This window comes from Skermanella aerolata KACC 11604, assembly GCF_000936425.1.
Taxonomy (GTDB): Bacteria; Pseudomonadota; Alphaproteobacteria; order Azospirillales; family Azospirillaceae; genus Skermanella; species Skermanella aerolata.
On sequence record NZ_AVFK01000025.1, the window covers coordinates 1 to 57,114 of the forward strand.

At 65.0% G+C, this 57,114-nt stretch carries 53 protein-coding genes and 1 tRNA gene (1 of these 54 only partly in view); 25 read left to right on the forward strand and 29 right to left on the reverse strand.

Annotated elements, in window-relative coordinates; genetic code table 11:
* From N826_RS24835 to N826_RS24845, 3 genes are all read left to right on the forward strand, one after another.
* A partial coding sequence (locus N826_RS24835; RefSeq protein WP_282183079.1) for a DNA translocase FtsK occupies positions 1-1,807 on the forward strand: 1,807 nt, incomplete at its 5' end.
* A 69-nt stretch (positions 1,808-1,876) separates the two neighbouring features.
* Positions 1,877-2,536, forward strand: a complete 660-nt coding sequence (locus tag N826_RS24840; protein WP_052832001.1) for a LolA family protein — start codon at positions 1,877-1,879, stop codon at positions 2,534-2,536.
* Positions 2,537-2,681: 145 nt separating this feature from the next.
* Positions 2,682-3,077: a c-type cytochrome gene (locus tag N826_RS24845; RefSeq protein ID WP_044433143.1), complete on the forward strand. Its 396-nt coding sequence runs from the start codon at positions 2,682-2,684 to the stop codon at positions 3,075-3,077.
* Positions 3,078-3,149: 72 nt separating this feature from the next.
* Here the strand turns inward: N826_RS24845 and N826_RS24850 are convergent, their stop codons facing one another.
* A complete protein-coding gene (locus N826_RS24850; RefSeq protein ID WP_044433145.1) occupies positions 3,150-4,217 on the reverse strand; it encodes an acyltransferase family protein in 1,068 nt (355 codons plus the stop codon).
* Between the two features lie 334 nt (positions 4,218-4,551).
* On the opposite strand from N826_RS24850, the gene N826_RS24855 reads away from it, so the two are divergent.
* Positions 4,552-5,865 (forward strand): O-antigen ligase family protein, encoded by a 1,314-nt coding sequence (locus tag N826_RS24855; RefSeq protein ID WP_044433147.1) that lies wholly within the window; start codon positions 4,552-4,554, stop codon positions 5,863-5,865.
* A 15-nt stretch (positions 5,866-5,880) separates the two neighbouring features.
* Here N826_RS24855 and N826_RS24860 read toward each other — a convergent pair whose 3' ends face one another.
* On the reverse strand, positions 5,881-6,291 hold the full coding sequence (locus tag N826_RS24860) for a hypothetical protein (protein ID WP_044433148.1): 411 nt from the start codon (positions 6,289-6,291) through the stop codon (positions 5,881-5,883).
* Between the two features lie 181 nt (positions 6,292-6,472).
* On the opposite strand from N826_RS24860, the gene N826_RS24865 reads away from it, so the two are divergent.
* The 5 genes from N826_RS24865 to N826_RS40485 all read left to right on the forward strand — a co-directional run bounded on the left by N826_RS24865 (position 6,473) and on the right by N826_RS40485 (position 12,876).
* The gene (locus N826_RS24865) at positions 6,473-7,150 is read left to right on the forward strand and encodes an HAD family hydrolase (protein WP_044433150.1); all 678 of its coding nucleotides are present in this window, start codon (positions 6,473-6,475) and stop codon (positions 7,148-7,150) included.
* A 65-nt stretch (positions 7,151-7,215) separates the two neighbouring features.
* A complete protein-coding gene (locus tag N826_RS24870; protein ID WP_052832003.1) occupies positions 7,216-7,839 on the forward strand; it encodes a phosphatase PAP2 family protein in 624 nt (207 codons plus the stop codon).
* A gap of 154 nt (positions 7,840-7,993) precedes the next feature.
* Positions 7,994-9,037: an acyltransferase family protein gene (locus N826_RS24875; RefSeq protein ID WP_373866628.1), complete on the forward strand. Its 1,044-nt coding sequence runs from the start codon at positions 7,994-7,996 to the stop codon at positions 9,035-9,037.
* A gap of 456 nt (positions 9,038-9,493) precedes the next feature.
* Positions 9,494-12,400 (forward strand): DNA polymerase I, encoded by a 2,907-nt coding sequence (gene polA / locus N826_RS24880; protein WP_244619510.1) that lies wholly within the window; start codon positions 9,494-9,496, stop codon positions 12,398-12,400.
* Positions 12,401-12,594: 194 nt separating this feature from the next.
* Positions 12,595-12,876 carry a hypothetical protein gene (locus N826_RS40485; RefSeq protein ID WP_052832006.1) on the forward strand — a complete coding sequence of 94 codons (282 nt, stop codon included), beginning with the start codon at positions 12,595-12,597 and terminating at the stop codon, positions 12,874-12,876.
* Positions 12,877-12,949: 73 nt separating this feature from the next.
* Here N826_RS40485 and N826_RS40490 read toward each other — a convergent pair whose 3' ends face one another.
* Positions 12,950-14,842 (reverse strand): PAS domain-containing hybrid sensor histidine kinase/response regulator, encoded by a 1,893-nt coding sequence (locus tag N826_RS40490; protein ID WP_052832009.1) that lies wholly within the window; start codon positions 14,840-14,842, stop codon positions 12,950-12,952.
* Between the two features lie 117 nt (positions 14,843-14,959).
* Positions 14,960-15,238 carry a SemiSWEET family sugar transporter gene (locus tag N826_RS24895; protein WP_211099379.1) on the reverse strand — a complete coding sequence of 93 codons (279 nt, stop codon included), beginning with the start codon at positions 15,236-15,238 and terminating at the stop codon, positions 14,960-14,962.
* A 238-nt stretch (positions 15,239-15,476) separates the two neighbouring features.
* On the opposite strand from N826_RS24895, the gene N826_RS24900 reads away from it, so the two are divergent.
* The 3 genes from N826_RS24900 (at position 15,477) to N826_RS24910 (ending at position 18,525) form a co-directional block, all read left to right on the forward strand.
* Positions 15,477-15,953, forward strand: a complete 477-nt coding sequence (locus N826_RS24900) for an MmcB family DNA repair protein (protein WP_044433156.1) — start codon at positions 15,477-15,479, stop codon at positions 15,951-15,953.
* Between the two features lie 128 nt (positions 15,954-16,081).
* Positions 16,082-17,026 carry a glycosyltransferase family 9 protein gene (locus tag N826_RS24905; RefSeq protein ID WP_044433306.1) on the forward strand — a complete coding sequence of 315 codons (945 nt, stop codon included), beginning with the start codon at positions 16,082-16,084 and terminating at the stop codon, positions 17,024-17,026.
* A gap of 212 nt (positions 17,027-17,238) precedes the next feature.
* Entirely contained in the window at positions 17,239-18,525 is a 1,287-nt protein-coding gene (locus N826_RS24910; protein WP_244619511.1) for an EAL domain-containing protein, read from the forward strand.
* Positions 18,526-18,561: 36 nt separating this feature from the next.
* On the opposite strand, the gene N826_RS24915 is transcribed toward N826_RS24910, so the two are convergent.
* The 8 genes from N826_RS24915 to N826_RS24950 all read right to left on the reverse strand — a co-directional run bounded on the left by N826_RS24915 (position 18,562) and on the right by N826_RS24950 (position 26,816).
* Positions 18,562-19,179: an ATP-dependent Clp protease proteolytic subunit gene (locus N826_RS24915; protein WP_044433158.1), complete on the reverse strand. Its 618-nt coding sequence runs from the start codon at positions 19,177-19,179 to the stop codon at positions 18,562-18,564.
* Positions 19,180-19,317: 138 nt separating this feature from the next.
* A complete protein-coding gene (gene msrB, locus N826_RS24920; protein WP_211099380.1) occupies positions 19,318-19,788 on the reverse strand; it encodes a peptide-methionine (R)-S-oxide reductase MsrB in 471 nt (156 codons plus the stop codon).
* Between the two features lie 157 nt (positions 19,789-19,945).
* Positions 19,946-20,140, reverse strand: coding sequence for a hypothetical protein (locus N826_RS24925; protein WP_044433160.1), 195 nt, complete (start codon positions 20,138-20,140; stop codon positions 19,946-19,948).
* Between the two features lie 144 nt (positions 20,141-20,284).
* Positions 20,285-21,025, reverse strand: coding sequence for a hypothetical protein (locus N826_RS24930; protein ID WP_044433161.1), 741 nt, complete (start codon positions 21,023-21,025; stop codon positions 20,285-20,287).
* 116 nt (positions 21,026-21,141) lie between these two features.
* Positions 21,142-22,326 carry a glycosyltransferase family 4 protein gene (locus N826_RS24935; RefSeq protein ID WP_044433163.1) on the reverse strand — a complete coding sequence of 395 codons (1,185 nt, stop codon included), beginning with the start codon at positions 22,324-22,326 and terminating at the stop codon, positions 21,142-21,144.
* 451 nt (positions 22,327-22,777) lie between these two features.
* The gene (locus N826_RS24940) at positions 22,778-24,034 is read right to left on the reverse strand and encodes a glycosyltransferase (protein ID WP_052832012.1); all 1,257 of its coding nucleotides are present in this window, start codon (positions 24,032-24,034) and stop codon (positions 22,778-22,780) included.
* 435 nt (positions 24,035-24,469) lie between these two features.
* Positions 24,470-25,867 carry an NAD(P)H-dependent flavin oxidoreductase gene (locus tag N826_RS24945; protein WP_044433166.1) on the reverse strand — a complete coding sequence of 466 codons (1,398 nt, stop codon included), beginning with the start codon at positions 25,865-25,867 and terminating at the stop codon, positions 24,470-24,472.
* A gap of 211 nt (positions 25,868-26,078) precedes the next feature.
* Entirely contained in the window at positions 26,079-26,816 is a 738-nt protein-coding gene (locus N826_RS24950) for a glycerophosphoryl diester phosphodiesterase (protein ID WP_052832014.1), read from the reverse strand.
* A gap of 141 nt (positions 26,817-26,957) precedes the next feature.
* Here N826_RS24950 and N826_RS24955 point away from each other — a divergent pair, with 141 nt between their 5' ends.
* The gene (locus tag N826_RS24955) at positions 26,958-28,016 is read left to right on the forward strand and encodes a lysine-2,3-aminomutase-like protein (protein WP_044433169.1); all 1,059 of its coding nucleotides are present in this window, start codon (positions 26,958-26,960) and stop codon (positions 28,014-28,016) included.
* A 22-nt stretch (positions 28,017-28,038) separates the two neighbouring features.
* Here the strand turns inward: N826_RS24955 and N826_RS24960 are convergent, their stop codons facing one another.
* The 4 genes from N826_RS24960 to N826_RS24975 all read right to left on the reverse strand — a co-directional run bounded on the left by N826_RS24960 (position 28,039) and on the right by N826_RS24975 (position 30,699).
* Complete coding sequence (locus tag N826_RS24960; protein ID WP_044433171.1) at positions 28,039-29,061, reverse strand: Rpn family recombination-promoting nuclease/putative transposase; 1,023 nt, start codon at positions 29,059-29,061, stop codon at positions 28,039-28,041.
* A 76-nt stretch (positions 29,062-29,137) separates the two neighbouring features.
* Positions 29,138-29,758 (reverse strand): hypothetical protein, encoded by a 621-nt coding sequence (locus N826_RS24965; RefSeq protein ID WP_044433173.1) that lies wholly within the window; start codon positions 29,756-29,758, stop codon positions 29,138-29,140.
* Positions 29,759-29,858: 100 nt separating this feature from the next.
* Positions 29,859-30,317 carry a thermonuclease family protein gene (locus tag N826_RS24970; RefSeq protein ID WP_063772311.1) on the reverse strand — a complete coding sequence of 153 codons (459 nt, stop codon included), beginning with the start codon at positions 30,315-30,317 and terminating at the stop codon, positions 29,859-29,861.
* Between the two features lie 172 nt (positions 30,318-30,489).
* On the reverse strand, positions 30,490-30,699 hold the full coding sequence (locus N826_RS24975) for a succinate dehydrogenase assembly factor 4 (protein ID WP_044433175.1): 210 nt from the start codon (positions 30,697-30,699) through the stop codon (positions 30,490-30,492).
* A gap of 135 nt (positions 30,700-30,834) precedes the next feature.
* Between N826_RS24975 and htpX the strand changes: the two genes are divergently transcribed.
* Complete coding sequence (gene htpX, locus N826_RS24980; RefSeq protein WP_044433177.1) at positions 30,835-31,746, forward strand: zinc metalloprotease HtpX; 912 nt, start codon at positions 30,835-30,837, stop codon at positions 31,744-31,746.
* A gap of 16 nt (positions 31,747-31,762) precedes the next feature.
* On the opposite strand, the gene N826_RS24985 is transcribed toward htpX, so the two are convergent.
* The 7 genes from N826_RS24985 to kdpF all read right to left on the reverse strand — a co-directional run bounded on the left by N826_RS24985 (position 31,763) and on the right by kdpF (position 41,746).
* A complete protein-coding gene (locus N826_RS24985) occupies positions 31,763-33,550 on the reverse strand; it encodes an ABC transporter ATP-binding protein (protein WP_044433179.1) in 1,788 nt (595 codons plus the stop codon).
* Positions 33,551-33,708: 158 nt separating this feature from the next.
* Positions 33,709-34,398 (reverse strand): response regulator, encoded by a 690-nt coding sequence (locus tag N826_RS24990; protein ID WP_044433181.1) that lies wholly within the window; start codon positions 34,396-34,398, stop codon positions 33,709-33,711.
* 40 nt (positions 34,399-34,438) lie between these two features.
* A complete protein-coding gene (locus tag N826_RS24995) occupies positions 34,439-37,189 on the reverse strand; it encodes a sensor histidine kinase (RefSeq protein ID WP_044433183.1) in 2,751 nt (916 codons plus the stop codon).
* A 16-nt stretch (positions 37,190-37,205) separates the two neighbouring features.
* Positions 37,206-37,787, reverse strand: a complete 582-nt coding sequence (kdpC, locus tag N826_RS25000) for a potassium-transporting ATPase subunit KdpC (RefSeq protein ID WP_044433185.1) — start codon at positions 37,785-37,787, stop codon at positions 37,206-37,208.
* A gap of 14 nt (positions 37,788-37,801) precedes the next feature.
* Positions 37,802-39,925, reverse strand: a complete 2,124-nt coding sequence (gene kdpB / locus N826_RS25005; RefSeq protein ID WP_147040416.1) for a potassium-transporting ATPase subunit KdpB — start codon at positions 39,923-39,925, stop codon at positions 37,802-37,804.
* The gene (kdpA, locus tag N826_RS25010; protein WP_044433187.1) at positions 39,922-41,637 is read right to left on the reverse strand and encodes a potassium-transporting ATPase subunit KdpA; all 1,716 of its coding nucleotides are present in this window, start codon (positions 41,635-41,637) and stop codon (positions 39,922-39,924) included. The genes kdpB and kdpA overlap by 4 nt, the downstream gene beginning before the upstream one ends.
* A gap of 19 nt (positions 41,638-41,656) precedes the next feature.
* Complete coding sequence (gene kdpF, locus N826_RS41300) at positions 41,657-41,746, reverse strand: K(+)-transporting ATPase subunit F (protein ID WP_063772312.1); 90 nt, start codon at positions 41,744-41,746, stop codon at positions 41,657-41,659.
* Positions 41,747-42,190: 444 nt separating this feature from the next.
* Between kdpF and N826_RS25015 the strand changes: the two genes are divergently transcribed.
* Positions 42,191-42,265: transfer RNA gene (locus N826_RS25015), tRNA-Thr, on the forward strand.
* A gap of 737 nt (positions 42,266-43,002) precedes the next feature.
* Here the strand turns inward: N826_RS25015 and N826_RS43325 are convergent.
* From N826_RS43325 to N826_RS25020, 3 genes are all read right to left on the reverse strand, one after another.
* The gene (locus N826_RS43325; RefSeq protein ID WP_157599364.1) at positions 43,003-43,446 is read right to left on the reverse strand and encodes a hypothetical protein; all 444 of its coding nucleotides are present in this window, start codon (positions 43,444-43,446) and stop codon (positions 43,003-43,005) included.
* Between the two features lie 7 nt (positions 43,447-43,453).
* Complete coding sequence (locus N826_RS43330) at positions 43,454-43,894, reverse strand: hypothetical protein (protein ID WP_147040420.1); 441 nt, start codon at positions 43,892-43,894, stop codon at positions 43,454-43,456.
* 288 nt (positions 43,895-44,182) lie between these two features.
* A complete protein-coding gene (locus N826_RS25020; protein WP_044433189.1) occupies positions 44,183-44,410 on the reverse strand; it encodes a helix-turn-helix domain-containing protein in 228 nt (75 codons plus the stop codon).
* A gap of 678 nt (positions 44,411-45,088) precedes the next feature.
* On the opposite strand from N826_RS25020, the gene ihfB reads away from it, so the two are divergent.
* The 8 genes from ihfB (at position 45,089) to N826_RS25060 (ending at position 49,866) form a co-directional block, all read left to right on the forward strand.
* Complete coding sequence (gene ihfB, locus N826_RS25025; protein ID WP_037458738.1) at positions 45,089-45,370, forward strand: integration host factor subunit beta; 282 nt, start codon at positions 45,089-45,091, stop codon at positions 45,368-45,370.
* Between the two features lie 82 nt (positions 45,371-45,452).
* Positions 45,453-45,863, forward strand: a complete 411-nt coding sequence (locus N826_RS25030) for a lipopolysaccharide assembly protein LapA domain-containing protein (RefSeq protein ID WP_044433192.1) — start codon at positions 45,453-45,455, stop codon at positions 45,861-45,863.
* Positions 45,863-46,798: a bifunctional Delta(1)-pyrroline-2-carboxylate/Delta(1)-piperideine-2-carboxylate reductase gene (gene lhpI / locus N826_RS25035; protein ID WP_044433194.1), complete on the forward strand. Its 936-nt coding sequence runs from the start codon at positions 45,863-45,865 to the stop codon at positions 46,796-46,798. The genes N826_RS25030 and lhpI overlap by 1 nt, the downstream gene beginning before the upstream one ends.
* A 13-nt stretch (positions 46,799-46,811) precedes the next feature.
* Positions 46,812-47,945, forward strand: a complete 1,134-nt coding sequence (locus N826_RS25040; RefSeq protein ID WP_211099381.1) for an FAD-dependent oxidoreductase — start codon at positions 46,812-46,814, stop codon at positions 47,943-47,945.
* Complete coding sequence (gene pyrF, locus N826_RS25045) at positions 47,942-48,664, forward strand: orotidine-5'-phosphate decarboxylase (protein WP_044433196.1); 723 nt, start codon at positions 47,942-47,944, stop codon at positions 48,662-48,664. The genes N826_RS25040 and pyrF overlap by 4 nt, the downstream gene beginning before the upstream one ends.
* A complete protein-coding gene (locus N826_RS25050) occupies positions 48,661-49,302 on the forward strand; it encodes a phosphoribosylanthranilate isomerase (RefSeq protein WP_044433198.1) in 642 nt (213 codons plus the stop codon). The genes pyrF and N826_RS25050 overlap by 4 nt, the downstream gene beginning before the upstream one ends.
* A 25-nt stretch (positions 49,303-49,327) precedes the next feature.
* The gene (locus N826_RS25055) at positions 49,328-49,585 is read left to right on the forward strand and encodes a 2TM domain-containing protein (RefSeq protein ID WP_044433200.1); all 258 of its coding nucleotides are present in this window, start codon (positions 49,328-49,330) and stop codon (positions 49,583-49,585) included.
* Positions 49,582-49,866, forward strand: coding sequence for an acylphosphatase (locus tag N826_RS25060; protein WP_044433202.1), 285 nt, complete (start codon positions 49,582-49,584; stop codon positions 49,864-49,866). The genes N826_RS25055 and N826_RS25060 overlap by 4 nt, the downstream gene beginning before the upstream one ends.
* A gap of 1 nt (position 49,867) precedes the next feature.
* Here the strand turns inward: N826_RS25060 and ligA are convergent, their stop codons facing one another.
* The 3 genes from ligA to N826_RS25075 are packed head-to-tail and all read right to left on the reverse strand — an operon-like array spanning position 49,868 to position 54,512.
* Positions 49,868-52,003, reverse strand: coding sequence for an NAD-dependent DNA ligase LigA (gene ligA, locus N826_RS25065; protein ID WP_044433203.1), 2,136 nt, complete (start codon positions 52,001-52,003; stop codon positions 49,868-49,870).
* A complete protein-coding gene (gene recN, locus N826_RS25070; protein WP_044433205.1) occupies positions 52,003-53,670 on the reverse strand; it encodes a DNA repair protein RecN in 1,668 nt (555 codons plus the stop codon). The genes ligA and recN overlap by 1 nt, the downstream gene beginning before the upstream one ends.
* 8 nt (positions 53,671-53,678) lie before the next feature.
* On the reverse strand, positions 53,679-54,512 hold the full coding sequence (locus tag N826_RS25075) for an outer membrane protein assembly factor BamD (RefSeq protein ID WP_044433313.1): 834 nt from the start codon (positions 54,510-54,512) through the stop codon (positions 53,679-53,681).
* 428 nt (positions 54,513-54,940) lie between these two features.
* Here N826_RS25075 and N826_RS25080 point away from each other — a divergent pair, with 428 nt between their 5' ends.
* Both N826_RS25080 and coxB read left to right on the forward strand, forming a co-directional pair.
* On the forward strand, positions 54,941-56,272 hold the full coding sequence (locus tag N826_RS25080) for a DUF3422 family protein (RefSeq protein ID WP_044433315.1): 1,332 nt from the start codon (positions 54,941-54,943) through the stop codon (positions 56,270-56,272).
* 505 nt (positions 56,273-56,777) lie between these two features.
* Positions 56,778-57,114, forward strand: partial view of a cytochrome c oxidase subunit II gene (gene coxB, locus N826_RS25085; protein ID WP_308518234.1) — the 5' end (the start) only. Its footprint extends 530 nt past the window's final position; 337 of the gene's 867 nt are visible here — the first part of the coding sequence; its start codon is at positions 56,778-56,780; its stop codon lies beyond the right edge, outside the window.

Sequence of the window (57,114 nt, forward strand, 5' to 3'; positions counted from 1 at the left end):
CACGGACGAGCCGGCGCCGGTGCAGCCCAGGGCGCGGGCCGGCCGGTCCGCCGAGCGGCGCGACCCGGTGCTGGGCGGCCAGGACGCCAAGGCGCCGGGTGGACGCACCGTTACCGTCGCCGACCCGGATGACGGCGATGACGGTGCCGACGAGGCCGGACGGGAGAAGATCCGGAACGTCTCGGTGGTCGCTCCGGCTCCGAAACCGGTCGCGTCGCCGTCGCCGTCGCCTCGCGGCAAGGCCGCCGAGCCGATGCTCGACCTACACAACCCTACCGACTACGAGCTGCCGCCGCTCGACCTGCTTCAGCTTCCCGACCCCTCGGCCAAGCCCAGCATGCTGGACGAGGACGCCCTTCAGCAGAACGCCGTCATGCTGGAAGGCGTGCTGGCCGATTTCGGCGTCCGGGGCGAGATCCAGAAAGTCCATCCGGGGCCGGTCGTCACCCTGTACGAGCTGGAGCCGGCCCCCGGCACCAAGTCGTCGCGCGTGATCGGCCTCGCCGACGATATCGCCCGCTCCATGAGCGCGGTTTCGGTCCGCGTCGCCGTGGTGCCCGGCCGCAACGTGATCGGCATCGAGCTGCCGAACGCCCGGCGCGAAGTGGTCCTTCTGCGCGAGCTGCTGTCGGCGGAGACTTACGAACGCTCCGCCGCCAAGCTGGCGCTCGTGCTCGGCAAGGATATCGGCGGCGCCCCGGTGATCGCCGATCTGGCCCGCTTCCCGCACCTGCTGGTCGCCGGCACCACCGGTTCCGGCAAGTCGGTCGCGATCAACACGATGATCCTGTCGCTGCTCTACCGGCTGCCGCCGGACAAGTGCCGCTTCATCATGATCGACCCGAAGATGCTGGAGCTTTCGATCTACGAAGGCATTCCGCACCTGCTGACCCCCGTCGTGACCGACCCCAAGAAGGCCGTCGTGGCGCTGAAGTGGACGGTGCGGGAGATGGAGAACCGTTACCGCGCCATGTCCAAGCTGGGTGTCCGCAACATCGAGGGCTACAACGCGCGCCTGCGCGAAGCCCGGAAGAACGCGGAGGTGCTGACCCGCCGGGTGCAGACCGGCTTCGACCCCGATACCGGCAAGCCGATCTTCGAGGACCAGCCGATCGACCTGACCGAACTGCCCTATATCGTGGTGGTGGTGGACGAGATGGCCGACCTGATGCTGGTGGCGGGCAAGGACATCGAGGCGGCGATCCAGCGGCTGGCGCAGATGGCGCGCGCCGCCGGCATCCACCTGATCATGGCGACCCAGCGGCCGTCAGTCGACGTCATCACCGGCACGATCAAGGCGAACTTCCCGACCCGCATCAGCTTCCAGGTCACCAGCAAGATCGACAGCCGCACCATCCTGGGCGAGCAGGGCGCCGAACAGCTGCTGGGCCAGGGCGACATGCTCTACATGGCCGGCGGCGGCCGGATCACCCGCGTCCACGGCCCGTTCGTCCGCGACGACGAGGTCGAGAAGGTCGTGGGCTACCTGCGCACCCAGGGCGAGCCGAACTACATGGAGTCGATCACCGAGGACGAGGAAGAGTTCCCCGGCGGCGGCTATGGCGACGACGAAGGAGGCGGCGGCGGCCGTCCCGGCTCGGGCGACGAGTTGTACGACAAGGCGGTGGCCTTGGTCCTGCGGGAGCGGAAATGCTCGACCAGCTTCGTCCAGCGGCACCTCCAGATCGGCTACAACAAGGCCGCCAAGCTGGTCGAGAAGATGGAGCAGGAAGGGGTCGTCAGCCAGGCCAACCACGTCGGCAAGCGCGAGGTGCTGGGGCGGTCCGATGAGATGGACGACCAGTAAAATACTCCGCCCGGGGAAAAGTGGTGATTCGCCCTTTTCCGGTCACACGGATTGAGCATATTGGGGGGCATGAAAGCCATGCTCCGCCCCTTCGTGCTCGCCGCCGGTCTTGCCCTGGCCTCGCTGGCATCCGTCCCCATCGTCACCACCATGGCCCAGGCAGCGCCCGCCGCCGCCAACCTGACGCAGCAGCAGCGGCAGGACATCGGCCGGATCGAGCAGTATCTCGACGGCGTCAAGACGCTGAAATCGGATTTCGTCCAGGCCGGCAACGACGGTTCCCTGGTCAAGGGCACGATCTGGCTGTCGCGGCCCAACAAGATGCGGCTGGAATACGACCCGCCGATCAAGAACTTCGTCGTCGCCGACGGCTGGTTCGTCTTCTACTGGGACGACGAGTTGAAGCAGCAGACCAGCGCTCCGATTGGCAGCACCATGGCCGACGTGATCCTGCGTGACAATCTCCGTCTCAGCGGCGACATCACCGTCACCGACTTCCACCGTGAGGCCAACGTGATCGAAGTCTCGGTGGTCCAGACCAAGGACCCCGGCACCGGTGTCCTGACCCTGGTGTTCGAAGACGGACCATTGCGGCTGCGCAAGTGGCGCGTGCTGGACCCTCAGGGCCTCACGACGGAAGTGGCATTGCTCAATCCCCAGGTCGGCGTCAGCCTGGATCGCAACCTCTTCATCTTCCGGGATCCCTCCATGGGGGTGCGCCGCGACTAAACGAAAGCCGTCCGGCGATTCGAGAGAGACTTGGAAGTTCCCGGCAACAACCTAGTGTCTCATGCGTTTTGACCCGGTTGACCATAGCCGGGTCTACCGCGAGGGGCGGTCAGCCCGACATGCAGAAGCTTGAGGAGACGCTACAATGAGAAAATTTCTCGACGCCTGTTCCGGATGCCTGATGGTTGCCGCCGCTTCGGTGGTCATCATGACGGCCGGCGGCGCCCAGGCTCAGGATGCGGAAGCCGGCAAGAAGGTTTTCAACCAGTGCCGCGCCTGCCACGTGCTTGACCAGACGACCAACCGCGTTGGGCCGCATCTTGGGGGCCTGATCGGCCGCAAGGCCGGCTCGGTCGAGGGCTTCTCCTATTCCGACGCGATGAAGAACTCGGGCATCACCTGGGACGAAGAGCAGCTCGCCAAGTACCTGAAGGATCCCAAGGGCGCGGTTCCCGGCAACAAGATGGCCTATGCCGGCGTCAAGAAGGACGACGATCTGAAGAACCTGATCGCCTACCTGAAGGAAGAAACCGCTAAGTGATCTTCCTCCGGCCCGGCTAGAGGCCGGGCCGAACCATCTGCCGCCGTCATGGCCTCCGTTATGGTCGAGCCCTTACGGTTGAGCCGATGAATCGGCAAGCCGCCGGTTCGTATCCTGAGGACCGGCGGACGGGTTGTCGGCAGAAGGATCGCCGGCGGAAGGACTGATGGTGAACCAGTCCGGCTTGCGGAACAGCCAGGGGAACTTCAGCCTGTCGCAGGTTTCCGCCAGCAGGATCGGCAGAAAGACGCCGCCCAGCGTCGATCCGACCAGTAGCAGCCCGGGCTGGTCGCCCAGACCCAGCTTCGACAGGATGACCCGCGTACCGGCCGTCGCAATGGTATGCGACACGAAGATGGGAAGCGAATAGCTGCCCATGTAACGGAACACGCCGTCCAGGCGAAGCTCCGACAGGCAGATGCAGAGCGTCGCCATGGCGAAGATGCCGAATATGGCGCAGGTCAGCCAGATCATGGGGACCTGCCTGAGGTCGGCATAGATCACGGCCAGCGTCACCGCCGAAAAGAGCGGCACCAGCACGGCGGCATGGATCGGCCTGAAGCGCTTGGCCTGCTCCAGGATCACCCCCGACCCGTAATACCCCATCAGGAAGAAGACGTAGGTGCCGCAGAAGTGATCCAGCGAATAGCTGCCGGTATCCATCGGCGTCACCGCCAGCGCGCCGGCCAGGGGCAGCACGATGAAGTAAGGCACCGGCCGCAGCAGCCGCGTGATCAGGAAGAACGCCAGCAGCACGTAGACGAACCACAGGACGTTGATCGGCTGGTAGGCGATATAGAGGATCGCGTAGGGGTCTATCTCATGATTGGCGACCGACCCCGTCATCATGCGGAACGAGTACTGGATGACGCACCAGACGATATAGATGTAGACGAAGTGCAGCACTGTCCGGTTGATGAACTGGTTGGTCGGACGGGCGATGCTGCGGGCCGCGAAGATGCCGGAAACAAAGAAAAACAACGGCATGCGGAAGATGTTGAAAAAATCGTTACAATAATCGAAAAATGTCGGATTGAGTCCGACAGCGGTATTGACCCCGTACATGGCGTGGCCGTAGACTACGAGGCAGATAGTCAGCCCCTTGGCACACTGTACCCACGCAATCTTGTCGTCCTTCATCAGCTCGCTCGTCCGAACAATTCAAAGATACTTCGCGGCTACACATTGGCATGTGGGTGCAACATAGGCACGATGGTTTGCGTGGTGCCCCCATTGACCCCATTCGTCAACCATCCGACTGACGAAGAACCGGCATGCCTGGACTTCGGTGCAGGAACGGCAGGGGATCATCGGGCGCACCACGGGCAAGACGCCCGTAGAGCATCAGGCTTACCCGAATGACCGCTGCCGTAGTCCCCCGCGGCTTGCTACGATCCCTCGGGAGAGTGCTGCAAGAGCTAGAGCAAGATTTCGACGCCGGAGAGTTGAGCGTCGATCGATGGAATTTCGCTGAATGACCAATCTGCAATTCTACCTGCTCCGCAATATGGAGCGGATATTCGGTATTCTGGCGTTGATGACGCTGGCGGGTGCTTTTATCCCTTATCTCTTCGCCTTCTCGTCGGGCGACGAGATGACCAACCGGGATTTCGCCAACGAGGTCGAGTCCGGCAACATCAAGTTCCAGGCCGCCACGCTCACGATCTATTCGATCGGGCTCATCTATATCCTGGCCGAACGCGTCCGGATGCCCAAGCTGCTGATCGGCAACTGGGCGCTGCTGGCCCTGGCCGGCTTTGCCATTCTCTCCTCTTTCTGGTCCTACTATCCGGACGCCACCTTCCGCCGCGCCTTCGCTTTGGTGCTGACCACCACCTTCGCCTTCTATCTGGTGCTTCGCTTCACCCCGCGCGAACTGCTCCAGATGGTGGCCTGGGCGCTGTTCCTGGGGGCGGCGCTCTCGCTGGTCCTTGTGATCCTTTATCCGGGCTCGACCATCCACCACGATGCGCTGGCCGGCAGCTGGCGGGGTTCTTTCGGGCACAAGAACCGGCTCGGCCGCATGATGTCGCTGGCCGTCGTGATCTTCTGCCTGCTGCTGATCGAGAAGGACGGCAAGAAGAACTGGTTCAACTGGGCCGGGTTCGGGCTTTGCGCCTTCATGCTCGCCATGTCCCAGTCGCGCACGGCCTGGATCACCACGATGGCCCTGCTGCTCTTCATCCCGGTGCTGCGCTTCCTGCGCGGCGCCCGCCTGCCGATGTCGCTGCGGGTCGGCACCCTGCTGATCGTTGGGTTCGCCGGCGTTATGGCGGTTACCCAGTTCCTGGTCGTCGGCCTCGAAGCCGTGGGCCGCGATCTGACCTTTACCGGCCGCACGACGATCTGGACCCACGCGATCCACGCCGGCATGAACCACTCGATGCTGGGGGCGGGATACCGGGCGTTCTGGACGCCGGAGGGCGCCAGCTACGTCTATGCCCGCCTGTGGGCGGTGGTCGGCAACGGCCACAACGGCTATCTCGACGTCTGGCTGGAACTGGGCTTCGTCGGCCTCGGCATCTTCATCGTGATGTTCGCGACCGGCATCGGCCGGGCCTATTCGCGCCTGATCAGGAGCAACGACATCGTCGGGCTGTTCTACGCCCTGATCATGGTCTACGCGCTGATCTACAGCTTCACGGAGAAGTTCCTGCTGGAGCAGAGCGAACTGACCTGGATGCTCATGATGGTCACGCTGCTCTACCTGACGCCGCGCCGCGTACCGGCGGTCAGCCGGTCCGCCATGCCGCTTCCGGCGCGGGGATATCCGGCGCCCGGCGAGTGATCGCCGGGCCTCCGCTCAGGCGTGGGCGGCCAGGGCGTAGAGCTTGGCTTCGGTATCGGCCAGCACCCAGCCGTCGACGGTTACCGTCCGCCCGGCGCTGAAGTCTTCCCGGATGCGGGTCCGCAGCCAGCCATGGACCTGTGCAGGGTCGCCGGCCGCCAGACGGTCGCGCTCCGGTCCGAAGATGCTGTCCACCAGCGCCTGCCTCGACTGGCACAACTCCGCGCGTCCCCGGCACGCCATGCCGACGCGGCGGACGTCGCCAGGGCTGCTGAACATGCTGAGCGCGGTTTCCGCGAGCTGCGGGTCGCCGGCCCGTTCGGGCAGGGTGAACGCCTGGGCGCGGGGCTGGATGGCCATCATCCCGCCGGCGGCGGTCAAACCCGCCAGAGCTGCACGGCGCGTGAGCTTCAAATGCTTTATCATGATGTCGAAAACCTTCCGGAACGCCAGCCTTTCGAGAAGGCTCGCCTGACAAAGCCTATGTTTCGCCCGTAAAGCGGACAATCGAGCAGGGTTGGTAATCCCAAGGTTAGTTACTCAGAGTGGCGCAACTGTCACTTATTCGGACGTGTTCACCCTTCACGCGTGATTCAAGGAGATCCTCATGGCTCACATGGATACCGCCTTCATCTTCGATCTGGACGGCACGCTGATCGACAGCGTCTACCAGCACGTGCTGGCATGGCAGGAAGCGCTGGACGCCGAAAAGATCGAGCTTTCGGCGTGGCGCATCCACCGCAAGATCGGCATGAGCGGCGGATTGTTCGCCAACATGCTGATCCGGGAAACCCAGCTCGACATCAGCCAGGACCTGCTGGACCGCCTGCGCAGCCGCCATGCCGAAGCCTATCGCCGCCAGTCCGGCAAGGTCCGCGCCTTGCCCGGATCGCGTGAGCTTCTGGCGCACCTGACCGCCGCCGGCATCCCTTGGACCATCGCGACCAGCGGTCGGATGGAGACGGCCGGCCCCAATCTGGAGATGCTGGGCATCGACTTCGCCAAGGTCCCCGTGGTCACCCGCGATCAGGTCAAGTACGCCAAGCCGGACCCCGACCTGTTCCTGACCGCCGCCGAGCGGATGGGCGTCGATATCCAGTCCTGCATCGTCGTCGGCGACAGCATCTGGGACACGCTGGCGGCCCAGCGCGCCCGCGCGCTCAGCGTCGGCCTGCTGTGCGGCGGCTATGGCGAGGATGAACTCCAGCGGGCGGGCGCCTTCCGCGTCTACGAGGACCCGGCCGACATGCTGAAGCACCTGGACGAGGTCGGCGGACGGCGCTGAGGGAACGAGGCCGAAGCGACTGGGATGTTCAAGGAACCGGGATAGCGAGAATACGTTATATCCCTATGGAAAACTCCTATCCGCTGCCGCGCAGACTCAGGGCGTCGATTCCGCGCCGCTTCCTGCGCACCAGAGCCTGCGCCGCCGCTCCGTGGGATCTGACGTCGCTTGATACCGTCGTCCGGGAATACTCCCTGGACGATCCGGGACCCATGGCCAACGCGGTCAAGATCGCCGGGCGCTACGGCATCAAGCGCCACGTCCTGATCCCGGCCTTCGCCCTGTGCTGGGCCATGGGCCGGCGCAACGGCGACGCTGACCTCGAGCATACCGGCAAGGTCGGCCTGACCGGCGTCGTGGCGACGGCGCTGGTGGCCGAAGTGATCAAGCGTCAGCTTTGCCGGTCGCGTCCGGTCGATTGCGGCGATGCCGGCGAATGGGGGACGGAGGGCGCCCGCTCGTTCCCGTCGGGCCATGCCGGTACGGCCTTCGCCACCGCGACCGCGATCGCCTGTACCGCCGGCGACCGCCGGATCGGTGCGGCGGCCTTCGCCGCCGCCGGCGTACTGGCCGGAGGCCGCGTGATCGCCGACCGCCACTGGACCACGGACATCATGGCCGGAGCCGCCCTGGGCACGGCAGTCACGGCTCTGGCTGCCTATTGGCTGAACCGCAGGCCGGATGCGTAGCATATCGGGATATCCGAGACATTAGAAGGTCCTGCGCTCCTCGCTCTGGTAATCCGGCGGCCGGCTTGGCAGGGTCGGCCGCACCTGGAAGAAACCGGAGCGGGGCCGATCGATGGGGAGCGGGACGATGCGGACGGGCGCCAATATCGTCTCGATACAATATCTCCGCGCCGTTGCGGCGCTCCTCGTCGTCTTCTATCACGCGATCTACCAGATCAAGGAATACCAGGGCCTTTTCGAGGGCGGCCTCTGGCGGTTCGGGGCAGCCGGCGTCGATATCTTCTTTGTGATCAGCGGCTTCATCATGTGGGTGACGACGGCGGAACGTCCCACGGCACCGCTGGCCTTCATGAGAAACCGGATCGTCCGAATCGTCCCGATGTACTGGATCGTGACGCTGGGGCTGTTCGCGCTGTCGTCGGCCCTACCCAACGCCATCATGATCGTGGACACCACGCCCGGCCACCTTGCGCGGTCGCTCCTGTTCATCCCGCATCCGGACCCGGCGCAACCGGAGCGGCTGTGGCCGCTGCTGCTGACGGGGTGGACGCTCAATTACGAGATGTTCTTCTACGGCATTTTCGCCTGTGCGCTGCTCCTGCCGCGCCGGTTCATGCTGCCGGCGGTTTTCGCGGTGTTCCTGGGCCTGACGCTGGTAGGCTTCGCCGGATTGGCGCATGGCCCGGCGCTGAGCTTCTGGACCGAGTCCATCGTGATGGAGTTCGTGGCCGGCATGCTGGTCGGGCGCCTGTATCTTGGCGGACGCCTGTCGTTTTCCACCCCTATATCAGTCGCCCTCGTCGTTGCGGGCGGAGTCCTGCTGGTGGCGGCGACGCCCTGGGCGGCACCGCAGACCCGGCTGCTGGCCTGGGGACTTCCCGCGCTCATGATCGTCATCGGCTCGCTTTCTCTGGAAAGCCGCCGCCAACTGCGCGGCAAGGGCCTAATGGAACTGCTGGGCGACGCGTCCTACTCGATCTACCTGACGCATATCGTGACGCTGGGCGCGCTCCGGACCTTGTGGAACATGGCAGGACTGACCAAGCCCGGACTGCCCGCCGCGGTGACCTTCATCGGCGTAGCCACGCTGGTCTGCACGGCGGTCGGCGTCGCTGCCTATGCCGGCCTGGAGGCGCCGGTCACGCGCGCCGCCAAGCGGCTGAGGCTCGGAGCCCGGCGGGCGCCGGCGCTCGGCTGAAACCGGCGGAGCATCGCTGAAGGAAAGAAGAGGGAGATGGTGTCCGCGGCGGGATTCGAACCCACGGCCCCAGGATTCATACCACTTCGGCTTTCGCCGCCGCCTAAAGGCGTTCGTGGTCTGGACTGTCCCTTCACCATAGGCCGAAGCCGACAGGTGCCGCCCGTCCAGTCTCTACACCTTCCAGTCCACGCCGGTCGCCCTGCGGGAGTGGCTTGGCTCGGGATCGGCAAGGCGCCAAGCGGCACCCCAGCTTTCCCCGACTTTGAGCGGTTCCGTTGCGAGGTTTCCCGGCGCAACGCCCAATTTTGCAACAAGGAATCCTGTGCTCTATCCTGCTGAGCTACGCGGACATTATCTCCGGCGCAATCTCTATCCGTTTTCCGGCCATGGGGCAACCCGCAATTAACCGCCGCCGTATCGACCGGAACCCCCGACCGTGCTATGTGCTTGCCCATGACCGACGCCTCCCAGACAGACGCTTCCCCGGCCGCCCCACCGGCGGCATCCGTGGAACCCGCCGCCGCAGCAAAGCCCGCCGATGCCCTGTATCTGGTGGACGGCTCCGGCTTCATTTTCCGCGCCTTCCACGCGATCCCGCCGCTGACCCGCAGCGACGGCACGCCGGTCAACGCGGTGATGGGCTTCACCAACATGCTGATGAAGCTGCTGGCCGATCACCACGCCGAAGCTGTGGCGGTGATCTTCGACAGCAAGCGGCTGACCTTCCGCAACGACTTCTATCCCGACTACAAGGCCCACCGGCCGGAACCGCCCGAAGAGCTGAAGCCCCAGTTCGGCATCATCCGGGAAGCGGTCGAGGCCTTCTGCGTCCCCAGCATCGAGCTGGAAGGGTTCGAGGCCGACGACCTGATCGCGACCTATGCCCGGCTCGCCCGCGAGCAGGGCCGGCCGGTCACCATCGTATCGTCCGACAAGGACCTGATGCAGCTGGTCGGCGACGGCGTCGGCATGCTGGACCCGATGAAGAACAAGACGATCGGGGTGGAAGAGGTCTTCGAGAAGTTCGGCGTCACGCCCGACAAGGTGGTGGACGTACAGGCTCTGGCCGGTGACCCGATCGACAACGTACCGGGCGTGCCCGGTATCGGCGTCAAGACGGCCGCCCAGCTCATCGGCGAGTACGGCGACCTGGAAGCGCTGCTGGAACGAGCCGGCGAGATCAAGCAGCCCAAGCGCCGGCAGGCGCTGATCGACAATGCCGAACTGGCGCGGGTTTCCAAGCGGCTGGTCAAGCTCGACGACCACGTCGAGGTGCCGACTCCATTGGAAGACCTCAAGGTCCGCGAACCGGATCACGAAAAGCTGCTGGGCTTCCTGCGTCAGCAGGGCTTCCGTTCGATCATCACCCGCGTCGAGAACGAGATCCGCGCCGACGGCAGGCTGGTGGACGGCGCATCGGCCCCACAGCCCACTGCTTCCACCGGCGAAGCCGCCACCGGAGAAGCACCGGCACTATCCCCGACGGCAAACCCGCGCGCCCAGTTCGACGGTAAGGGCAGCTACGAGCTGGTCCAGACGGCCGAGGCGCTGGACCGCTGGATCGCGGCGGCCTACGAAGCCGGCACGCTGGCGGTCGATACCGAAACCGACAGCCTGACCGCGTGCAGTTGCAAGCTGGTCGGCATCTCGATGGCGGTGGAGCAGGGAGCTGCCTGCTACATCCCGGTCGGCCACGTCGGACCGGACGGCGCAAAGGCCGAAGGCTCGCTCGACCTGGTGCCGTCGGACGCGCCGAAGCAGTTGCCGGTGGACGAGGTCGTAGCCAAGCTGAAGCCGCTGCTGGAGGACCCCACAGTCCTCAAGATCGGTCATAACCTCAAATTCGACATCCAGGTCTTCGGCAGCCACGGCATCCGGCTGGCCCCGATCGACGACACCATGCTGCTTAGCTACGTGCTGGAAACGGGCCTGCACGGTCACGGCATGGACGAGCTGGCGAAGCTCCACTGCGGCTACACCCCGATCACCTACGATCAGGTCACCGGCACCGGCAAGTCGCGCGTCACCTTCGACCGCGTGGCCCTGGACAAGGCGACCGAGTACGCCGCCGAGGACGCCGACGTGACGCTCCGGCTGCACCACGCGTTGAAGCCGCGCCTCGTGCCCGAGCGCATGATCACCCTGTACGAGACGATCGAGCGCCCGCTGATCCCCGTCGTCGCCGACATGGAGGCGGAAGGCATCCTGGTCGATCGCGCCGTGCTGTCCGACCTGTCGCGCGACTTAGGTGCCCGGCTGGCCGAGCTGGAGACGGAGGTTCACCGGCTCGCTGGCCATCCGTTCAACGTCGGCTCGCCCAAGCAGTTGGGCGAGGTGCTGTTCGCCGAAATGGGTCTGGCGGGCGGCAAGAAGGGCAAGACAGGGGCCTATTCGACCGACAGCGCCACGCTGGAGCCGCTGGCCGAACAGGGCCACGACATCGTCCAGAAGGTGCTGGACTGGCGCCAGCTCGCCAAGCTGAAGAGCACCTATACCGACAGCCTCCAGCAGCAGATCGACCAGAAGACGGGCCGGGTGCATACGTCGTTCGCGCTGGCCATCACCGGCACCGGGCGGCTGTCCTCGACCGATCCCAACCTCCAGAACATCCCGATCCGGACGGAGGAGGGCCGCAAGATTCGCCGGGCCTTCATCGCCAAGCCGGGCCATGTCCTGCTGTCGGTCGACTATTCGCAGATCGAACTGCGGCTGGTCGCCGAGATGGCCGGGATCGAGGCGCTGAAGCTGGCCTTCCGCGAGGGCATCGACATCCATGCGATGACGGCGTCCCAGGTGTTCGGCGTGCCGCTGGACCAGATGACCGGCGAGATCCGGCGCAAGGCCAAGGCGATCAACTTCGGCATCATCTACGGCATCAGCGGCTTCGGCCTCGGCCGCCAGCTCGGCATTTCGGCGGGAGAGGCCAACGCCTTCATCAAGACGTATCTGGAGCGCTTCTCCGAGCTTGCGGCCTTTATGGACCGCACCAAGGAGTTCTGCCGCCGCAACGGCTACGTCACGACCCTGTTCGGCCGCCGCTGCCACATCCAGGGCATCGCGGAAAAGAACCCCGCCCGCCGCCAGTTCGCCGAGCGGCAGGCGATTAACGCCCCGATCCAGGGAACGGCCGCCGATATCATCAAGCGCGCCATGATCCGTATCCCGCCGGCCCTTGCCGATGCCGGACTTAAGGGGCGCATGCTGCTCCAGGTCCACGACGAACTGGTGCTGGAGGTGCCGGAGGCGGAAGCTGCTAAAACCGCCGATCTGGTCCGCCAGACGATGGAAGCGGCCGCCAGCCTGGGTGTCCCTCTGGTCGCGGAAGCCGGCACCGGCCATAGCTGGGCGGAGGCGCACTGAGGGTCTTTGTGCCTCCCATCCATCTTTGCTTGACGCTGTCCGAATAACTGGACACGGAACTCCTGTTCGAAGCTCGAGAAACCTGACTTTCAGGGTAATCCATTGGTGGCATGCCCGTTGCAAAACACTATTCGCAGCGGGGGTGGCGCGGCGGAAGCCGGACCCCGGAAACGTCGGATAACAGGAGAACTTCAATGAGCAACGTCAGCGGTTTCCCCAGCAACAACTCCTCGGTCGGCGTCGAACAAAGCGGCAAGGGCGGCGGCGATGCCTTCGGTCACTCCGATAGCACTTCGGGTGCGGTCGGCGGTGCGGCTAGCGCCGGTGGCGCGGCTCCGATGGGCATGGGCGGCGGTTTCGCGATCGGCGGCGGCGCCACCGGCGGCGATGCCACCTCGGGCTCGTCGGCTTTCGGCGCCCTGGGCGGCGACGTCTCCGACAACACCAGCATCGGCACGCTGACGATCAACTCCTGATCACGGTTGAACCGGCGAAAAGGCGCGGCCGCAGCGGTGGCCGCGCCTTTTCGTTTGCCCGGATCGGGTACCGTCAGACGACGCCGTCGCGCAAGCGGTCGCGTCCCAGCAGGGTTGCCACGGCGGCCCGCAAGGCCAATGCGGAAACCGGCTTGTGGAGCAGGGGGTATCCGCTCAAGCGGGCTTCCTTCAGTCGACGCGGATCGGTGTCGCCGGTGATGATCAGGCCGGGCAGATCGACCTGCATCATCTTGGCGATCTGGCGGATCGCGACGATACCGCTGGCGGGACCGGAAAGGCGGAAATCGGCGATGACCAGATCGGGCGCCTGGCTCTGTCCCGTCAGCCCCGCGATCGCCTCGTCGTAGCCAGATGTCGCGATCACGTCGCAGCCCCACTGGTCCAGCAGAAGTTCCAGCGCCTGAAGCACAATGACGTCGTCCTCGATCACGAGGACCCGGGGCAGTCCTTCGCTGTCGGCACGGACCGGGATGGCGGGAACGGCGATCCTCGGTTCAGGTTCGACTTCCATCGGGACGCTGATGGCGAAGACCGATCCCTTGCCTTCGTTCGACCGGACGGTCAGCGAGTGGTTGAGCAGGCGCGACAGCCGGTCGACGATCGACAGGCCCAGGCCGAAGCCGGCCGCGTCCGATGTGCTCGAGGTGTTGCCGCGATAGAATTCCTCGAAGATGATGTCGAGCTGGTCGCCTGGGATGCCGGGACCGGTATCCCAGACCTCGATCCGCAGCTGGTCGCCTTGACGGCGGCAGCCGAGCAGGATCCGCCCCTTGCTGGTGTAGCGGACCGCATTGGACAGCAGGTTGCGGAGGATGCGTTCCAGAAGGTCGCGGTCGCTCCGGATCACGGCGGAGCAAGGCGCCACATGAAGAGTCAGTCCCTTCTGGCGCGCCGGACCGGCGAATTCCAGCGCCATGCGCGTCAGGAGGCCGTTGACCGAGTGGCCGACCGGCTCCACCCGCAGCGTGCCCGCATCGATGCGGGCGATGTCGAGATGAGCGTCGACAAGGTTCTTGATCGTGGCCAGCGCCGTATTCATGGCGCGCAGGATATCGCGGCTGGTCGGGTCCTTGAGCCGGTTCTCCAGCGCTCCGACGAACAGCGACAGCGCCGCGAGCGGCTGGCGAAGGTCATGGTTGGCGACGGCGAAGAAGCGGCTGCGGGCGCGGTTGGCCCTTTCCGCTTCGATGCGCGCCTCGACAAGACTGTCTTCCAGCCTGCAATGCGCGGTGATGTCCTGGACGGCCGTCAGCGCCAGCGGACGGCCGTCCAGCGTGAACCATTCCGACGTCACCAGCACGTCGATCGTGCGTCCGTCGGCCAGGATATGCCGCCACTGGCCGGATTCGCCCGAAGTCAGGCGTTCAGTCATCGAGTCCATCAGCCGCGGTATGTCCTCGGGCGGACGGATATCGCTGATCCTCATGTTCAGAAACCGCTCGCGCGAGTATCCGTAACGCCCCAGGGCCGCGTCGTTGACCGCGACGAAGGTAAGCGTCTGGCGATCGAAGATCCAAAGCGGCAGGGGATTGCGGATGAAGGCGAAGGAGCCGGCGATCGCCTTCAGGGCGCCGTCCGTTATCTGGGCCGGATGCAGGATCATCGACGGCAGCGCGACCGCTGCCGCTGGAACTCGCAGGGGGGATGTCGCCGGGGGTTGCTCGCACAGGCAGATCGCGCCGCCGTCGGCCATGCCGCTGCGGCTGAAGGCAACGGAACAGAGCCGCCCGGCCTCCACTTCGAGACGGACGAAAGGCTGCCCGATCTCCAGCGCACTGCCGGCATCGGCCAGGATCGAGGCCGCGGCATGGTTCCAGGAGAGGATGCGGCCCTGAGGATCGATCGATACGATTCCCGGACCGCGACCGGGCTCGGTTCGCGGCTCAGGTTCAGGGGCGGGCCAACGGCCCTTCGAGTCGATAACTGTAGGGTTCTGATCTGACATGGTCAACCTGTAGGAGACAGGAAGAGCCTAGTCGTTTCCATACGAAACGAAAAGCGGCAAGAGTAGGCAAGAATGGCATTTACGCAGTACGCGGGCGTGCCAAATAATAAACGGGCGTTAGCCATATCGGGTTTTGAAGACCAGAATGGCGGCGGCGATACAGAGCGTTAAAACATTCGCCAGGATTACCGGGAATGCGCCCGGCGTGAACCCGTTGATCACATTGAGGGCGATACCTGTGCAGAAACACGCGAACATCATCAACGACACACCCCTGGCCGGCTTGCCGTGCCGGAACTTGAAGGCCTGAGGCCGAAAGGCGGTGGTGGTAAGCAGTCCGGCAAGCATGCCGACCGTCTCCACAAGATTCGGGAAGGTAATCATCGTCTCGGTCATGCAAGCGGTTTGCGTGGTAACTCCAACGGGTAAGGCCAGCCTAGGCGCAGCGGGCTGCGGATGCCAGCAGTGAATTGAGGTCCGGATGAAAGACTTAACACGTTCATGATATGTACCCATCTAAGTCATAATCGGGTATAGTGGCCTCTTTCAGTCGGCCTCTTCCGCGCGGCTGGGCCAAATCGACCGGACCAATTCAATTGGACCAAATCAACTGGGTGAAATTCGAGGGGCGGGTGTGGAACTCGAGGAATTCAGAACGGCGGGCGTCGCCGGCGTGGCCGATCTGCTGACGCGGGGGGTCCGGCGGGCGCTGGCCGAACGTGGCTATGTCAGCCTGACGGAGTTCCGGCTGGCCTCCGGGCGGCGTGCCGACGTGGCGGCGGTCAACGATGCCGGCGAGATCGTCATCGTGGAGGTGAAAAGCTCGGTCGCGGACTTCCGCGCCGATCAGAAATGGCCGGAGTATCAGGCGTACTGCGATACCTTCTTCTTCGCCGTCGGCCCCGATTTTCCGGCCGATCTCATCCCGCCCGAGTGCGGGCTGATGGTGGCCGACGGGTTCGGCGCCGTGGTGCTGCGCGATGCGCCGGTAACGAGGCTCAACGCCGCGCGGCGCAAGGCCGTGGTCCTGCGCTTGGCCCTTGCGGCCAGCGGACGTCTGCATCGCCTGGAAGACCCGATGCTCGACATGGCGGTCGGCATGGCGGGCTGAGCGGCGCCGCATGTCCTGCAGGATGGTCGCAAGGTAGCGGCCCCGGCAGGAGGAGCCTGGAACGGTGGCGGATGTGCGGCTATGGTGCGCAGCCCGCGGCGGGGCCGCCTTTCCGGACTCGACTTTCCATGACCGAAGAAATCCTGATCATCAAGCTCGGTGCCCTGGGCGACCTCTTCCAGTCCGAAGGCGCCCTTCACGACATCAGGCTGCACCATCCATCCGCCCGGATCACGTTGCTGACGGGACCGGCGTACCGCAAGCTGATGGAGCGTTGTCCGTGGATCGATGTCGTCGAGATCGATCCCCGTGCCCCCCGCTGGCGCCTTGACCGCATGTTCGATCTGCGCCGGCGCCTGACCGCCAAGCCCTACGCCATGGTCTACGATCTCCAGAACGTCTCCCGTACCGCCTTCTACCGGCGCTGGTTTCTGCCGCATACTCCCTGGTCCGGGACGGCGCCGGGGTGCAGCCATCCGCACCGGGCGCCGAACCCGAAGGGCATTCCCAGCCTGGAGCGGCTGGCGGGACAGCTGAAGGACGCCGGGGTGCCGGTCAGGCATACGTCGGCGCCGGACTTGTCTTGGGCTGCCGACGACGTGCGGGAGATCCTGGAGGAAGCCGGAGTCTCGGAACCCTATGTCGTCCTGCTTCCCGGTTCCTCCGCCCGGCTGCCGCAGAAGCGCTGGCCCGGTTATGTGGAACTGGCCGGGCGGCTGGTCGCGCGGGGTGTCAAGGTCATCACCGTCCCCGGTCCGGAGGAACTCGACCTTTGCCGCACCATCCCCGGCACCATGCTGACTGCCGGGCGCTGGCTGAATTTCTTCCAACTGGCGGGAGTTCTGACCGGCGCCCGGCTCGCTGTCGGCAACGACAGCGGACCTACTCACCTGTCGGCCCATCTGGGCCGGCCGACGGTGGCCTTGTTCGGCAGTCACATGGCGGCCCGGCTGACGGGGATCCAACGGCCCAACGTCACTTGCCTGGAGGTTCAGGATCTCAAGGACCTCGGCGTGGACCTCGTGGAGAAGGTCGTGCTCGATGGCCTGGGCGAAACCGCCGCCCTCCGGTGATTCCCTATGGCATCCCGCGTGAACTGTGACATGAAGGGTCAACTCTCGATAGTTTGGTAGAATCCAGTTAAAATCCCCTTCCTTCGTGTTATGGTGAAGCAACGAATGGGTTAGGCATTTCGGTTCGTCGTTTGCCCTGACGGTTGATGGGGGGTCGGTTTGCTCAAAGGGTCTCAGCTGGATTTCATCCTCCCGATAAGGCGAGCCGGGGCATGATGAACCGCGCCAAGGCTGAACCGCCCGTTCGCGATCAGGCGCGGCCGGCTTCGGGCGGAAAACCCCCGGCGGCGGTAAAACCGCCGCATGACGATGCAAAGCTTCTCACGCTCCTGCAATCCGCCAAGCGCGAGTTGAACGGGCTCCGGCTCGTCCATCTGCACCTGTCCCTCCTGAAGGAGAAGAGCTACGGCGACATCGCCGCGATCCGCCGTGCCGTCCAGGAAATATCTGAAAATTCCGCATTTCTTCAGATGTTCAACCTGTCCAACGACGATGTGCTGATCCTTTACAAAGGCATCAAGTTCTCCGCCATCTCGGACGTCTGCCAGATGATCGAACGGCTGATGCTGGCGCGGACGAAGATGATGGGGCTGAACCCCTACCGGGAGGAAAGCCTTTATTCGATCATGGAGTTGTCGCTCAACTTCGTGAACGTCATGCGCTTCATCGAGGGACTCGACACCAGCGGCGGTTCGGATGGCGGCAAGCTGAAGACGAAGCCTTCCGTGAACCTGGAGGAGATGGCGCGGATCGAGGGCCAGATGGCGATCTTCGACCTGTCGCCTTTCATGCTGAACCAGCCGGTCATGGATATCCGCCCGGAAGCTCAGAACCACCGGGAGTATTTCGAGCTTTATATCGCGGTGAAGAGCGTCGAGGACAAGATCAGCCCAGGTTACGACATTACCGCCAACCGATGGTTGTTCAATTACTTCACGTCCAATCTGGACCAGTCGATCCTCAAGACGCTCAACTACGGCATAGATTTCATCCGGGGCCACAAGATCGGACTCAATCTCAACCTCACCACGATCATGTCCTCGGCCTTCGTGAAGTTCGACGAACGGCTCACAGCCGAACTGCGCAGCAACGTCGTGCTTGAGATCAACAAAGTCGATCTGGTCGAAAACGAAACCATTTACAAGGAAGTCGTCGATTTCGCCCGCAACCGGGGCTACTCGATCTGCATAGACGGCCTGACGCCGTTCTGGGTCACGCATATGGACCTGGAATACATGGACTGCGACTATGCCAAGATGTTCTGGTCGCAGGACATGCTGGAGATGGACGCCGACCTGTACCATGCCTTGCTGGAGAAGATCGAAAGCCAATCCAAGTGCAAGCTCATCCTGGCCCGGTGCGGAACCGTATCCGGTCTGATGTTCGCCCATGGTCTGGGCGTGCATCTCGTCCAGGGGCGGGTCATCGACAACATCATCCGCAAAGGGGTCACAGTCGCCGATGCGGTCAACGCCGCCCGGGTGATGGACGGCGACTGACGCCGGCAGCGGTCCGCCCCGGCCGGCGAGCGGCCGTCACGGTACCCCGGTAACGAATTTTCCGCCGCGTTTCGCCAGTTCTTCCCCACTGAGCGCCAGCCCCTTGCGGGAGTCCAGCGCCAGGATGCCGGGTTCCGCCAGATAACGGGCGAATTCCGGCGATGCCTCGGCATAGGTGTTCGCGATTCCTCGTCGGGTGGCGGCTTCGATCAAGGCGACGACCGGTCCCGGCAGCGGCAGCCATCCGACATAGAGCGGAGCATGGAACCTGAAGCGCGACCGGGAGCCCGCCAGCCGCTGGTCGCCCGCCGCGAAGATCAGGGTGCACGACGACATGCACCGCGCCTCGTCCTCGACGCGGGTCACCACAAGTTTACCGCTCCGTTTCAGCTGGTCGTGAATCTGGAGAGCGGCCGATACGTCCCCGCCGGGACTGTCGAGGCGGATGGTCACGGACGGACCGGCGTGAGATTCCAGCTCATCCATGATCCGGTCGGCACTTTTCTGGGTAATGACGCCGGAAAGGCTGATATCGCGGGACGGAGCCGTCGATACGACGGCCCCCACGTCGCCGCGTGGGACGAAAGCTCCGCCGGTGCAGCCGGCCAGTGCCAGGGCGGCAAGGCAACCTATCGGAATGAGGCAAGTGCGCATGGTACGAACCCAGCCAACCGGTCCCGTTCCTGGGACCGCAACGGATGGATTCGTACCGCGTATATACTTTAGTTATAGTTAATTCGCCTCAAGTCCCTTTCGGATCGAGGGAGATCCGGCTCCGGGCGGGGCTCCGCGTCAGCTGGTCGCGGGGCGGAACGTCATCGCCACCCCGTTCATGCAATAGCGCAGGCCCGTGGGCTTCGGTCCATCCTCGAAGACATGGCCCAGATGACCGCCGCAGCGGCTGCAATGCACTTCCGTGCGCGTCATGAAGAACGAGCGGTCCTCAGTCGTGCCGACGGCGCCTTCCAAGGGCTTCCAGAAGCTGGGCCAGCCGGTTCCGCTCTCGAACTTGGTATCGGATGCAAACAGGTCCTGCTCACAGCCGGCACAGACGAAGGTGCCGGAACGTTTTTCGGCGTTGAGCGGACTGGTGCAGGCGCGTTCGGTGCCGTGCTCGCGAAGCACATAGTACTGCTCCGGGGTCAGTTGCTCGCGCCACTCCGCAGCCGGTTTCGATACGGGAAACCGCTCGTCGCTGGCGGCTTCGGCTGCATTGCCGCTCGTCAGCGATCTGAACAGTCCGCCTGCGCCAAGGATGGCCATGGTGCCTCCTAAAAATACTCTGCGTTTCATTGGTACACTCCCGAACCGACGGGCCGGTCCTATCGGTCCATATGGGACGGGGGAGCGTTCCGGAAAAGCAGCCGGGCGTGCTCGAAAGGCGGAAAGCGTGCCGGATCAAGTCATTGTGATCGGGACTTTACGGCAGGTCCGGGGTTTGGGTGCGCTTCCTGACCCGATGGTAGATGAACATGCCGGTCAGCACCAACAAGCCGGCGGCTGCTGCGGCGAACAGGATGATCATCATGATGCTGCCCAGCAATGCGCTCAGCGTGTCCCAGAAGCCGAACATGGCGATCAGGACGACGAGGATCAGAAAAATGACCAGTGGCATGAAGAGCTTCCTGTCGGACGGACCGGATTATACCGTAACAGTCCTGAAACGAGCCCATGGCCGCAAGGTTCCTCGGACTGTGCCGATCATCCTGACAATGCTGCCTTAGGCAGTCATGTCCCGGCGCTGGCGCGGCCGGCTCTCTCAGGCATGCATATCCACTTTGCCGCCTGCAGGCTTGGCCTTGCTGCCGGCGGCAGCGGCCGCCTGAGCGCTCTGCTTCGCCTGCGACTGGATACGATCCACGGCCGCTGAAGTCTGCTGTGTCAGCGACTCGGTCTTGGGAATGGCCTTCATGGAATTCTTCGTCTGCTCGACGGCCGATTTGTAGCTCTGGCTGATGGCCGCCGCCTGCGACACCAGGGCTTCCGTCTTGGCGATCGGTTTCATCGCCTGGCTGCTTTCCTGGATTGCCTGCTTGTATCCCTGGCTGATGGCTCCCGCCTGCGACACCAGGGCTTCCGTCTTGGCGATCGGCTTCATCGCCTGGCTGCTTTCCTGGATCGCCTGCTTGTAGCCCTGGCTGATGGCGCCCGCCTGAGACACCAGTGCTTCCGTCTTGGGGATCGGCTTGGCGGCCTGATTGCTTTCCTGGATTGCCCGCTTGTAGCCCTGGCTGATGGCGCCGGCCTGCGATACCAGCGCCTCGGTCTTGGGGAGAGGCTTGGCGGCCTGGTTGCTTTCCTGGATGGCCTGCTTGTAGCCCTGGCTGATGACAGCGGCCTGACTGTTCAGCTGATCGGTCTTGGGAACGGGCTTGGTGGAGTTGTTGGTCTGGTCGATCATGGCCTGGGATTTCTGCATGTTCTGCTTCATCTGCTGAACCAGATCAGCCAGCTTTGGGCCGGGCCGCATCAAGGATGCATCGATGGGAGAGGAGGACATGACAGGCCCTTCGGGCGACGACGTACGAGAATAGCTAAAAAGCAATCGATTTCAGAATACGACTATCTCGCTCCCGAGTCCAATGGCAAAACGGCATCCGCCGATCGGTCGAGGTATCAGCTGCCCTGAAGTTGGCGGTAAAGCGCGATCGTGCGGTCGACGCAGGACGTCCAGCTGAACCGTTCCGCACGCTCCAGCCCGCTGGCGATGCAGTCGTCGCGCAGGGGGCGGTCGGTGAGGATTCGCTCCAGCCCGGCGGCGAGTGCCGCATCGTCATGGGGATCGACGAGCAGGCCCGCGTCCCCGACTACTTCCAGGATGCTGCCGGTGGCCGATGCCAGGACCGGCGTGCCGCTGGCCATGGCTTCCAGCGGCGGCAGCCCGAAACCTTCATAGAAGGACGGAAAGGCGAAGGCCGCGGCGCCGGCATATAGGCCGGGCAGGTCGGCTTCGGGAATATAGCCCAGGCGCCGGACGCTACCCTCGCGCACCAGCGCGTCGAGCGATTGTTCGAGATGGCTTTCCCGCCATCCCGTAGCACCGCACAGTACCAGCGGATAGGCCGCCCTCAGCCCGGCGGGCAGCCTCATGAAGGCCCTGACCAGGCCATGCAGGTTCTTGCGCGGCTCGATGGTCGCCACCGACAGGACGTAGCGGCCGTGTTCGAGACCATGGCGCGACATGATGCCTTGCGTTTCATCGCGGGCATGCGGCCTGAACCGATCGTCGACGCCGACCGGGATCGTGATCACGGTCGCGGGATCGAAGGCGAAGGTATCCAACACCTCGCGCCGGACGAAATCGCTGAGCGTCACGATCCGCGTCGCTTTGCGCAGGGACTTTTCCAGGTTCCGGTCCAGGTAGCGAACGCGTTCCGCCGGGTGGTGTTCCGGAAAATGCAGGTGCGACAGGTCGTGGCAATTGACGATCGTCGGACCGTCATACGGCTTCAGGATATAGTTCGGCTCATGATAGACGGCTCCGGCAAGCGACTTGGCGCTGCGCCGGAACACCGCGTTGCGGGCGATGCACCGCAGGTCGTATGCATAGGGCAGCGACCGCAGGAAGGGGCGGAAGTTATTGGGCGGAGGCGGTTCGGACGACGCTTCGATCACGCGTCTCGCATCCACCCAATGAAAATGGGAGAAGCAATGCAGGTCGCCGCCCAGGCCGCGGGCAAGCAGGCCTCCGAGTATTTCGGACGTATAGCGCCCGATGCCCGTCACCGGGGGAACGATCGACTCGACGTTCAGGATCAGCTTTATCGGGTTTTCACGCCCGATGACCGGATCGGCATTCATGCTTTGGGCTGAAACCGCGCACGAAGGCTTGTTCCCGTCCCTGAGCGGTCTTGTGTCCGGTGCGCCGATCTGGTCATCCTGGTCGGCAGCGCGACGGATAAGCGGTGGAACGGGGAGGGTCATCGACTTCCTGGCGCCCCGCGTCCACTCGTCGCCCGGACCTTGGCTGCCAAAACCACTGCAAGCGCTGATGTCCGCAATCTCTTCAGCACTTGATGGCAAGGGTCGGGCGTTGGAGCCGTCTGCATGATGGGTGCTCAAAGGAAAGCGCGGGCGTTTCGACAGAGATTGAGTCCGATGGGGACAGAACCGCCGGATGGACCTTGCCAGTGTTTCCGGAGCATCGTCAAGTTGATATTGACTGCGAAAACTCATGGCTGCCAACGCATCTCCGGCGTGCCTTGCCGCAGTGGTAACTCAGCAAAGCAAGCCATGCTTCCATAAAATAGTATCAGATGGCGATCTTCTCCTTTACCGTGTCTTGATAGACCTTCAGCGTTTCGGTCAGGAATGTGCCGAAGCTGAAGGTGGTCTCGGCGCGGAGAAGGCTGCGGGCGCCCATGGCGGCGGCATCGCCGGGGTGGTCGAGCAGAAATGAGAGCGATGCGGCCAGTGCATCGGGATTCCGGGGCGGCACGGTCATGGCTTCGCTGCCGTCTCGCGCGACCCATGGGACCCCGGTCAACAAGCGGGTATTGACCACAGGCTTGCCGCAAGCCATGGCCTCGACCTGCGCGATGCCGAAGGTTTCGCTTTCCTCCACCGACGGCATGGTGAAGACCCGGCAGGCGTGGAGCAGGCATTTCAACTCGCGCCGCTCCAGATATCCGACGAGATGGACGCGGTCGCCCAGTCCTGCGTCGTCGATCTGCCTGCGAAGGGCGCCTTCGAGGGCGCCGGTGCCGACGATGACAAGGGTGCCGTCCACGCTCCGCATCGCATCGACCAGCACGCCGAAGCCCTTGTAAGCGACCAGCCGGCCCGTCGCCAGGATCAGCCGTGGGTGGAGTGCCCGCAACTCGGTGATCCGCCTCTGGTCCGCCGCCTCGAGCTTCTTCCAGTAATCGACGTCGATTCCATAGGGAATGACGACGCATTTATCGGCGAACGGCTTCAGGAAGGGCGACTGCTCGATCATCGCCGGGGTCGATACGACGATCCTGTCGGCTCGTTTCAAGGTTCGCCGGATGAAAGGACCGACAACCGGCAGCAGCCGCCGCTGCGCGATGATTTCCGAATGCCAATGGACGATCAGCGCCGTCCGCTTCGGAAACCACAGGCTGACCGCCAGATCCGCGAGCGGGAATGGGGCATGGTAATCCACCACGTCCACCCGCCGCGCCGTCTGCCAGACAAGGAAAGGAAACGCCGGCGATATCGGCATCGACCACAGGCTTCCGAGAGCGCTGGCCCGATGCACTTCGATTCCCTCGACGATTTCAGAGGAACCGCTACCGCTCACGCGCGATACCAGTACCTCGCTCCGGCACCGGCGCGTCAGGCCGGCGGCCAGAAGCCGCATGATCTCCGGAATGCCGCCGTTGATCTCGGGGATGAAGACCTTGAAGACATGGGCGACGCTGATCGCGGGGAACGGCGATGGATCCTCGGTCCGCGCGGCCGCATCCAGGACGCCGGCATCGACGCTCCGTTCATCGACCGCGCCGGATAGTTCGAGACTGAGCAAGTCGGCATTCACATCGGACATGACCGCGTCACGAACCCCCTGGGACGTTCCCGCACCCGAGCCGGTCAGGGCATCTGAAACGGCATATGCGACGTCGCTGGAATTTTAGGCAAGTTGGACCGGTACGTCAACGGAAGGACTAACTCCGACGAATAAGGGCGTCAGGATGAAGCAGGCTGAAGCCAAAGCCATGCGGTCATCCGCCGCGCAGCACAGCCAGGACGAGCGGCTGATGCCAGAGGCTGAAGACATTGACCTATGAGGCCAGTGTTTGTTGGGCCACGGCCCAACCTACGGGCTCCTGCTTCGTAGGTTGGGCCGTGGCCCAACACTTGCCGACCGCCGGTCGAACACTTCGGCTTCCGGTATAAGTCGGCGAGGGCATGAAAAAAGCCGGTGCCGCCAGTCACGGCGGACACCGGCCTCTTGATCCGGTCACTTGATAAGGGGCAGAGATCAGTCGCCCGATGCGATCCTGTCGACGAGCTGCTTCACGGTCGGGATGAAGCCATCAGCGTAGAAGGGATCGCTGGCGAAGCGGTAGGCGTTGTGTCCCGCGAACATGAGCTGGGTTTCGCAGTCCTCGGAATGGCTGATCGCCTGCAAGGTCTTCTGGATGCAGAAGGAGCGCGGGTCGGCCTTCTTGCCGGTGGTGCCTTCCTCGTTCTGCGCCCAGTTGGAGAACATGCAGGCCGACAGGCACCCCATGCAGTCGATCTGGTCGTGCAGGATCTTATGCGACGACTCGGTCGTCACGAAGATCAGCGTGCTGTCCGGGGTCTTCAGGGCTTCCTTGTACCCGGCCTCGACCCAGCCGAAGGCGCGGTCGCGGTCATGGGCCGTCAGGTAGACCGGCCGACCACGGGGGCCGACGCGGAACTCGGTGTCGTGCTCGCCGACCGGCTTGACCGAATACGCCACCTGCCGCTCGCTCCGGCCCCGAAGGTCCTGGATGAAGGGGTTGTTGACCGCCGAGGAGTAGAAGCCCGTCGGCGAGAACTTGTTCAGGAAGACGTCGCCCTCCTTCAGCGTCAGGAGCTTGCGCTTCCACGCTTCGGAGATCGGGCTTTCCTGGGTCAGCAGCGGGCGGGTGCCGTACTGGAAGGCGATCGGCCCGAGATCGGGGTTGTCGATCCACTCTTCCCACTCGCGCAGGTACCAGACGCCGCCGGCCATCACGATCGGCGTGTCGGTCAGCCCGAAGCTGTTCATCATCTGGCGGAGCGCCAGCACGCGGGGGAACGGATCCTCCGGGCTCTCCGGGTCCTCGCTGTTCGACAGGCCGTTATGGCCGCCGGCCAGCCAGGGGTCCTCGTAGACCACGCCGCCGAGATTGTCCGAGAACTTGTGGTAGGCCCGCTTCCACAGCGCGCGGAAGGCGCGGGCCGACGAGACGATCGGGTAATAGTGGATGCCGTAGCTGACGGCGATCTCCGCCACCTTGTAAGGCATGCCGGCGCCGCAGGTGACGCCGTGGATCAGGCCCTTGGAGCCTTCCAGGATGCCGTGGAGGATGCGCTCCGCGGCCGCCATCTCCCACAGCACGTTCATGTGGATGCGGCCCTGGCCGCCGGAAACTTCATGCGCGATCCGGGCCTGCGTGATGCCGCCGGCGATCGAGTAGCCGATCAGCTCCTCGTGCCGCTCGCGCCGCGTCTTGCCGTGATAGACCTGATCGACGGCATTGCCGTTCTCATCGAAGCTGTCGGCGTTCACGCCGGAAAATGTGCCGACCCCACCGGCCGCTGCCCAGGCGCCGGAACTCTCGCCGTTGGACACGGAGATGCCTTTACCGCCTTCGACCAGCGGCAAGACCTCACGACCCGAGATCAGCAAAGGCTTGAGCGCCTTCAACGAACCCTCCAAAAACTGCTTCTGCGTTCGGTAGGCACCACGTCGACGACACGCCGGTTCGACACCGGCGGCGGCAAACGCCTGCCCTTAGTGCCTCCATATATGAAAAAATTGCGACGCAGAAGAGTGGCGACAGAATATTTATCGCAACGCCCCGGCGATTCGCTAAAGCTGTACCACCGTATGTAGTCCAAGGGGTATTCCCCTGTCGTCAATCGCCGAGCACCGCCAGGACATCGCGCGGATAATCGGTGAAAACAGCCGAAACACCGAGATCGATCAGGCGCCGGGCCTGGGCCGGATCGTTGACGGTATAGACCAGGACAGGACGGCCGGTCGCCAGATAGGCCGCGATGCTTCGCTCGTCCTCGCGGCGGGCGTTGACGTTGAGCGTGGTGGCCTCGAGACGGTCGGCGATGGCCGCCCAGTCGGCGGGACGCCGGTCGATCAGGTAGCCACGCGGCCATTCCGGCGCATGGGCCAGCGCCACTTCCAGGCTGGGGAGTTCGAAGCTGGAAATCAGGGGCGGCGGCCGGTCGGCGGGCCACAGGGCGCGGGCGGTGTCCAGGGCCTTGTAGGCGGTTTCCTCCTCCCGGCCGGGGCAGGGCTTGATCTCCAGGTTGATGCCGAGACCCAGTTCGAAGACCAGGGCAAGGGTTTCCTCCAGCGTCGGGATCTTCTCTCCGGCGAACTCGGGGCCGAACGGCTTGCCGGCATCCAACCGGCGGAGGTCGGCGAAGTCCATCGATGCCACTGTGCCCCTGCCGTCGGTGGTGCGGTCCACGGTGTCGTCGTGCATCAGGATCGGCACGCCGTCGCGGGTCAGTTTGACATCCACCTCGACCCAGCAGACGCCCTGTTCGGCGGCGGTGCGGATGCCGGCCAGCGTGTTTTCCGGCGCGTACCCTCGGGCGCCGCGGTGGCCGATGGTTCTGGGAAATCGGATCATGATGGAGGACGAGGTCCCTTTGCTGGTGTGACGGCTGCTGTCGGCGTGGATTTATGTGGGTGGGTGGTTTGGCGGGTGCGACCACCATATAGTGCCTCTACGCCGAAGTTGAGTACCGCCCACATCACGAGTCCCATATTTATGAAGAGAACTGCTACGGCGCGCAGCCTGGACGGCCTGGTTGCCGCGGGCGCGCTGGCGCCGGAGCGGGCCGCGGCCCTGGGCCGCGTCGCCGACCGCTACGCCATCGCCGTGACGCCCTATCTGCTCGACCGGCTGGAGGGAGCTGAACCGGACTCTCCGCTTGCGCGCCAGTACCTGCCGTCCTCGGCGGAACTGGAGGTGACGCCCGAGGAGCGGGCGGATCCCATCGGCGACGCAGCGTGGTCGCCGGTCAAGGGGATCGTCCACCGCTATCCCGACCGCGTGCTGCTGAAGGCGCTGCATGCCTGCCCGGTCTATTGCCGCTTCTGCTTCCGCCGCGAGATGGTCGGTCCCGGCGGCGACGCGCTGGACGCAGATGAACTGGCGGCAGCGCTGGATTACATCCGGCAGCGTAACGACATCTGGGAAGTGATCATGACCGGCGGCGACCCGCTGATGCTGTCGCCGCGCCGCCTGGGGGAAATCGTTTCGGCCCTGGATGCGATGCCGCATGTCGGTGTGATCCGTTTCCACACCCGCGTTCCGGTGGCCGATCCGGAGCGGATAAGCGCTGATTTGCTGTCGGCGCTGAAGGTCTCGGACAGCGCCGTCTGGGTGGCGGTCCACTGCAACCATCCGGACGAACTGACGGAGGAGACCACGGCGGCACTGGCGAAACTGGCCGATGCCGGCATTCCGCTGGTCAGTCAGAGCGTTCTGCTGCGAGGGGTCAACGACGATGCCGCCGTGCTGGAGGCCCTGTTCCGACGGCTGGTGCGGGCGCGGGTAAAGCCTTACTACCTCCACCACGGTGATCTGGCGCCGGGAACAGCGCATTTCCGGACCGGGCTGGACGAGGGAAGGGAACTGGTCAAGCGCCTGCGCGGCCGGGTGTCGGGGCTCTGCCAGCCTGCCTACGTGCTGGATATCCCCGGCGGGCACGGCAAGGCGCCGGTCGGGCCGGATTGCTTGAGCGGCGATGCGGACGCCGGGTATGTGGTGGAGGATTACCGGGGGGTGCGGCACGCGTATCCGCCGGTGACGGAGAAGTTATAGCAATCGGGCTGAGTTCAGCGCGTCAATGCATGGGATCGGAGAACATGGCTTCAAGAGAGGGCGCCTTGAAGATGGCACGTGTCCATCGGTCGAGGTCTTCCACAGTGGCGGATCTAACCTTTTCTTCGACAGTCTCGGAAGCCGCTCCGAAGCGGTTCTCGATGATCAGCAGCAGCGTCTTCGCTAATGTCTCATGTTTGCCCTTGGCATAACCCTCGGCCTCGTACCACTCACCGATCGTCGGCATGATCCTGTCCTCCTGCCCTGGTAGCACCCGGCCCAATGCTGCCCGCAGACGCTCCCTGTAATGGGCGTCGCCTGATTTGAAAAGATATCTGACCACGATACGGATGACGGTCAAGTCGATCAGCGCAGCGGCACCAAGCAGGCGGTCGAGGGTGACATCCGGGTCATCGTCCCTGGTCGCATATTTCAGCATCAGCAGTCCTGCCTGCAATTCCGGATGACGCGACAGCTCGGCGTCGGGAAGCGCGGACAAGTCTACCAGACTATAGCCGAAATCGAGCGGTCCCGCCGCCCGCATTTCGGCGTGCATGCCATAGGCATTACCCAGGGTCGTCGGCAGTGACCAGCGGTCGGCGCCATGGTACAGGACGATCGCGAAGACTGCGGCGGGCACGATCCAGACGGTACCGTCGGGGTTGCGCCGCCGTCTGGCGCCGCGTGTCGCGGCTCCGCTCAAGCAGCCCAGGATCTGGACCAGGGTGTCTCCCTCGGGGGAGCTTTTGTGTTCCACCATCGTCCAGATCAGCAGAGGTTCGCCGTCCAATGTGGCGAGGCTGAAGACCCTATCGCCGCGATGCTCCGCCAAAGCGGGATCGACGAAGGATTCGGACCTGTCGGTGGCCGGGTCGGCCATCAAACATGCCACGACCGCCGCCGGCAGCCTTTCCCGAAGGAAAGCATCGGCGTTGCCGGGAAGGTCGAGCAAAAGCTTTGCGAACTGGTCATGCCGCCGGATCAGGCGGCGATCACCTTTGATGGCGTCCGTATCGCCGGCGGTAGTCCCGGAAGGTCGAGTCATGGTTCGGTGCGGTGTGTCCTGGAATACATCCGCACGCTATAGCATGCTGTAGCGGGAAGGATACCCGCAATGGGGATCAGCCCGGCGGCTGCGCCGGCGTCACCATCGTTCCCGGTTGCTGGGAGCTGATCGTTCCGGGAAGGGTGCCGAATCCGTCGGGGAAGAGCTGCTTCGTTATGTCGCTGACCAGGAAGCGGAAGCCGGCCTGGCCGGGGGTTACGCTGCCGACCATCCGGTCGGTCGCGGTGCTCAGCGGCTTGGCGCCTTCGCAGAAGGCGGCGGTGATGCGGGTAGCGGCCATCAGGTCGGTCTGCTCGGGCGGAGGTGTGGTGTCCACATCGTTGGTGCGGGTGCAGAGGGTGTCGGCGTCCATCATGTCCTCGCCATGGAAGGCGATGACCAGACGGTAGTCCTTGTCACGCTTGAAGCCGACGCCGGCGGTGAAATTGGTGTGAGGGTCCATCAGGCGCTGGGGCAAGGCTTCGATCACCTTCTGGCTGAAGTCCTGGGGCGAACTGCCCTTCATGACGCCGATCACGATGACGCCGAAGCCGCTTTCCGGCGGGGCGGGGGCCGTGACGGGTTCTTTCTGTGGATCGGCCTGGGGAGTACCCTGGGCCATGACGCCGCTCGCTCCGAACACGATCATGGCGCCGGTCAGTCCGGCCACTGCGGCCCGGAAGCGGGACTTTGGCATGGTGTTCTCCTCGATTTCGGGTCGGCAGCGATCAGACGCCGCACGCCCGACAAACGAACCATGCCACGGTATGTTCCCTGGAGCGGCCGGATAGGGCCGTTCAGGGGAGCTGGGCGACGGAGCACCAGGGCTGGCGCGCCTCGCCCTTGTAGGGGCGAGCGAGACCGGACTTGATCAGCATCTGGCCGATATCCTCGCCCGAGCGCGTGACGACGCGGGCTCGGACGCGGCCGCCGTACTTATCGTGCTGGATGTCGTAAAGGGTTACCCGGGCGTCGGCCAGCAGCTGCTCGGTCATGAGGCGGGCCTGATCGGCCATGTCCTTCTCGCGCTGGCACTTGCCGCGCTTCTCCGGCGTGTCGATCCCGTCGATCCGGACGCGGGTGACGACTTCCTGCCCGAGCCAGACCATGACGCGGACTTCCAGCGTATCGCCGTCGATCACGTCGGTCACCACGCCCAAATAGGGACCGGAAACGGTTTCGCCCGCCGTCGCGGGAGCGACGGTACCCAGGAAGGTGGCTGCGAGGAGGGCGACGGCGGTCAGCAGGGCGCGCACGGGACGGGTTCCGATCCGAGGGTGGGCGACGATCGCCGACCTTCCAGAAGGATACTCGAATGCTAGGACTTACTCAAGAGTTATAGGTTGTTTGTCCTACATGCTAGTGTACTCAGTCTAGCATGCAGCCGTATGATTCCAACTATCGGGTTATAGTCCTGAAGCCGCAGGGTCAAAAATCGGTGCAGCGTCCCTTGGATTCCCAATCGCCATAGCGCGTCGGTTCGGGACCGCGCGGGCCGCCGATCTCGCCGGGCTTCTGGGGGGCGCCGCCAGTGGAGGCAGCGGTGGCAGATGCCGATTCGGGGGACGCGGCGGGATCCTTGGGACCGCTTGCCGCGGGGTCGGCCGCCGGGGCGGCCTTTGTGTCTGTCTGGCTCATGTCGGACAATATGGCGCGACACCGGGGTTGCGCCAAGGCTTGAAGCTGTTCGGGACGGCGTCACATATCGAAGGTGCCTCCGGACGAACGAAGTTCCGGAGATCGAAAGACGCGTTCAGGCAATCGGGTGGGATCATGACGAGTTATATGCGTACGGCGATGCTGCTGGCCGGCATGACGGCGCTGTTCCTGGCGATCGGGTACATGATCGGCGGGCAGGGCGGCATGATGATGGCGCTGCTCTTCGCGGTCGGCACCAACCTGTTCGCCTATTGGAACTCGGACAAGATGGTGCTGCGCATGTACGGCGCGCGGCAGGTCGATGCCGCGACGGCGCCGCAGTTCTACGGCATGATTCAGCAGCTTTCGGCGCGGGCCGGCCTGCCGATGCCAAAGGTCTACATCATCGAGAACGACCAGCCCAACGCCTTCGCCACCGGCCGCAACCCGGAGAACGCCGCCGTCGCCGCGACCTCCGGCCTGCTCCGCCGGCTCAACCACGAGGAAGTCGCCGGCGTGATGGCGCATGAGCTGGCCCATGTGAAGAACCGCGACACGCTGATCATGACCGTCACCGCGACCATCGCCGGCGCCGTGTCGATGCTGGCCAACTTCGCGTTCATGTTCGGCGGCAGCAACGGCAACCGCAACAACCCGATGGGCATGATCGGGACGCTGCTGATGGTGTTCCTGGCGCCGCTGGCCGCGATGGTCGTCCAGATGGCGATCAGCCGCACCCGCGAGTACGAGGCCGACCGTATCGGCGCGGAGATCTGCGGCCGGCCGCTGTGGCTGGCGAACGCGCTGGAGAACATCCAGGTCAGCGCGTCGCGGATCGACAACGTCCAGGCGGAGAACAATCCCGCGACCGCGCACATGTTCATCATCAACCCGCTGCATTCCCGCTCGGTCGATGGGCTGTTCCGCACCCATCCCTCGACCGAGGAGCGTGTGCGGCGGCTGCGGGCGATGGCCGGCCCCGCCGCCGGCCCGATCGGCGCCGGCGGTTTCATGGCCGGCGCGCAGCAGGGGCCTTGGGGCCGGTAATCGGACCGGTGGTCGGCTAGCCGACCGGCTCGGGCGTTCCGGACCGGACGACCTCCCGCCACATCTCGCGGAAGCGGGGCTGGCGGGCGATCAACTGGTCCAGGGTGCCGGCGTCGGCGACCCGGCCGTCCTGCATGAAGACGACGATGTCGAACCGGGTCAGCAGGTGCAGCCGGTGGATCGACGACACGATGCTGGCGTCGGGGAACTCGGCCATCAGGTTGGCGTAGACCTTCGCCTCGGTCGCCGGGTCCAGGCTGCTGGTCGGTTCGTCCAGCATGATTACCGAACTGCGCTTGGCCGCCAGGATGCCGCGCGCCAGCGCCAGACGCTGCTTCTGGCCTCCCGACAGGTTGCCGCCGCGCTCGACGATGACGGTCTCCAGCCCCTGGGGCATCCGGTCCAGGATCGGTGTCAGGCAGGCCAGTTCGCAGGCGCGCTCGACCTCTTCCGTCGAATAGTCCAGGCCCATCGTGATGTTCTGCGCCACCGTGTTCTCGAAGATCTCCGGGTCCTGCGGGATCAGGGTGGAGATCGTGCCGAGGCCGGTAAGCTCGGGGTCGGGCCTGCCGTCCACCGCGATGGCAACGCGGTCGGCGTCGTAAAGGCCGCTGAGCACCCGCATCAGCGAGCTTTTGCCGGAGCCGCTTTCGCCGACCAGGGCAATCCGGGCGCCTCGGGGCACGGTGAGGGAGACGTCGTCCAGGGTCGGCGTCTGGGAGCGGTGATTGGGGTGGCGGAAGGTCAGTCCGGTGACCTCGATCTCCTGCCAGCCCGGAACGACGTCGCCCTTCAGGCCCTGGCGGCTCTCGGCGTCCAGGATCTCGTCGGCGCCGTTCAGGTCGGTGTGCGCGCGGACGACGCCCTGCCAGTGGTTGGCCAGCGTCCCGACCACGTCGCCGATCTGCTGGGAATACTGGTAGACCATGACGGCGGTCCCGACCATGACGGCGGCGCCCTGGCGCCACAGCAGCCAGACATACAGCGACACCAGACCGATCCGGAACAGGTTGCCGACAAGGTCGAGCGTGCACCACTTGGCCTCGTTGACCAGGATGCTGCGCCGGATCGGGGCGAAGACCTCGTGCAGCCGGCGGGTCAGGGCCACGCGCATGGCGTCCTGAAGCCGGAGCGTCATGACGGTGGACACGTTGCCCAGGCTGTCCACCAGCTCGGCGGAATAGCGCCGCTCCGCCCGGTTCTCGGTATCGGCCAGCCGCGCCATGGCGCGGTCGAGATGGTAGAGGATCAGGCCCAGCACGGCGTAGCCGACCATGGCGACGGCGCCGGTGACGCCGGAGATCGCGCACAACGCCACGACCGGCCCGATCAGGCCGACGACGCTCTGGAGATAGAGGAACTGGTTCTGCGAGAAGTCGAACAGCGCCGCGTCGGCCTTGCCGATCCGCTGGATCGTCTCGCCGGTATGGTGTGTCTCGTGCCAGCCCATCGGCAGCGACATCAGCTTGCGGTACAGCACGTCGACGAAGCGCTCGCGGATGCGGAGCGCCGTGAACCGCTCGATGATCCGGCCGGGACCGTGCAGCGCCCAGCCCAGGATGCAGAAGCCCAGCATCCACAGCATGTCGATGCCGGCCTTCGGCACGCCGTCGTTGCCGCCCTGCTGGAGGTCGTTGACGGCATTGCCGAAGAAATACGGGATCGCCAGCCGCGCCGTCTGCGCCGCGACGAGCAGGAAGATGAAGGCGACGACCAGATGCCTGGCGCCGTCGGCATTGCGCCACAGGGCGCCGTATAGCTTGCCCAACCCGATGCCGGAAGCAGCCCCCTGCCGAGTTCCCATTTCCACCTGATCTTTCCCGATGAGCCGGTCTCGGCCGCAGGACATGTTCCGGCGGCTGTTCCCCACAAGCGCGCTGATATGGTGAGATGGGCCTGCTGTGAAAATGCTTAATCCGCAACGAAATGCGGTATTGCACTGCACGCATGACACCCGCCGGTTCAGCGCTCCTCCCCAGTGCGAAGCCGGTAGCCGACTCCCGGTTCGGTGACGATCAGGACGGGACGGCCGGAGTCGCTTTCCAGCTTCTGGCGAAGCTGGTTGACGTAGACCCGCAGATAGGCGGTGTCGTGTGCATGGGCCGGTCCCCAGACCTCGCGCAGGATCTGGGCATGGGTCAGGATCTTGTCGCGGTTATGGACGAACAGGCTGAGCAGCGCGTGCTCTTTGGGGGAAAGACGCTGCTCGACGCCGTCGCGGACGGCCAGCCGGCGGGTCAGGTCGATGGTGAGGCCGCCGATCCGCAGCCTGTCCGGGTCCGACGCGGCGGCCGAGCGCTGGCGGGATGCCGCGCGCACCCTGGCCATCAGCTCTCCGATGCCGAACGGCTTCACCACGTAGTCGTCGGCACCCCGGTCCAGCGCCTCCACCTTGTCGGTCTCGTCGGCCCGGACGGACAGGACGATGATCGGGACCTGAGAGTGCTCGCGGATCAGGGTGATGACTTCCTGGCCGTCGATGTCGGGCAGCCCTAGGTCGAGGATCACAAGGTCGGGGCTTTCGGCCTTCGCGGCGTCGGCGCCCTGCGCGCCTGTCTCCGCTTCGACCACCTTATAGCCGGTCGCGGTCAGGCTGATCCGCAGGAACTTGCGGATCTGCGGCTCGTCGTCGATGACCAGGATCTTCAGCATGAGGCCGATCTTTGGCCGGAGGCCGTTCGGTTGGCAAGGATCATTCGACCGTCTCAATCGGCGGGGCCTCCGGCTGGTCGGCGTCGGCCACGGGCAGCCGGATCACGATGCAGGTGCCGGCGCCGTTCAGGCCGGGCTGGGCGGCGATGCGGCCGCCATGAGCTTCCACGATGCCGCGGCAGATCGCCAGCCCCAACCCGGTCCCGGCGGCGCGGCTATCGCCCTCCTCGACCCGGTAGAACATGTCGAACACCCGCTCCCGGTCTTCCGCCGGGATGCCCGGCCCCTGGTCGCAGACCTCGACCACGGCGTGGCCGTGGCGGAGCGCCGTCCAGACGGTGACAGGCGTGCCGGCGGGCGAGTATTTGCAGGCGTTGTCGATCAGGTTGAAGATGACCTGCTCCATCAGCATCGCGTCGAGCCGCAGCAGTGGCAGGGCGGGGTCGATCTCGACCCGGACCTGCCGGCGGCGCAGCAGCTTGGCCGCGCGCTCGACCGCCGAGCCGATCACGTCGCGAAGATCGACCCAGTCGGTGCGCGGCTTGAGCTTGCCCGAGCCCAGCCGGGTCATGTCCAGCAGGTTCTGGACGAATCGGTTCAGCCGCTCCGCCTCGTCCTGGATAGTCTGGGTCAGGTCGAGCCGGTCGGCGGCGTTCAGCGAGCCCTCGTACGATATCAGGCTGGATGCCGCGCCCAGGATGGACGCCAGCGGCGTCCGCAGGTCGTGCGACAGGCTGGACAGCAAAGCGGAGCGCAGGCGTTCCGTCTCCGTCGCCAGCCTCGCGTTCTCGATGTCGGAGACGAGGTTGGTGCGCTCGATCGCCACGGCGGCCTGATCCGCCAGCGTGCCGAGCAGCCGGCTGTCTTCCGGCGAAAGCGGACGGTCCCGTCCCTCGATCTGGACGCCCAGCACCCCGACCGGTCCCCGGCCGGTCTGCAAGGGCAGGAACAGCCAGGGAGAGGTCGGCAGGGTGGTGGAGCCGCGTCCGGCCGGTTCGGCGTGCGACCACGCCCATTCCGCCGCCGCCCGCGCCTTGTCGTCCAGCCGGTCCTCCGGCGGATAGCCCGCCCGGATCATAAGCTGGCCGCCGTCCGGCCCCATATCGAGCCCCGGCACCGGCGCCTCCGGCAGCAGCACCAGCGACCGGCCATGGATGGTCGCGGCAACGTGGTGGACGACCGCCCACAGCACGTCGTCCTGGTTGGCCGCCGCCGCGATCTTGCGGCTGAAGCCGTACAGGTTGGCGGTCCGCCGAGCGCTCAGTCGCGTCGCCTCGACCTGGGAGCCGACGCGGGCGGCAAGGTTGCTGGCGATGAAGGCCGTCAGCAGGAAGAACGCTACCGTCAGGATGTTCTGCGTATCGGAGATGTCGAGCGTGAACAGCGGTTCGGTGAAGAAGAAGTTGTAGGTCAGGGCACAGGCGATCGAAGCCGCTATCGACGGCCCCAGCCCATAGCGGATCGCCACCAGCAACACGGTCATCAGATAGACCAGCGAGATGTTCGGCAGCTCCATGAACAGGCTGAGACCATAGCTCAGCCCCGTGGCCGCACCCGTGGCCACGGCCGCCATCGCGTAGCCGGTCCACTTGCCGACCCAGCCGAAGCCGCGGGGACGGACACCCAGGGACGCCGGCGCCGGCTCGGCGTCGTCCTCGCCCGACACGACCGTCACGTCGAAGCTGTCGGCGCGGGCCAGCAGTTCTGCGGTGACGGAAGCGTGCAGGGATGGAAGCCAGCGTCCGGGGCGAGCCCGGCCGGCGATGATCTGGCTGATGTTCCGCTCGCGGGCGAAGGCCAGCAGCTCGGCCGCGACCTTGTCGCCGGGAATGACATGGGTCTCGGCACCGAGCTGTTCTGCCAGCCGCAGGGCGTCCGAGATCCGCGTCTTGGCTTCCTCCGGCAGCGTGGCATGCCGGTGAGTCTCGACATGGACCGCGATCCACGGCGCCTGACGGCGCTCCGCCGCCCGTCTGGCGGTCCGGACCAGCCGGAACACCGCCTTGCCGTCGCCGATGCAGACAAGGATGCGCTCCCGCGTCGGCCACGGCCCTTGGATCGCATGGGCACGCATATACGTGACCATCTGCGCGTCCACCCGCTCGGCGGCGGCGCGCAGCGCCATCTCCCGCAGGGCGGTCAGGGTGCCGGGCGAGAAGAAGCGCTCCATCGCCAGCATGGCCTGATCGGGGACGTAGACCTTGCCTTCCCGCAGGCGCTTGATCAGCGTCCTGGGCGGCAGGTCGATCAGCTCGATCTCGTCGGCGTCCTGAAGCACGCTGTCGGGCACGGTTTCCCGCACCCTGATGCCGGTGATGCGCTCGACGACATCGTTCAGGCTTTCCAGATGCTGGATGTTCAGTGTGGACAGGACGTCGATGCCGGCTTCCAGAATCTCTTCCACGTCCTGGAAGCGCTTGACGTGCCGGCTGCCCGGAATGTTGGTGTGGGCCAGTTCGTCCACCAGAACCAGCCCCGGACGGCGCCGCAGGATGGCATCGACATCCATCTCGGCGAACTGCCGTCCGCGGTAGTCGACCTGCCGGCGGGGCAGGGCCTCCAGCCCATCGAGCAGGGCTTCGGTATCGCGCCGCCCGTGGGTCTCGACGATGCCGACCACGACGTCGGTCTTCTCCCGCCGCTGGTCATGGGCGGCCTCCAGCATGGCGAAGGTCTTGCCGACGCCCGGTGCTGCGCCGAGAAAGATCTTCAGCCGCCCGCGCCGCTCCCGGTTGGCCTCGGCCAGGAGCGCTTCGGGGGAAGGGCGGTCGTCGCGGTCGGTGTCGGGCATCAGTCCATCCGGGCCATCAGTTCGTTCCAGAAGTGCGCTGGTCCAGTTCCAGGTTGAGCAGCAGGACGTTAACGCGCGGTTCGCCCAGCAGGCCCAGCGTGCGGCCCTCGGTATGGCGGGCGACCAGGGCGCGCAGGTCGCTCTCGGGGATTTCCCGCGCGGCGGCGACACGGGGAACCTGCCACAGCGCCGCCGCCGGCGACAGATGCGGGTCCAGGCCGCTGCCCGACGCCGTGACCAGTTCGACCGGCACCGGAGCGGCGGGATCGGCGCCGGGGTTGGCGGCGCGCAGGGCCTCGACCCGCTTGGCGACTGTTTCGATCAGCACGCCGCTGGTCGGGCCGAGGTTGGAGGCGCCCGAAGACGCCGCATTGTAGTCCACCGCCGACGGGCGCGGCTGGAACCAGCCGGGTCCGACGAAGTTCTGGGCGATCAGCGCCGAACCGGCAACCTTGCCGTCGCGCACGATCAGGCTGCCGTTGGCCTGCGCCGGGAACAGCGCCTGCGCCGCCCCGGTCACCGCCAGCGGATAAAGGATGCCGGTGATCGCGGTCAGGACCAGGAGCATCATCAGCGCCGGCTTCAGTTCTTTGAGCATGTATATCTCGCTTTTCAGGCCAAACCGAAGGCGTTGACCGCCAGATCGATGATCTTGATGCCGATGAAGGGGACGATCAGGCCGCCCAGGCCGTAGACCAGCAGGTTGCGGCGGAGCAGGCTGGCCGCAGGTGCTGGCCGGTAGCGGACGCCCTTCAGCGCCAGCGGGATCAATGCCACGATGATCAGCGCGTTGAAGATGATCGCGGACAGGATGGCGCTGGACGAACTGCCAAGGCCCATCACGTTGAGCACGGCCAGCTGGGGATATGCGGCCACGAACAGCGCGGGGATGATCGCGAAGTACTTGGCGACATCGTTGGCGATGGAGAAGGTCGTCAGCGCCCCCCGGCTCATCAGCAGTTGCTTGCCGATCATGACGATCTCGATCAGCTTGGTCGGATCGCTTTCCAGATCGACCATGTTGCCGGCCTCGCGCGCCGCCTGGGTGCCGGTGTTCATCGCGACCCCGACATCGGCCTGGGCAAGAGCCGGCGCGTCGTTGGAGCCGTCGCCGCACATCGCGACCAGCTTGCCCTCGGCCTGTTCGCTCCGGATCAGCTCCAGCTTCCGCTCCGGCGTCGCCTCCGCCAGGAAGTCGTCGACGCCGGCTTCCGCCGCGATGGAAGCGGCGGTCAGCGGGTTGTCGCCCGTCACCATCACGGTGCGGATGCCCATCTCGCGTAGCGTCGCGAAGCGTTCGCGGATGGCCGGCTTGACGATGTCCTTCAGGTGGATGACGCCCAGCACGCGGCCGCCCTTGGCCACGACCAGCGGCGTGCCGCCGGCCCTGGCGACCCGCTCGACGATCTGCTTCAGGTCGCGCGGGCTGCCATCCGCGCCGACATGGCGGGTGATCGCATCGACGGCGCCTTTACGGATCGACGTGGGATCGTCCAGCGTCAAGGTCGAGCCGGCACCCGAACCGGAAGATGAGGCCGCACCCGCACCCGCAGCCGCCGGGATATCGACGCCGCTCATGCGGGTCTGGGCGGTGAACGGGACGAAGGTGAAGCCGGAGGTCGCCGGATCGACCGAATGGAGGCCGAACTTCTGCCGGGCTAGGACGACGATGGACTTGCCTTCCGGCGTGTCGTCGGCGAGGGAGGCAAGGAAGGCCGCCTCCGCCAGCTCGCGCTCGTTGACGGCCGCGACCGGCAGGAACTCCGCCGCCTGCCGGTTGCCCAGCGTGATCGTGCCCGTCTTGTCCAGCAGCAGGGTATCGATGTCGCCGGCGGCCTCGACCGCGCGCCCCGACTTGGCGATGACATTGAAGCGGACCAGCCGGTCCATGCCGGCGATGCCGATGGCCGACAGCAGGCCGCCTATGGTGGTCGGGATCAGGGTGATCAGCAGGGCAGCCAGATAGACCACCGGCAGGGTGACGCCGGAATACTGCGCGAAGGATTCCAGCGTCACGACGACGACCAGGAAGATGATGGTCAAGCCGGCCAGCAGGATGTTCAGCGCTATCTCGTTCGGCGTCTTCTGCCGCTTGGCGCCTTCGACCAGACCGATCATGCGGTCGAGGAAGCTTTCGCCCGGATTGACCGTGATCCGTACGACGATGCGGTCCGATACCACCCGCGTCCCGCCGGTCACCGCCGACCGGTCGCCGCCGCTCTCGCGGATGACGGGAGCGGACTCGCCGGTGATGGCGGACTCATCGACGGTGGCGATGCCGGCGACCACGTCGCCGTCGCCGGGGATCACCTCGCCCGCTTCGACCACGACGAGGTCGTTGGCGCGCAGGCTGGCCGCCGGGACCTGCTGCTCGCCGGCGCCGTCGATCGACGACACCTTGCGGGCGGGAGTCTCCGTCTTGGACTTGCGCAGGCTGGCGGCCTGCGCCTTGCCCCGGCCTTCGGCGATGGCTTCCGCGAAGTTGGCGAACAGCACGGTGAACCACAGCCAGGCCGCGATCTGGCCGACCACGGCGGGATCGCTGCCGGTGGACGGCACACCCGTGACAAGGTCGCGGACGAACAGGACGGTGGTCAGGACGGCAGCGGCGGCCGTCACGAAGATCACCGGGTTGCGGACCAGTTCGCGCGGATCGAGCTTGCGGAACGCGACTCCGACCGCCTGCGCCGCGATGCCGGCATCCAGCAGGGAGATTTCCGAACTGCGGTGTATCATGGGACAACTCCCGTCATCAGGTGCTCGGCGATCGGACCCAGGGAGAGCGCCGGGAAGAAGGTCAGGCCGCCGACGATCACGACGGTGCCGACCAGCAGCCCGACGAACAGCGGGCCATGGGTCGGGAAGGTGCCGGCGGATGCCGGGACGCTCTTCTTCGCCGCCAGGGCGCCGGCGATGGCGAGGACCGGCAGGATCACCAGGAACCGGCCGAGCAGGATCGCCAGGGCGATCGTCGTATTGGGGTAGGGCGCGTTGGCCGTATAGCCGCCGAACGCCGAGCCGTTGTTGCCGGTGGCCGAGCTGTAGGCGTAGAGCACTTCGGACAACCCGTGCGGTCCCGGCTCCTGGATGCCGGCCAGACCGGCGGGCACGACCAGCGCCAAGGCGGAGAAGACCAGGATGCCGAAGCAGGTCGTCAAGGCCGCGAACATCGCCAGCTTGATCTCCTTCGCCTCGATCTTCTTGCCCAGGTATTCGGGCGTTCGCCCGACCATCAGCCCGGCGATGAAGACGGCCAGCAGGACGTAGACCATCATGCCGTAGAGGCCGGCGCCGACGCCGCCGAAGACCACCTCGCCCAGCATCATGTTGACCATCGGCACCATGCCGCCCAGCGCCGAGAAGCTGTCGTGCATTGCATTGACCGAGCCGTTCGACGCGGCCGTGGTCGCGACCGCCCATAGAGCCGAGTTGGCGATGCCGAAGCGGACCTCCTTGCCTTCCATGTTGCCGCCCAGGCTGCCGCCCAAGCTGTCGGCCCCCACGGCGACCATGGCCGGGTTCGGCCGGCCCTCGGCCCAGGCGGTGACGCCGATGCCGACCACCAGCATCAAGCCCATTGCGGCGAACAGCGCCACACCCTGGCGCAGATCGCCGACCATCCGCCCGAACGTCCAGGTTAGGCCCGACGCGATCAGCAGCAGTTGCAGCATTTCCACCAGGTTGCTCAGCGGTGTCGGGTTCTCGTACGGATGGGCCGAGTTGATGCCGAAGAAGCCGCCGCCGTTGGACCCGATCTGCTTGATCGCGATCTGCGAAGCCGCAGGACCCTGGGCGATGACCTGCTGCGCGCCCTCGACCGTCTCGGCCGTTACATAGGCGTTGAGGTTCTGCGGCACGCCCTGCCAGACCAGGAACAGTGCCGTGACGATCGACAGCGGCAGCAGCACGTAGAGGGTGGCACGCACCATATCGACCCAGAAATTGCCGACCGTCCGGGCGCTGCGGCGGGAGAAGCCCCGGATCAGCGCCACCAGGACGGCCATGCCGGTCGCGGCGGACACGAAGTTCTGCACCGTCAGCCCGGCCATCTGGCTCAGATAGCTCAGCGCCGCTTCGCCGCTGTAGGACTGCCAGTTGGTGTTGGTGGTGAAACTGACGGCCGTGTTGAAGGCGAGATCCGGCGTCATGGCCGTCATCCCGGCGGGATTGAGCGGCAGGAAAGCCTGGAGCCGCAGGAGCGCGTAGAGCAGCAGCACGCCCAGCAGGTTGAACGCCAGGAGTGAGGCGGCATAGCCGGTCCAGTGCTGCTCGCGGGCGGGATCGACGCCGCAGACGCGGTAGATCCCGCGTTCCAGCGGACCGATCACGCGCGAGGCGACCGTTTTCCCGCCGCTGAAGACGCGCGCCATGTACTCGCCGATGATGGGCGTCAGCGCCGTGAGCAGGACGAGATAAAGGACGATCTGGATGAGACCGGAGGAATCCATGGGTGAGGGGTCCTTGCGGTCAGAAGCGCTCGGGCGCCAGCAGGGCAAACCCGAGATAGACGAGCAGCCCGGCCGCCACGACGGCGCCGAGGACGAAATCGAATGTCATGGTGGTTCTCTCAGGAACGGGGTGGACTATCGGTTCCGATCGGAACCGGCGGCGTCAAAGCCGCTCCAGCGCACCGGTCAGCCGGTCGCAGGCGGCAAAGAAAGCCAGAAGTGTCATCAGGAACAGGATGTCCATCATTGGGCCGAAACTCCGGAAAGTTCTGATGACGGCAAGTTAATCCCGGCCCACATAAAATCTCGATGCGGATCTTCGCCGGTTTTATAAGCGCGAACTAAACGGATATAAGGGAAATATAAAGACCGGAGTGCCATAATGCTGCACCGCTGCCGCCACGGCACTTCCCCGAAGACGCTTCCGCCCCAGCGGTGGAACCCGCGCCGCCGGCCCCGGCTGGCAACGAAATGCCGGTACCCGTAATCGCCGGCCGGAAAGCACTTGATCGCGCCGACGGAACCGGCTATGAGGCGAGCCTGAATGACAGGCGCCGGTTTAGCTCAGTGGTAGAGCACCCGCTTCGTAAGCGGTAGGTCGTCAGTTCAAATCTGACAACCGGCACCATTCTCCCCCCAAGCGACTGACACAAGCACCTGCCTTCTCACCGCCAAAGCGTCGAGATCGGCACGGCGAGCAGCCGTTCGCCAAACGGTACGGCCTTGTCGTCCGCGCCGGTTCTCGATGACGATGTCCACCTCATTCCGGTCCTTGTCGCGGAAATGCGGGAACTCGACCGTTTGAAAGTCAATGCCCGACCAATTGAAAGTCAGGAGGCGACCGATTGAAAGCGCCGTGCGCACCGGCCTCCACCGATCAGTCTTCGACGCCCTGACATCCCAGCCAAACCCTCGACAACCGTAGAAGCGGCTTCCAGCCGCTTGCCGCTGCCAAACGACGGCTCCGGCTGGGCTGCGCAGACCCTGCACACCCTCCATGCCCCGATCAACAGGTCAGATCAGCCTCTTCCGGCGAGCAAAGCCCCTGCGGATCGCAGACTGACCGATCTTCCTCATCACCACGAAGCACCCCAGCTAATACCAACGGCACGCAATCCTTTCGACCAGCGCTTACACCATTATACACGAGCACGCTCGCGTAGGTCGGGCCTCTTCAGCCCGACATTTAACGCTCCAGACCGGCCAAGCTTCGATGCCACTGGTACAAGTCAGGTCGCCGTCCGCGCATTCCTTTGATCGGACCCGCACCGCCTGTGAATGGCGGGCCTGTCGCATGCGCCTTGTTCAAGGTGATTGTAACGGGAGGCCGCTCCCTGTTGGGACTTCACGTCACCAGAAGTTTCATTACTCTGCGCCATTCCTGAATTTACAGGTTGGGCTCGGTGGGAAAAGGGCATTGTCATAAATTGGATCTGCGTACATAATATTATTCTTTTTTCTCAATCTTAGAGTCATCTTATAATTATTTCCAGTCAATCCGCCTTTGAAGTTTATGATTACATCTATCGAATCCCCATTTGCCTTATCAGCGTTGATGCTATCTATCTTTGTGTCAACGTACTCTCCAGTTTCATGAAAGCATTTTAGAGCGCGGGGCAAAAAAGTTCCCAATGCCTCTAAGATCTTGTCGGAGTCTTCTTTGCTTGGCGTCATTTTTGCTGATGAAGCCGGTGCGCAGTTCATGATAAGGAGCGTCATCGCTAGAACGATTTTCGAATTGAAGCCAAGTTTCATTTTTTGATCTATCCAGAAAAATTGTTGTTCCAAGTCTTGAGCAGACCAATCCATTCACAAATTAGTAAAAACTACCGTAGAAAGACGATACGGCTTTTTTGTTCTCGCACTGAGTGGCATTTACCACCAGAAAGTTTAGCTTGTACTTGCTCGTTAAACTCTCTCCGTCACCCTTGATAAAATCGCTTTTTTCTAATTGCAAAGAATATTTCGGAGGTAAAGATCCGTGAGAAGCTGTGAAGCAACTTTTGCACATTCCAACGACCGACGTATAAGCGGCTGCCTCATCCCAATGTCGGCTAAGCTCGTTCTTTGTATCGACATGAGCGAGGGCGAAATACAGTTCCTTCAACTCGCAATTCGATTTATTTGTTATTTCGAGATAATTACCCTGATATGACACTTCGAGTCCTAAATCTTCGTTTGCATAAGATTTTGCTGCGATGCCAGTCGTAAAGATCAAAGCTATGAACAGAATACCAATGCATGCAATAGTTTTCATGTTAACCTCCGTATTGAACTTAATCTATCTGATATTCGCTAAATGTAAAATAAATATTTATAGCCGGATTGACTTGTCAGTTCGCCGCAAGGGAACCTCCTATTTAACCGGCATCCGCATCGCCCAATTTCGGCCATTGCGGAAAGCCTCACATGTCGCGAACCGGTTTGCATCTCTCCCCTCCAGGCCGCCGCCATGCTCCAGCGCTAGGCGGCGACGATGGAGACAAAGCCTCGGTTCTCGGCAAACCGGCCGGTTGCTTGCCTGATCGGTTAAGGTGATCCCGCCCTATCTCTTCACGAGAGCCGCCTTGACGGCATCGGGAGCATGAGCAACCACCTTCAGGTAGAGCCGGGCAACCTGATCCGGCTCCAGTCGGCCTTGCTCCCAATCCTGTGGAGTTTTCAGGTTCAGACCAAACCGCTTCGCGATCCCGGCTTGGCACAACCGGAAGGTTCTGCGGTTCGGATCGTCCGGATCTGAAGCGGCGTTCGCTTCGACCTCTTCATCGCTCATGGCGCGAAGGCGCTGCCGATCCTTTTTGCCGACCAGTTTGGGATCACGAACCGGCCGATAGTGTGGGGGCGAACGCCGGCCGTGCCACCTTTTCGTTTATCCGATCCATCCGTTTTCCTGTCCCGTTCAGCCACAGCACCTCCGCAATCAACCTGCGCCTTTACCTTTACTCCCGTAACTCCTCTGCCACTGGAAAACCTAGGAATTTTATGCTATGATCTTGTGGTGCTCCTGACCCACACGTCAGGTGACCTCGGCAATACAGCGCGGATGTGGAGGAGCCAACGCGATGGATGTCTCTATGCCGCAACGCTCGGACCGATCCACCCTCCAGTCCGCCGGGAACGTGCTTGCAGGCGGCGGCGCAAGACAGATCCAAACGCCCGATGATGACAAATGATGACATTCAAGGCCGGAAAGGGGGTGTCATCACCGGGCTGTCCAGGGCTATCGGCCTATACCCCCAGCCATAGGTTTCAATCCGCCCGCCGATCCCGTCCCCATGCCCGCACCCGCCGCCTCACCCAACCAGCTCAGGGCAAAGTTGCGGGCAAAACTGTTATTTCAGAGCAACTTACCTTGACGGTGGCGCTGCCCGCATGGCACCGTGGCGGTCGCGCGCGGCAATGCGGCTCCGCGTCAAGGGGTGACCCGCGCAACCGGGGGGAGACAGGGCCTATGACCAAGTCTGAATTGATCCTGCGTCTTTCGGAACAGAACCCGCACCTCTATCAGCGGGACATCGAGAAGATCGTCACCACCATCTTCGATGAGATATCCGAGGCGCTGGCGCGCGGCGACCGGGTCGAGCTGCGCGGTTTCGGGGCCTTCTCCGTCAAGAAGCGCGACGCCCGCGTCGGTCGCAATCCACGTACCGGGGCCAGCGTCCACGTGACGCAAAAGTTTATCCCCTTCTTCAAGACGGGCAAGCAGTTGCGCGAACGTCTGAACACGGAGTAAGGGTTCATAACCGGCCACGGCAGTCTGGCAAGACGGCTTGCCAAGGCCAGCCCCATCGCGAACCAAGAGCCCGAGGAAGCCCGTGCGTTACCTGTCCTGGATCATCACCATTCCGATCGCCCTGGTCATCGTGTCCTTCGCGGTGTCCAACCGGGATCCCATCGATCTCGCCCTGTGGCCGCTGCCGTTCGAGATCACGGTGCCGCTCTATGTCGCCGTGCTGACGACGCTGGTCGTGGGCTTCCTGGCCGGCGGCCTCGTCGCCTGGGGCGCCGACCGCCGCTACCGCGTCGCCGCCCGCGTCCGAGGCCGCAAGGCGGCGCAGCTCGAACGCGATCTGGCGCGCGAACGCGAACAGCGCACCGTCGCCGAGAAGCGCGTGGCCGAAGCGGCGCAGACGCTTGCCGCCGCCAACAGCCTGCCGGCCCTGTCGAACGACGCCGCCCGCAGCACGTCGGCCCTGCCGCGGATCGAAGCGGCCAAAGCATACTGATGCGGACGATCAGCGCCGCTGAGGTCGAGGCAGCGCTGGAGTTCGCGCCGCTGATCGAACGGCTGCGGAAGATGTTCCGCTCCGGCTGCGACGTGCCGGTGCGGCATCACCACACGATCCCGACGTTCGACCAGCACGCGGCGACGCTGCTGGTGATGCCGGCGTGGCAGGTCGGGCGCTATATCGGGATCAAGCTGGTGACCGTGTTCCCCGACAACGGAACGCGCAGCCTGCCCTCGATCATGGGCGCCTATCTGCTGCTGAGCGGCAAGACCGGCGCGCCGCTAGCATTGATCGACGGCCCGGCGCTGACCGTGAAGCGTACGGCGGCGGCCTCCGCCCTCGCGGCATCCTATCTGGCGCGGAACGACGCCAGCCGGCTGCTGATGGTCGGGACGGGCGCGCTCGCCCCTCACCTGATCCTGGCGCACGCCACCGTCCGCCCGATCCGGGAAGTTCTGATCTGGGGCCGCGACGCCGCCAAGGCCGACCGGCTGGCGCGCGTGCTGAACCGGCGCGGGCTCAAGGTCGCCTCCACCGCCGACCTGGAAGGGGCGGTGCGCGGCGCCGATATCGTGTCCTGCGCCACCCTGTCGCGCGAGCCTCTGATCCGGGGCGAGTGGCTGGCCGAGGGCGTCCATGTCGATCTCGTCGGCGGCTTCACCCCGGAAATGCGGGAAGCCGACGACGACGCCATCACCCGCGCCCGCATCTTCGTGGACACCCGCGACGGCGCCTTGAGCGAGGCCGGCGACCTGACCCAGCCGCTGGCGGCCGGGCTGATCACGGCGGAGGATGTCGCCGGCGACCTGTTCGACCTGACGCGCGGCGACCGGGCGGGCAGGAGGTTCTACAACCAGATCACCCTGTTCAAGTCGGTCGGGACGGCCCTGGAAGACCTCGCCGCCGCTCAATACGCCGTCGAAGTCACCTGAGGATACCTGCGCCATGGGCATGAACGTCGCCGTCGTCGGAGCCGGCATCATGGGCCTGTCCACCGCCTGGGCGCTGGCCCGCCGGGGACACCGGGTGACCGTCTACGACCAGTACGCGGTCCCCAACCCGCTCGGCTCCTCGGTCGATCAGCACCGGCTGATCCGCCATGCCTATGGAGCGGAAGCGGGCTATACCCGCATGGTCGATCAGGCCTATGCCGCCTGGGACCGGCTGTGGGCCGACTTGGGGGCGACGCTCTATGTCCAGACCGGCACGCTCTGCATCGCCTCCACCGACGATACCGCGTGGCTGCACGACAGCGCCCGCACCCTGGCCGATCTCGGGCGCGGCGTCCGCTGGCTGAATGCTTCGGAACTCGGCCGCGAGTTCCCCCTGATCGCAACGGACGGCATCCGCGAGGCCTTCCACCTGGAAAGCGGTGGCGTGCTGCTGGCCGGCCGGATCGTCGAGCTGCTGGCCCATCACCTGCCCGGACGGAAAGTCGCGATCCACCCGCATATGCGGGTCGAAGCCGTCGATCCAGAATCCGGAACGCTCCGTCTGGCCGACCGCAGCACCGTCCAGGCCGACGCCGTCGTGGTCGCGGCGGGGCCTTGGGTGAGCCGGCTGCTGCCCGATGCCGCCGCCCGCGTCACGCCGTCGCGGCAGGTCATCACCTATCTGGCCATCCCGGACGATCGCCGCGCCGGCTGGGAACGGCACCCGATGGTGCTCGACATCGATCCGGACTGCGGCTTCTACCTCGTCCCGCCCGTCGCCGGGACCGGCATGAAGATCGGCGACCACCGCTTCACCCTGACCGGCGATCCCGACCGCGACCGCGACGCCGGACTGGAGGAGGCGGAACGGATCTGGTCGTTCGGCCGTGCCCGGCTGGCCGATCCGGACCGTTATTCGATAGCCAGCGCCGCCACCTGCTTCTATACCTGCGAGGCGGAGGAGCGGTTCATCGTCGAACCCGTCGGCAGCCGGGGCTGGGTGATGACCGGGTTCTCCGGCCACGGCTTCAAGTTCGGCCCGGTGCTGGGCGAAGCGCTCGCTTCGGCCCTGGAAAATCCGGCGGAAGCTCCGACATTGACTTCATGGGCGGCCGGGCAGGGCACGTCGGTATTGGAAAAGACATGACCATATCATCCCAGGCATTATCCCCGGCGTCCCGCATCTTCGTTTCGATCGACACGCCGGAAATCGCCTACGCGCGCGGGCTGGCCGAAAGTCTCGCGGATACCGTCGGCGGCATCAAGCTGGGGCTGGAATTCTTCGTGGGGCAGGGACCCGCCGGAATAAGGTCTGTCGTGTCCGGTATCGGGCTGCCGCTGTTCATCGACCTCAAGCTGCACGACATCCCCAATACGGTCGCGGCGGCTGTTCGGGCGATGCTGCCGCTCCAGCCGACCTTCCTGACCATCCACACCTCCGGCGGTCCGGCCATGATGCGGGCCGCCGCCGAGGCGGCCCTGATGACCGACCTCCAGCGCCCCCGGCTGCTCGGCGTCACCGTCCTGACCAGCCTGGACGACGACGATCTCGTCTCGGTCGGCCAGAGCGTCCCGGTGCTCGATCAGGCGCGGCGGCTGGCTTCGCTGGCGCAGTCCTCCGGCCTCGACGGCGTGATCTGTTCGCCGGCGGAAGTGGCGGCGCTGCGGGCCGACTGCGGTCCCGACTTCGTCCTGATGGTGCCCGGCATCCGTCCCGCCGGGTCAGCCGTCGGCGACCAGAAGCGCGTCATGACCCCGCGCGACGCGGTGGAGCAGGGCGCCGACTATCTCGTCATCGGCCGCCCGATCACCCAGGCGTCCGACCCGGCCTCGGCGGCGCGGAGCATCGTGAAAGAACTGGCATGAGCGTTCAGGTCAAGATCTGCGGCATCAACCATCCCGACGCGGCCGCCGCCGCCCTTGCGGGCGGAGCGCGCTTCGTCGGTCTCGTCTTCTTCGAGCGCTCCCCCCGCCACGTCGCCCCGCCGCTGGCGGCCGAACTGGCGCGGATGATCCCGACCGGCGTGCGCACGGTTGGTCTGTTCGTCGATCCGGATAACGAATACCTGGAGCATGTCGTCAGCCAAGTCCCGCTCGACCTGATCCAACTCCACGGCGACGAGTCCCCGGCCCGCGTCGCGGAGATCAAGGCGGCGTTCTCGATGCCGGTGATGAAGGCGATCAAGGTGTCCTCGGTCGAGGATCTGGCGGCCGCCGAGGCCTATGCTCAGGTCGCCGACAGGTTGCTATTCGACGCAAAACCTCCCGCTAAAGTTACAGCGCTTCCCGGCGGCAACGGCATTCCGTTCGACTGGACGATCCTAACCGGCCGCACCTGGGCGAAGCCTTGGATGCTGTCCGGCGGCCTCACCGTCGCCAACGTCGCCGAAGCGATCTCGATCAGCGGAGCCGCCTCGATCGACGTAAGCTCCGGGGTCGAAGACCGCCCCGGCCACAAGGACCCGGACCTGATCCGCGACTTCTTGCGCGCGGCAAGTCATTGATTAGCAATCTAACGAATACACCGTCATGACCGAACTACCGCCCGAAGATACCAGCCGCGCCGCCCGCAACCGTCTTCGCGGTTTCCTGAACCACCTGATCATCTACTTCTCGGCGATGATCGTGCTGGCTCCGGTCAATTTCTTCCTGACGCCCGACCGGTTGTGGTTCGTCTTCCCCCTGGTGGCCTGGGGAGCACCCCTCGCCATCCACGCCGCCTTCGCCATGGGCCTGTTCGAAGGCTGGCGCCGTCCGTCTTCCGGTAAGCATGGAGGCAATCCATGAACGACACCAAAGCCGTCAATGCCTTGATTTCCGGCAAGGTCCAGGGGGTCTGGTACCGCGCCTGGACCGTGGACGAGGCGCGAAAGCGCGGGCTGGCCGGGTGGGTCCGCAACCGGAAGGACGGTACGGTGGAAGCTGTTTTCGCCGGTCCGGCCGAGCAGGTGGACGACATGGTTCAGGCCTGCCACCAGGGACCACCTCTCGCCAAGGTCGCCGGCGTGGCCGTCACGCCGGCATCGTCTCCCCATGGCGAGAGCTTCGAGCAGCGCTCAACTTATTGAGCTATTGGGCCGAAACCAGCTCCAGCCATTCCTGCTCGGTCAACGTTGTGACGCCCAGCGCCTGAGCCTTGGCCGCTTTGCTGCCGGCATCCGCCCCGATGACGACATAGTCGGTCTTGGCGGAAACGGACCCCGCCACCTTCGCCCCCAGCGCCTCGGCCCTGGCCTTCGCTTCGCTGCGGGTCACCGTCTCCAGCGTGCCGGTGAACACCACGGTCTTGCCGGCGATGGCGGAGGTCTGCACCTTCGGCGGCACGAACTCCTGAACCGAAACGCCGGCGGCCAGCAGGTCTTCCAGCACTTCCAGATTGTGCGGCTCGGCGAAGAAGCCGAGCAGGTCGTCGGCCACCGACGGTCCGATCTGCTCGATCCCGATCAACTCGCCATAGGCTTCCGATCCATGGACCTGTGCGGCCGCCATCGATTCGCGCAGGTTCTCGAAAGTCCTGTAGCAGCGCGCCAGCAGCCGCGCCGTCGTATGCCCGACCTGGGGAATGCCCAGTCCGAAGATGAAGCGGTCCAGCCCGATGTTGCGCCGGGCGTCGATGCTGTCGAACAGCTTCTCCGCCGACTTGGCGCCCCAGCCATGCCGGTTCTTCAGCTTGGTGAGGTTTGCCGCGTCCTTCTCGCGCAGTCGGAAGATATCGCCGGGACGGCGGACCATGCCCTCGTCCCAGAACTCGCGGATGATCTTCTCGCCCAGACCCTCGATGTCGAAGGCATCGCGGCTGACGAAGTGTCGCAGCCGCTCGACCGCCTGGGCGTCGCAGATCAACCCGCCGGTGCAGCGCCGGATCACCTCGCCCTCGGGCCGCACCGCCGCACTGCCGCACACTGGGCAATGATCAGGGAAGACGTAAGGCTCGGATTCGGCGGAGCGCTTGTCCATCACGGCCTGGACGATCTGCGGGATCACGTCGCCGGCTCGCTGGACCACGACCAGATCGCCGACCCGCACGTCCTTGCGGACGATTTCGTCCTCGTTGTGCAGGGTGGCGCGGCTGACCACGACGCCGCCGACCGTCACCGGCTCAAGCTCCGCGACCGGAGTCATCGCTCCGGTCCGTCCGACCTGGATCGTGATCGCCTTCAGCCGCGTCTGCGCCTGCTCCGCCGGGAATTTGTGGGCAATGGCCCAGCGCGGAGCACGGCTGACGAAGCCTAGCCGCTCCTGCCAGTCCAGCCGGTTGACCTTGTAGACGACGCCGTCGATGTCGAACGGCAGGCCGGAGCGGCGCTCCTGCACCTGATCGTAGTAGCGCAGCAGCGCCTCGGTGCCGTCGCACAGCTCCGACGGCTTGTTCGGCTGGAAACCCCATTCCTTCAGCCGCTTCCGGACCTCCCACTGGGTCTTGCCCAGGGGTTCCGATACTTCGCCCCAGGAATAGCCGAAGAAGCCCAGCGGACGCCCGGCGGTGACCTTCGGGTCGAGCTGCCGCAGGCTGCCCGCCGCAGCATTGCGTGGGTTGGCGAAGATCGGTTGGCCCTTCTCGACCCTGCGCTCGTTCAGCTTCATGAACTCGACACGGTCCATATAGACCTCGCCCCGTACTTCCAGCACGTCCGGGACGGCGCCGGCCAGTTCCTTCGGAACGTCGCCGATCGTCTGCACATTGGCGGTGACGTCCTCGCCCTCCTGGCCGTCGCCGCGCGTGGCGGCCATCACCAGCTTGCCGTGCTCGTAACGGAGCGAGCAGGATAGCCCGTCGATCTTGGGTTCGGCGACGAACTCTACCGCCTCGTCTTCTTTGATGTTGAGGAAACGGCGGATGCGCTGCACGAACTCCTCGACGTCCTCGCCGGCGAAGGCATTGCCCAGCGAGAGCATGGGCACGGCGTGCCGGACCTTTGAGAACCCGGCTGCCGGAGCCGCGCCGACCTTCTGCGACGGGCTATCGCCCCGCTTCAGCTCGGGAAAGCGCAGTTCGATCGCATCGTTCCGCCGCCTCAGCGCGTCGTAGTCGGCGTCCGGGATCTCCGGCGTGTCCTGCTGGTGGTAGAGCGCGTCATGGTGCGCGATCTCCGCTGCCAGCGCCGCCAGTTCCTCACCGGCCTGCTCGGCGGACAGGTCCTCCACCGAGAGTTCCCTCAGCGACTGCCGCGCTCCCGCCGCTTCCTGGCGTGCCGCAGCCGTCATCAGGCGCGCCCCGCGATCAGGCTGTCGGCGGCAGCGCGCGCTTCCTCGGTGACCTTGGCGCCGGAGAGCATGCGCGCGATCTCTTCCCGCCGCTGTCTGTCGCTCAATTCCACCACTTCGGTCGTCACCCGTTCCTCCGTCGCCTGTTTCTGGACCTTCAGGTGGTGCGCACCGCGCGCCGCCACCTGCGGGCTGTGTGTTACCACCAGAACCTGCCGGTCGCGACCCAGTTTCGACAAACGCTCACCGACGGCGGCGGCGACCGCCCCGCCGATGCCGGTATCGACCTCGTCGAACACCAGCGTCGGAACGGTTCCGACGGCGGCCAGCACCACCTTCAGCGCCAGCATGAAGCGCGCCAGCTCGCCTCCCGACGCTATCTTGTTGATCTGCCCCGGCGGTGAACCCGGATTGGTCGCGACCAGGAAGGCGACGCGGTCGATACCCTCCGCTCCCCAGGCCGATTCCTCCAGCGGCTCCACCGTCGTCGTGAAGCGCGCCCGGTCCAGCTTGAGCGGCGGCAGTTCCTTCGACACGGCGGTGTCGAGCTTGGCCGCCGCTTCCCGGCGCCAGCCGCTCAGCCGCTTCGCCGCGTCCAGATAGGCTTCGCGCGCGATCTCCGCCTCGCGGGCAAGCCGCTCCAGCGCATCGCCCTGGTCCTCGATCAGGTTGAGCCGGCGGGACATGTCCTCCCGCAGAAGCGCCAGCTTATCGACCTCGATGTTGTGCTTGCGGGCGGCGGCGCGCAGCGCGAACAGCCGTTCCTCCAACTTCTCCAGCCCGCGTGGGTCGAGATCCTCGTCGCTGGAAAGCGCCTGGAGGGTCGCGACGGCATCGGCGACCTCGGCCAGCGCCCGGTCGAGCGCGCCGATAACCGGCTCCAGCCGTCCGCCGGCCTTGTCGACGATCCGCATCAGAGACCGCTGGGCCGCGTTCATCCCGCGCTCGGCGCCGCGCTCGCCGGCAAGTTCGGCGAAGGCGCCGTTCATCGCCTCCACCACCTTCTCCCGGTGCATCATGACCGAGCGGGTTTCGGCTAGCTCTTCTTCTTCCCCGACGCGCGGGTCCAACTGGTCCAGTTCGGCGACGGAGTGGCGAAGATACTCCTCCTCCGCCCGTGCCCGGCCGATCTCAGCAGCGGCTTCTTTGCGGGCCACCTCGACCTGCCGCCATGCGCGGTAAGCCGCTCCGACCTGGGCAAGCGAGGTTTGCAGCCCGGCATAGGCGTCGAGGACAGAACGATGGGTCTGCGGGTTCAGCAACCCATGGGTGTCGAATTGGCCGTGGACCTCGACCAGGGTTTCCCCCAGCCGGCGCAGCAGCGTGACGCCGACAGCCTGATCGTTGACATAGGCGCGGCTGCGGCCGTCGGCCGTGACGACCCGGCGCAGGACCAGCGTATCCTCGACATCGAGGCCCTGCTCGCGGACCAGCGCTAGTGCTGGATGGTCGTCGGGCAGGTCGAACTCGGCGGTGACGGAGGCCTGGTCGCTGCCGTGGCGGACCAAAGTGCTGTCGCCGCGTCCGCCCAGGGCCAAGCCCAGAGCGTCGAGCAGGATGGACTTGCCGGCGCCGGTCTCACCGGTCAGCACGCACAGCCCTGCATTAAGCGACAGCGCCAGACGTTCGATCAGGACGACGTCCCGGATCGTCAGCGCCGCCAGCATGGGCCGCCTTAGAACACCGAGGCCCAAGCCCGGCTGATCCATGATTTGCTGCTGCTCTCCGGCCGCACATTCGCGTCCACCAGCAGGGCGTAGCTGTCTACGTACCATTCGCTGCCCGGAAAGTTATGCCCCAGCACGGCCGCCGCAGCCTGCGCCTCGTCCACCACGCCGAGGGCGAGATAGGCTTCGGTCAGGCGGTGCAAGGCTTCCGGCACGTGACTGGTGGTCTGATATTTCTCGATAACCGTACGGAAACGGCCGATCGCCGCATTCTGGTAGCCCTGGCGCAGGTAGTAGCGCCCGATTTCCATTTCCTTGCCTGCCAAGTGGTCATTGGTCAGGTCGATTTTAAGCGCCGCATCGCGGGCGTATGGCGATTCCGGGAACCGCCGGGTCAGCTCGCCCAGTGCGTCCAGCGCCTGCTGCGTCACTCGCTGGTCACGCCCCACATCGGTGATCTGCTCGTAGTAGCAGAGGCCCTTCATGTAATAAGCGTAGGCGATGTCCTCGCTGCCCGGATGGAGCTGGATGAAGCGGTCGAGCGCGATGATGGCGTCGTCGTACTGCAACGCCTGATAATGCGCGAAGGCGGACATCAACTGAGCCCGCGTCGCCCATTGGGAATAGGGATGCTGGCGCTCGACTTCGTCGAACAGCCGCGCCGCCTCCTTGAAGCGCTCCTGGTCCATGGCGGCGGCGGCCTCGGAATAGATCGTCTCGACAGGGCGCTCCACATAGGGAGTCTCCTCGGTCGAGGCGCAGGCCGACAGGGCGGCGGCCATGGCCAGTGCTAGGCAAGGCCCCGCGATCAGGCGGATCAGGGAAGGAGACAAACGGGTCATCATCGACATTCACACGAGATACGGATTTGGCGCCTGTATAGCACGCCATAACGCCGACGCGACACCGTTTGGAGAAGCCTCCGCCCGGCCGGCCGGGGAGCGGGTTTTCCGCGCCGTGCCGGTGAATATCGACAAAAGGGAAAATTGAGGTAAATGGCCCTGGGACATTGTTGGGAGCGTCATGGAAGGTCACCGATCTGGCACGTTGAAGCTTCGTGTCGCCGCTCCGGATCACCAGTGGCCGAGACCGCTGGCTTGAGCGGAACATTACCGGAACGACCCGGCATATTCAACCGTATATGATTGTTAAGCGGTCAGCCGAACGGGCTATGAGGCAGATCCAGTTGTCGCGAGCCTTCCGCCGGCAAACCGGATAATCTGCCGCACCCCTTGCCCGGTCGCCGGAACCGTCGCCGATGGATGATGACATGGATTCAGTGACAGTTGCCGCGAACGCCAAGCTTGCCGCCTTCCGGCCGCTGAAGGACCATGCGCTGCGGGAAGCGCTGGCGAACGAGATGCATGCCCGCCCGGCCGAGGGCCTGCGGTCGCCGCTGCGGGTGACCCATCTCGCCATGCTGTCCGGGGAGGGCAACTCGGAGATCGACCGCGCCCACTTTGCCCGGTTGTGCGAAAGAGCAGGAGCGCCGCCGCCGCCGCCCGGCGCCACCCATCACAGCGCCGACCTCGGCACCTTCCGGATCAAATGGGAGAGGCATACCGAGTTCAGCAGCTATACCGTGTTCCGTTCCGGCGGCGCCGGCGACAGCTTCGCCGATACGGCACTGGCGGCACTGCCGCCGGACTGGCTCGCCGGCATGGCGGGGGAGATGCTGGCGGGGGTCCATCTGGCGCTGGTGAAGGGAGATTCACCTGTCGCGACACCGGAGGGCTTGCAGGGAGTGTTCGGCTCCGATGGATTCATCGGGTCGCGCATGGCCGGCGGCGGGGCAACCGGCTGGACTGATTTCCGGATACATGCCGACGGCTTCGGCCGCTTCGTGGTCGCCGACCATGGCATGAAGCCGCGCCAGACCGGCCGGCTGGTCCAGCGCCTCGTCGAGATCGACACCTATCGCATGATGGCGCTGCTGGCCCTGCCGCTGGCGCGCGGCGTCCTGCCCCGGGTGCGTGCTATCGAGTCGGAACTGGCGCGGTTGACCGAACAGGCGACCCGCATCGCCCGGATGGAGGACGAGCAGGCGCTTCTTCAGCAACTCTCGAAACTGGCGGCCGAGTCGGAGCAGACCTCCGCCGAGACGACGTACCGGTTCACCGCCGCCCGCGCGTACAGCGACCTTGTGGCGCGCCGCATCGCCGAGCTGCGGGAGGACCGCATCGAGGGCATGCAGACCATCGCGGAGTTCATGGCCCGGCGGCTGGCTCCGGCGGTCAGCACCTGCGAGGCGGTGGCCAAGCGCCAGGAGTCGCTGTCCGCCCGCGTCGCCCGCGCCAGCAACCTGCTGCGCACGCGTGTCGATCTGGCGCTGGAGGAACAGAATCGCGACCTGCTGAAAAGCATGGACCGGCGCGCCAGCCTGCAACTGAGGTTGCAGGAAACCGTCGAGGGGCTGTCGGTGGTCGCCATCAGCTACTACCTGGTCGGCATCGTCTCCTATGTGGCGAAGGCTTTGAAGGGCGCCGGGCTTCCGATAGAGCCCGATCTGGCGGTCGGGCTAGCCGTGCCGGTCGTCCTCTTCCTGGTCTGGTCCGGCGTGAAGCGCATACGTCGGGTCGTGACCGGCGGTGAGCACGAGTGAGTGCGGTCGCAAGCCAGAGAGGTTTTCCGCCGGTCCCCGTCCGGATGCCTGCTTCTGAGTCGGAAGGGCTATGGCGGCTGAGGGCTTGTCTGCTCGGAACAATTCGCCGGAAAGTCGATTTGCTCATGTATCGTGATATCGGCGGAACGCCTGGAACCCTGCGAAAATCGAGCTAAATCAGACTATTCTGTTCGCTGCGTCAAGTTGACGCCGGGGCTCCTGACCGCGTATGTAGAATCCAATAGTCTTTGAGCAGGATCAATTCCGATAAGCCTGCGACACTATGTACCGGTTCAACCGGGAGCGCCGGTTGATTGGGTCATGAACAAACAGGTATGTTCACCGCAATGGCGATCTCCGGTGCCGTGGGCCTTGGAGGCTCCCGGCCATTAGAACAACCACCCCGCGCCAAAGCGGGGGAAAGCGTTCGTCACGACACGCGGAGCGGCGGCTCCGCCGCAAGGAAGAGTGGTTAGGGATGAAAGTGCACAGGATCAGCGCCGTCTTGACGGCCCTATTGTTTTCCATATTCGGCAGCGCCGGTGCCGCCCTGGCCCAGGGTAACGACGTCGGAGTCGCGCACCCCTGGCAGCTCGGCCTCCAGGAGTCGGCTTCTCCGGTGAAAGAGCAGCTGACCGATTTCCACAACCTTCTGCTGGTGGTCATCACCGCCATCACCCTGCTGGTGCTGGCGCTGCTGGTCTACGTGATGGTTCGCTTCAACGCGAAGAAGAACCCGACCCCGACCCGGACTTCCCATAATACCATCCTCGAGGTGGCTTGGACGGTCCTGCCGGTGGTCATCCTGGTGGTAATCGCGGTGCCGTCGTTCAAGGTCCTGT

Coding starts and splice junctions, on each gene's coding strand:
- N826_RS24935 (WP_044433163.1), bottom strand. CDS start 22,326: ATGAATGCCGATCCGGTCATCGGGCGTGAAAACCCGATAAAGCTGATC.
- msrB (WP_211099380.1), bottom strand. CDS start 19,788: ATGGCCATCCTTGGCGCAGGCGGACTGTTCAGATCGCTGACGAGCGGC.
- N826_RS24865 (WP_044433150.1), top strand. CDS start 6,473: ATGGCTCACATGGATACCGCCTTCATCTTCGATCTGGACGGCACGCTG.
- N826_RS24985 (WP_044433179.1), bottom strand. CDS start 33,550: ATGGGAACTCGGCAGGGGGCTGCTTCCGGCATCGGGTTGGGCAAGCTA.
- N826_RS43330 (WP_147040420.1), bottom strand. CDS start 43,894: ATGAAAACTATTGCATGCATTGGTATTCTGTTCATAGCTTTGATCTTT.
- kdpF (WP_063772312.1), bottom strand. CDS start 41,746: ATGACATTCGATTTCGTCCTCGGCGCCGTCGTGGCGGCCGGGCTGCTC.
- polA (WP_244619510.1), top strand. CDS start 9,494: ATGACCGACGCCTCCCAGACAGACGCTTCCCCGGCCGCCCCACCGGCG.
- kdpC (WP_044433185.1), bottom strand. CDS start 37,787: ATGCTCAAAGAACTGAAGCCGGCGCTGATGATGCTCCTGGTCCTGACC.
- N826_RS25080 (WP_044433315.1), top strand. CDS start 54,941: ATGGATTCAGTGACAGTTGCCGCGAACGCCAAGCTTGCCGCCTTCCGG.
- N826_RS24845 (WP_044433143.1), top strand. CDS start 2,682: ATGAGAAAATTTCTCGACGCCTGTTCCGGATGCCTGATGGTTGCCGCC.
- N826_RS24975 (WP_044433175.1), bottom strand. CDS start 30,699: ATGAGCCAGACAGACACAAAGGCCGCCCCGGCGGCCGACCCCGCGGCA.
- N826_RS25020 (WP_044433189.1), bottom strand. CDS start 44,410: ATGAGCGATGAAGAGGTCGAAGCGAACGCCGCTTCAGATCCGGACGAT.
- N826_RS24955 (WP_044433169.1), top strand. CDS start 26,958: ATGAAGAGAACTGCTACGGCGCGCAGCCTGGACGGCCTGGTTGCCGCG.
- N826_RS24960 (WP_044433171.1), bottom strand. CDS start 29,061: ATGACTCGACCTTCCGGGACTACCGCCGGCGATACGGACGCCATCAAA.
- N826_RS24990 (WP_044433181.1), bottom strand. CDS start 34,398: ATGCTGAAGATCCTGGTCATCGACGACGAGCCGCAGATCCGCAAGTTC.
- N826_RS24950 (WP_052832014.1), bottom strand. CDS start 26,816: ATGATCCGATTTCCCAGAACCATCGGCCACCGCGGCGCCCGAGGGTAC.
- recN (WP_044433205.1), bottom strand. CDS start 53,670: ATGCTGGCGGCGCTGACGATCCGGGACGTCGTCCTGATCGAACGTCTG.
- N826_RS24895 (WP_211099379.1), bottom strand. CDS start 15,238: ATGACCGAGACGATGATTACCTTCCCGAATCTTGTGGAGACGGTCGGC.
- htpX (WP_044433177.1), top strand. CDS start 30,835: ATGACGAGTTATATGCGTACGGCGATGCTGCTGGCCGGCATGACGGCG.
- N826_RS24905 (WP_044433306.1), top strand. CDS start 16,082: ATGACCGAAGAAATCCTGATCATCAAGCTCGGTGCCCTGGGCGACCTC.
- kdpA (WP_044433187.1), bottom strand. CDS start 41,637: ATGGATTCCTCCGGTCTCATCCAGATCGTCCTTTATCTCGTCCTGCTC.
- N826_RS24840 (WP_052832001.1), top strand. CDS start 1,877: ATGAAAGCCATGCTCCGCCCCTTCGTGCTCGCCGCCGGTCTTGCCCTG.
- N826_RS24995 (WP_044433183.1), bottom strand. CDS start 37,189: ATGCCCGACACCGACCGCGACGACCGCCCTTCCCCCGAAGCGCTCCTG.
- N826_RS24965 (WP_044433173.1), bottom strand. CDS start 29,758: ATGCCAAAGTCCCGCTTCCGGGCCGCAGTGGCCGGACTGACCGGCGCC.
- N826_RS40490 (WP_052832009.1), bottom strand. CDS start 14,842: ATGTCAGATCAGAACCCTACAGTTATCGACTCGAAGGGCCGTTGGCCC.
- N826_RS24910 (WP_244619511.1), top strand. CDS start 17,239: ATGATGAACCGCGCCAAGGCTGAACCGCCCGTTCGCGATCAGGCGCGG.
- N826_RS24855 (WP_044433147.1), top strand. CDS start 4,552: ATGACCAATCTGCAATTCTACCTGCTCCGCAATATGGAGCGGATATTC.
- lhpI (WP_044433194.1), top strand. CDS start 45,863: ATGCGGACGATCAGCGCCGCTGAGGTCGAGGCAGCGCTGGAGTTCGCG.
- N826_RS24915 (WP_044433158.1), bottom strand. CDS start 19,179: ATGCGCACTTGCCTCATTCCGATAGGTTGCCTTGCCGCCCTGGCACTG.
- N826_RS25055 (WP_044433200.1), top strand. CDS start 49,328: ATGACCGAACTACCGCCCGAAGATACCAGCCGCGCCGCCCGCAACCGT.
- N826_RS24860 (WP_044433148.1), bottom strand. CDS start 6,291: ATGATAAAGCATTTGAAGCTCACGCGCCGTGCAGCTCTGGCGGGTTTG.
- N826_RS24930 (WP_044433161.1), bottom strand. CDS start 21,025: ATGTCCTCCTCTCCCATCGATGCATCCTTGATGCGGCCCGGCCCAAAG.
- N826_RS25050 (WP_044433198.1), top strand. CDS start 48,661: ATGAGCGTTCAGGTCAAGATCTGCGGCATCAACCATCCCGACGCGGCC.
- N826_RS25075 (WP_044433313.1), bottom strand. CDS start 54,512: ATGACCCGTTTGTCTCCTTCCCTGATCCGCCTGATCGCGGGGCCTTGC.
- N826_RS24940 (WP_052832012.1), bottom strand. CDS start 24,034: ATGTCCGATGTGAATGCCGACTTGCTCAGTCTCGAACTATCCGGCGCG.
- ihfB (WP_037458738.1), top strand. CDS start 45,089: ATGACCAAGTCTGAATTGATCCTGCGTCTTTCGGAACAGAACCCGCAC.
- N826_RS25060 (WP_044433202.1), top strand. CDS start 49,582: ATGAACGACACCAAAGCCGTCAATGCCTTGATTTCCGGCAAGGTCCAG.
- N826_RS40485 (WP_052832006.1), top strand. CDS start 12,595: ATGAGCAACGTCAGCGGTTTCCCCAGCAACAACTCCTCGGTCGGCGTC.
- pyrF (WP_044433196.1), top strand. CDS start 47,942: ATGACCATATCATCCCAGGCATTATCCCCGGCGTCCCGCATCTTCGTT.
- N826_RS24925 (WP_044433160.1), bottom strand. CDS start 20,140: ATGCCACTGGTCATTTTTCTGATCCTCGTCGTCCTGATCGCCATGTTC.
- N826_RS24870 (WP_052832003.1), top strand. CDS start 7,216: ATGGAAAACTCCTATCCGCTGCCGCGCAGACTCAGGGCGTCGATTCCG.
- kdpB (WP_147040416.1), bottom strand. CDS start 39,925: ATGATACACCGCAGTTCGGAAATCTCCCTGCTGGATGCCGGCATCGCG.
- ligA (WP_044433203.1), bottom strand. CDS start 52,003: ATGACGGCTGCGGCACGCCAGGAAGCGGCGGGAGCGCGGCAGTCGCTG.
- N826_RS43325 (WP_157599364.1), bottom strand. CDS start 43,446: ATGGATTGGTCTGCTCAAGACTTGGAACAACAATTTTTCTGGATAGAT.
- N826_RS24850 (WP_044433145.1), bottom strand. CDS start 4,217: ATGAAGGACGACAAGATTGCGTGGGTACAGTGTGCCAAGGGGCTGACT.
- N826_RS25040 (WP_211099381.1), top strand. CDS start 46,812: ATGGGCATGAACGTCGCCGTCGTCGGAGCCGGCATCATGGGCCTGTCC.